The sequence below is a fragment of the Janthinobacterium agaricidamnosum NBRC 102515 = DSM 9628 genome (assembly GCF_000723165.1).
GTDB classification, from domain to species: Bacteria; Pseudomonadota; Gammaproteobacteria; order Burkholderiales; family Burkholderiaceae_D; genus Janthinobacterium; species Janthinobacterium agaricidamnosum.
In genome coordinates, this window is record NZ_HG322949.1 from 2,029,126 (window position 1) to 2,086,796 (window position 57,671).

40 protein-coding genes and 3 pseudogenes (2 of these 43 only partly in view) are annotated in these 57,671 nt (G+C 62.3%); 24 read left to right on the forward strand and 19 right to left on the reverse strand.

Annotated elements, in window-relative coordinates:
* On the reverse strand, positions 1-744 hold the 5' portion of the coding sequence (locus tag GJA_RS08655; protein ID WP_038491018.1) for a LysR family transcriptional regulator. 156 nt of this gene lie to the left of the window's left edge; only the first 744 of its 900 coding nucleotides appear in the window; the start codon lies at positions 742-744; its stop codon lies beyond the left edge, outside the window.
* Between the two features lie 100 nt (positions 745-844).
* Here GJA_RS08655 and GJA_RS08660 point away from each other — a divergent pair, with 100 nt between their 5' ends.
* Positions 845-1,540, forward strand: coding sequence for an alpha/beta hydrolase (locus GJA_RS08660; RefSeq protein WP_038491021.1), 696 nt, complete (start codon positions 845-847; stop codon positions 1,538-1,540).
* 93 nt (positions 1,541-1,633) lie between these two features.
* Here GJA_RS08660 and GJA_RS28215 read toward each other — a convergent pair whose 3' ends face one another.
* Positions 1,634-2,320 (reverse strand): PEP-CTERM sorting domain-containing protein, encoded by a 687-nt coding sequence (locus GJA_RS28215; RefSeq protein WP_081905299.1) that lies wholly within the window; start codon positions 2,318-2,320, stop codon positions 1,634-1,636.
* Between the two features lie 269 nt (positions 2,321-2,589).
* On the opposite strand from GJA_RS28215, the gene GJA_RS08670 reads away from it, so the two are divergent.
* Complete coding sequence (locus tag GJA_RS08670; RefSeq protein ID WP_081905300.1) at positions 2,590-4,068, forward strand: aldehyde dehydrogenase family protein; 1,479 nt, start codon at positions 2,590-2,592, stop codon at positions 4,066-4,068.
* A 62-nt stretch (positions 4,069-4,130) separates the two neighbouring features.
* Here GJA_RS08670 and GJA_RS27205 read toward each other — a convergent pair.
* A pseudogene (locus tag GJA_RS27205) lies at positions 4,131-4,457 on the reverse strand (isochorismatase family protein); the annotation flags it as partial.
* A 208-nt stretch (positions 4,458-4,665) separates the two neighbouring features.
* The gene (locus tag GJA_RS08680; RefSeq protein WP_051781386.1) at positions 4,666-5,262 is read right to left on the reverse strand and encodes a phosphohydrolase; all 597 of its coding nucleotides are present in this window, start codon (positions 5,260-5,262) and stop codon (positions 4,666-4,668) included.
* 237 nt (positions 5,263-5,499) lie between these two features.
* Here GJA_RS08680 and GJA_RS08685 point away from each other — a divergent pair, with 237 nt between their 5' ends.
* Positions 5,500-8,625 carry an NAD(P)-binding protein gene (locus tag GJA_RS08685; RefSeq protein WP_038491027.1) on the forward strand — a complete coding sequence of 1,042 codons (3,126 nt, stop codon included), beginning with the start codon at positions 5,500-5,502 and terminating at the stop codon, positions 8,623-8,625.
* A 148-nt stretch (positions 8,626-8,773) separates the two neighbouring features.
* Positions 8,774-9,205: a hypothetical protein gene (locus GJA_RS08690; RefSeq protein ID WP_038491030.1), complete on the forward strand. Its 432-nt coding sequence runs from the start codon at positions 8,774-8,776 to the stop codon at positions 9,203-9,205.
* Between the two features lie 814 nt (positions 9,206-10,019).
* Here GJA_RS08690 and pdxR read toward each other — a convergent pair.
* The gene (pdxR, locus tag GJA_RS08695; protein ID WP_081905301.1) at positions 10,020-11,522 is read right to left on the reverse strand and encodes a MocR-like pyridoxine biosynthesis transcription factor PdxR; all 1,503 of its coding nucleotides are present in this window, start codon (positions 11,520-11,522) and stop codon (positions 10,020-10,022) included.
* A gap of 91 nt (positions 11,523-11,613) precedes the next feature.
* On the opposite strand from pdxR, the gene GJA_RS08700 reads away from it, so the two are divergent.
* The 3 genes from GJA_RS08700 to GJA_RS08710 are packed head-to-tail and all read left to right on the forward strand — an operon-like array spanning position 11,614 to position 14,399.
* The gene (locus GJA_RS08700; RefSeq protein ID WP_038491035.1) at positions 11,614-12,711 is read left to right on the forward strand and encodes a four-carbon acid sugar kinase family protein; all 1,098 of its coding nucleotides are present in this window, start codon (positions 11,614-11,616) and stop codon (positions 12,709-12,711) included.
* Positions 12,708-13,688 (forward strand): 4-hydroxythreonine-4-phosphate dehydrogenase PdxA, encoded by a 981-nt coding sequence (gene pdxA, locus GJA_RS08705; protein WP_038491038.1) that lies wholly within the window; start codon positions 12,708-12,710, stop codon positions 13,686-13,688. The genes GJA_RS08700 and pdxA overlap by 4 nt, the downstream gene beginning before the upstream one ends.
* Positions 13,689-13,721: 33 nt before the next feature.
* Positions 13,722-14,399 (forward strand): nitronate monooxygenase, encoded by a 678-nt coding sequence (locus GJA_RS08710; protein WP_038491041.1) that lies wholly within the window; start codon positions 13,722-13,724, stop codon positions 14,397-14,399.
* 188 nt (positions 14,400-14,587) lie between these two features.
* Here GJA_RS08710 and GJA_RS27220 read toward each other — a convergent pair.
* From GJA_RS27220 to GJA_RS08720, 3 genes and pseudogenes are all read right to left on the reverse strand, one after another.
* Positions 14,588-14,728, reverse strand: a pseudogene (locus tag GJA_RS27220) (IS3 family transposase); the annotation flags it as partial.
* A gap of 2 nt (positions 14,729-14,730) precedes the next feature.
* A pseudogene (locus tag GJA_RS27225) lies at positions 14,731-14,901 on the reverse strand (transposase); the annotation flags it as partial.
* 51 nt (positions 14,902-14,952) lie between these two features.
* The gene (locus GJA_RS08720; RefSeq protein ID WP_038491043.1) at positions 14,953-15,843 is read right to left on the reverse strand and encodes a MurR/RpiR family transcriptional regulator; all 891 of its coding nucleotides are present in this window, start codon (positions 15,841-15,843) and stop codon (positions 14,953-14,955) included.
* 190 nt (positions 15,844-16,033) lie between these two features.
* Here GJA_RS08720 and GJA_RS08725 point away from each other — a divergent pair, with 190 nt between their 5' ends.
* The 4 genes from GJA_RS08725 (at position 16,034) to GJA_RS08740 (ending at position 20,081) form a co-directional block, all read left to right on the forward strand.
* Positions 16,034-17,395 carry an aspartate aminotransferase family protein gene (locus GJA_RS08725; protein ID WP_038491046.1) on the forward strand — a complete coding sequence of 454 codons (1,362 nt, stop codon included), beginning with the start codon at positions 16,034-16,036 and terminating at the stop codon, positions 17,393-17,395.
* Entirely contained in the window at positions 17,392-17,952 is a 561-nt protein-coding gene (locus GJA_RS08730) for a carboxymuconolactone decarboxylase family protein (RefSeq protein ID WP_038491050.1), read from the forward strand. Before GJA_RS08725 ends, GJA_RS08730 begins: the two co-directional genes overlap by 4 nt.
* A gap of 122 nt (positions 17,953-18,074) precedes the next feature.
* Positions 18,075-18,998, forward strand: a complete 924-nt coding sequence (locus GJA_RS08735) for an alpha/beta hydrolase (protein WP_038491053.1) — start codon at positions 18,075-18,077, stop codon at positions 18,996-18,998.
* A gap of 153 nt (positions 18,999-19,151) precedes the next feature.
* On the forward strand, positions 19,152-20,081 hold the full coding sequence (locus GJA_RS08740; protein WP_038491056.1) for an alpha/beta hydrolase: 930 nt from the start codon (positions 19,152-19,154) through the stop codon (positions 20,079-20,081).
* On the opposite strand, the gene GJA_RS08745 is transcribed toward GJA_RS08740, so the two are convergent.
* Positions 20,082-23,015: a 7TM diverse intracellular signaling domain-containing protein gene (locus tag GJA_RS08745; RefSeq protein ID WP_242404489.1), complete on the reverse strand. Its 2,934-nt coding sequence runs from the start codon at positions 23,013-23,015 to the stop codon at positions 20,082-20,084.
* Between the two features lie 194 nt (positions 23,016-23,209).
* Here GJA_RS08745 and GJA_RS08750 point away from each other — a divergent pair, with 194 nt between their 5' ends.
* Complete coding sequence (locus GJA_RS08750) at positions 23,210-23,842, forward strand: LysE family translocator (protein ID WP_174525957.1); 633 nt, start codon at positions 23,210-23,212, stop codon at positions 23,840-23,842.
* Between the two features lie 3 nt (positions 23,843-23,845).
* Here GJA_RS08750 and GJA_RS08755 read toward each other — a convergent pair whose 3' ends face one another.
* The 4 genes from GJA_RS08755 to GJA_RS08770 all read right to left on the reverse strand — a co-directional run bounded on the left by GJA_RS08755 (position 23,846) and on the right by GJA_RS08770 (position 32,187).
* Positions 23,846-24,568, reverse strand: a complete 723-nt coding sequence (locus GJA_RS08755; RefSeq protein ID WP_038491060.1) for a YceI family protein — start codon at positions 24,566-24,568, stop codon at positions 23,846-23,848.
* A gap of 617 nt (positions 24,569-25,185) precedes the next feature.
* Positions 25,186-27,849: a M1 family metallopeptidase gene (locus GJA_RS08760; RefSeq protein WP_038491062.1), complete on the reverse strand. Its 2,664-nt coding sequence runs from the start codon at positions 27,847-27,849 to the stop codon at positions 25,186-25,188.
* 448 nt (positions 27,850-28,297) lie between these two features.
* Positions 28,298-30,343 (reverse strand): prolyl oligopeptidase family serine peptidase, encoded by a 2,046-nt coding sequence (locus GJA_RS08765; protein ID WP_038491065.1) that lies wholly within the window; start codon positions 30,341-30,343, stop codon positions 28,298-28,300.
* Between the two features lie 92 nt (positions 30,344-30,435).
* Complete coding sequence (locus tag GJA_RS08770) at positions 30,436-32,187, reverse strand: CehA/McbA family metallohydrolase (protein ID WP_051780518.1); 1,752 nt, start codon at positions 32,185-32,187, stop codon at positions 30,436-30,438.
* A gap of 266 nt (positions 32,188-32,453) precedes the next feature.
* Here GJA_RS08770 and GJA_RS08775 point away from each other — a divergent pair, with 266 nt between their 5' ends.
* From GJA_RS08775 to GJA_RS08805, 7 genes are all read left to right on the forward strand, one after another.
* Positions 32,454-35,543: a CHASE domain-containing protein gene (locus tag GJA_RS08775; protein ID WP_051780520.1), complete on the forward strand. Its 3,090-nt coding sequence runs from the start codon at positions 32,454-32,456 to the stop codon at positions 35,541-35,543.
* Between the two features lie 30 nt (positions 35,544-35,573).
* On the forward strand, positions 35,574-38,981 hold the full coding sequence (recC, locus tag GJA_RS08780; protein WP_038491066.1) for an exodeoxyribonuclease V subunit gamma: 3,408 nt from the start codon (positions 35,574-35,576) through the stop codon (positions 38,979-38,981).
* Positions 38,978-42,640 (forward strand): exodeoxyribonuclease V subunit beta, encoded by a 3,663-nt coding sequence (gene recB / locus GJA_RS08785; RefSeq protein WP_038491069.1) that lies wholly within the window; start codon positions 38,978-38,980, stop codon positions 42,638-42,640. Before recC ends, recB begins: the two co-directional genes overlap by 4 nt.
* Positions 42,630-44,609 (forward strand): exodeoxyribonuclease V subunit alpha, encoded by a 1,980-nt coding sequence (recD, locus tag GJA_RS08790; protein ID WP_038491073.1) that lies wholly within the window; start codon positions 42,630-42,632, stop codon positions 44,607-44,609. Before recB ends, recD begins: the two co-directional genes overlap by 11 nt.
* Positions 44,610-45,045: 436 nt before the next feature.
* Positions 45,046-45,489, forward strand: coding sequence for a CesT family type III secretion system chaperone (locus GJA_RS08795; protein ID WP_167541094.1), 444 nt, complete (start codon positions 45,046-45,048; stop codon positions 45,487-45,489).
* 51 nt (positions 45,490-45,540) lie between these two features.
* Entirely contained in the window at positions 45,541-46,596 is a 1,056-nt protein-coding gene (locus GJA_RS08800) for a hypothetical protein (protein ID WP_038491079.1), read from the forward strand.
* 334 nt (positions 46,597-46,930) lie between these two features.
* Positions 46,931-47,914, forward strand: a complete 984-nt coding sequence (locus GJA_RS08805; RefSeq protein ID WP_038491082.1) for an aldo/keto reductase — start codon at positions 46,931-46,933, stop codon at positions 47,912-47,914.
* 71 nt (positions 47,915-47,985) lie between these two features.
* Here the strand turns inward: GJA_RS08805 and GJA_RS08810 are convergent, their stop codons facing one another.
* The 3 genes from GJA_RS08810 to GJA_RS08820 all read right to left on the reverse strand — a co-directional run bounded on the left by GJA_RS08810 (position 47,986) and on the right by GJA_RS08820 (position 50,517).
* Entirely contained in the window at positions 47,986-48,870 is an 885-nt protein-coding gene (locus GJA_RS08810; protein WP_038491085.1) for a serine hydrolase, read from the reverse strand.
* A gap of 230 nt (positions 48,871-49,100) precedes the next feature.
* Complete coding sequence (locus GJA_RS08815) at positions 49,101-49,319, reverse strand: TOBE domain-containing protein (RefSeq protein ID WP_038491087.1); 219 nt, start codon at positions 49,317-49,319, stop codon at positions 49,101-49,103.
* A 151-nt stretch (positions 49,320-49,470) separates the two neighbouring features.
* Positions 49,471-50,517 carry a sulfate ABC transporter substrate-binding protein gene (locus tag GJA_RS08820; protein ID WP_051780523.1) on the reverse strand — a complete coding sequence of 349 codons (1,047 nt, stop codon included), beginning with the start codon at positions 50,515-50,517 and terminating at the stop codon, positions 49,471-49,473.
* Between the two features lie 380 nt (positions 50,518-50,897).
* On the opposite strand from GJA_RS08820, the gene GJA_RS08825 reads away from it, so the two are divergent.
* On the forward strand, positions 50,898-51,377 hold the full coding sequence (locus GJA_RS08825; protein ID WP_242404490.1) for a GNAT family N-acetyltransferase: 480 nt from the start codon (positions 50,898-50,900) through the stop codon (positions 51,375-51,377).
* A gap of 19 nt (positions 51,378-51,396) precedes the next feature.
* On the opposite strand, the gene GJA_RS08830 is transcribed toward GJA_RS08825, so the two are convergent.
* On the reverse strand, positions 51,397-52,200 hold the full coding sequence (locus GJA_RS08830; RefSeq protein ID WP_081905302.1) for a class II glutamine amidotransferase: 804 nt from the start codon (positions 52,198-52,200) through the stop codon (positions 51,397-51,399).
* A 249-nt stretch (positions 52,201-52,449) separates the two neighbouring features.
* Here GJA_RS08830 and GJA_RS08835 point away from each other — a divergent pair, with 249 nt between their 5' ends.
* From GJA_RS08835 to GJA_RS08845, 3 genes are all read left to right on the forward strand, one after another.
* Positions 52,450-53,286: an EAL domain-containing protein gene (locus tag GJA_RS08835; RefSeq protein ID WP_038491096.1), complete on the forward strand. Its 837-nt coding sequence runs from the start codon at positions 52,450-52,452 to the stop codon at positions 53,284-53,286.
* A 137-nt stretch (positions 53,287-53,423) separates the two neighbouring features.
* Positions 53,424-54,203 (forward strand): YcbK family protein, encoded by a 780-nt coding sequence (locus GJA_RS08840; protein ID WP_242404491.1) that lies wholly within the window; start codon positions 53,424-53,426, stop codon positions 54,201-54,203.
* A gap of 36 nt (positions 54,204-54,239) precedes the next feature.
* Entirely contained in the window at positions 54,240-55,124 is an 885-nt protein-coding gene (locus tag GJA_RS08845) for a LysR family transcriptional regulator (protein WP_038491102.1), read from the forward strand.
* A gap of 3 nt (positions 55,125-55,127) precedes the next feature.
* On the opposite strand, the gene GJA_RS08850 is transcribed toward GJA_RS08845, so the two are convergent.
* On the reverse strand, positions 55,128-56,384 hold the full coding sequence (locus GJA_RS08850) for an MFS transporter (protein WP_051780525.1): 1,257 nt from the start codon (positions 56,382-56,384) through the stop codon (positions 55,128-55,130).
* A 98-nt stretch (positions 56,385-56,482) separates the two neighbouring features.
* Between GJA_RS08850 and GJA_RS08855 the strand changes: the two genes are divergently transcribed.
* Complete coding sequence (locus tag GJA_RS08855) at positions 56,483-57,271, forward strand: helix-turn-helix domain-containing protein (RefSeq protein WP_038499210.1); 789 nt, start codon at positions 56,483-56,485, stop codon at positions 57,269-57,271.
* An 81-nt stretch (positions 57,272-57,352) separates the two neighbouring features.
* Here GJA_RS08855 and GJA_RS08860 read toward each other — a convergent pair whose 3' ends face one another.
* A protein-coding gene (locus GJA_RS08860; RefSeq protein WP_038491106.1) for a PACE efflux transporter crosses the window boundary here: on the reverse strand, positions 57,353-57,671 show its 3' portion. The gene runs 122 nt beyond the window's last position; the window shows 319 of its 441 coding nt (coding positions 123-441); its start codon lies off the right edge, out of view — the gene reads right to left on this strand; its stop codon occupies positions 57,353-57,355.

The window sequence follows — 57,671 nt, forward strand, 5'->3', positions numbered from 1 at the left end:
CAATTCCTGATCGACGATGAAGGCGGGTTGCAAGATGATGCCTTGATGTTGCAAGGCCACCGCCTTGCATGCATCGCCGTTATTGGTGTGCATGCGCGGGCTCAATTTGACGGTCGCCGGCCCGCCTGGCCCCTGGAAAGTCCATTCGTCGCGCGACGACCAGTAACTGTAGGAAATAATGTCGTGCTCCGGCAATTGGCCCGGATGCTGCGGCACGCCGCGTCGCGCCAGATAGGCCGGCGTGGCGCACAGCACCAGACGGGTCGTTGCCAGCCGGCGTCCGATCAGCGTCGGATGCAGCGCCGCCGCGATCCGCACGGCCAGGTCGAGGCCGTCTTCAATCAAATCGTCGTGCCGGTCCGAGTGGATCACATCGAGTGAAATCTTCGGATGTTGCGCCAGGAATTCTCCCCACAGCGGCGCCAGGTGCAGCACGCCAAACGTTACCGGCACGCTGATGCGCAGCAGTCCGCTCGCTTCCGGGCTGCGCGAACTCAAGTCGGATTCGGCCTCGTTCAGTGCCGATAATATTTCCTGGCAATGCATGAAAAACGTCTGGCCATCGACGGTCAGCGACAATTTTCGGGTAGTCCGGTTGATCAGGCGCACGCCGAGCCGGTTTTCGAGGTCGGCGATATGGCGCGACACGGCCGCTTTCGACGTGTCGAGTGCGGTTGCCGCCGCGACGAAGCTGCCAGCTTTGATTACCGCCACGAATGATTGCATTTCCTGGAACTTATCCATTGTCTCGTTTTTCGCAACAAACAATCATGTTAATCGCGATTTATCTAAAAATATAGTCACCCTATACTGTCAGTCTGGACGATACAACGGAGGTGCCCTGATGAAACATACGCTGCAACACCTGGTTTCCGGACCGGACTGGCCCTTGGCCCACCGCCTGCGCGCGCCCGGCAATGGCGTGCTGGACGGCGCGCCATGCGTGATCCTGCTGCATGGCGTGGGGTCGAATGAAGTTAATTTGCTGGCCTGGGCGCAAGAGCAGGATCCATCGCTGGCCGTGATCCTGGTCCGCGCGCCGCTGGTGCTGGGGCCGGATGCGTATGGGTGGTTTCATGTTACTTTCGGCGCGGCCGGCCCGGTCATCAACGCCGGCCAGGCCGAGGTCTCGCGGCTGGCGCTGCTGGATTTTATAAGAGGCTTGCCGGCCGCCTATGGCATCGATGCGGAGCGCATCTGGCTGGCGGGGTTCAGCCAGGGCGGCATCCTCAGCGCCAGCGTCGGGCTGACCCAGCCTGGTTTGCTGGCCGGTTTCGGGCTGCTGAGCGGCCGCATCTTGCCCGAAATCGATCCCGCTATCGCCGCGCCGGAAGCGTTGCGCACGGTGTCGGCCTTTGTTTCCCATGGGGTACAGGATAGCAAGCTGCCGATCGATTTCGCGCGCAAGTCGCATCAGTTGTTGACCGACAAGGGGGTATTGCATGTGTACCGGGAATATGACGCGGTGCATGAATTGAACCCGGCGATGCGGCGCGACTTTGGCGCGTGGCTGGCTGGCGCCGCTGCAAGAAAACCCTGAACCTAGGCCCTTGCGCTTCGAAGCTATTTCAGTCGATGAATACGCTCCTGCTGGGAGGCCAGGTGGAAAACTGCAAGCCAGGCAGCCAGTATTTCATACTGCCTTCTTACGCTTTTTTCTTGCATTCAAATAAATCAAAGCCAGTCCGGCCAGAATCATGCCATAAATGCCAGGTTCTGGAACGGGCGATACTAACGAGCCGTTTAACGAGATCTCTCCAATCGAGTAATAAGGGCTGTAGTTGCTTTTCGTTAAAAAGTTGCTAATAATAATTGTGTCAGTTTCCACTCCATTTAAAATGGTATTGCTTAAATCTAGTTTGTTATTGCAAAATACGGCGTGGGGATTGGAACAGGTCGGCCCCCAATTAAATGCGTCGACGGTGACCGATTTTCCACCGTAACTAATCGTTGCACTTTTCAGGTTGCCAGCGGAATAATTGCCGGTATATAACATGCTGTAGAAATTTAATTCTTTTATGGTACTTTTTTCAGATAGATGCAACGTAATGACCGGATTGTCCGTTCCAATAATCATTTGTGTATTTTCTATACCATTTGGAACGATTCCGTCATTTAACGTTCCACTTCCGCCTGTATAATTGAATAATCCTGAAGTCTTTGCCGGCGTTATCAAACCAGAATACTTGTTCGTCCACAGCCCATAATTTTGAGCGCGTGCATTTTCAATATCATAGCTTGCGATCGACTGTGCCTTGCTAATACCCGACATGCTTAAGAAAGCGAGAAACACGACTGTAAAAAAAGATTTTTTCATCATTGAAAATATATATTAAAAAAATAATAATATCATGAAAAATTAAAAATTACAATTTTGAAAATAAAATTTTCATCGTCGGCTATGTAGTTTGAATTTATTGCTTAAGGGGAATTGTGAAGGGGCGCCTGGAAATCAGGGGCAGCCTGGATATTCAAACAAGACCTCAGTCTTGAGAAGACGGGCCGGCGCTACCGGGTAAAGAAGAAAATCGTCTTCGTACCGGCAACTATCCCATGGTAGGCTGCCTCATCTTGATTGATGGGATCGCCATGCGCACACCAGACAGCAATGCACACGATTTCTCTGCCAGCAACAACATCGGCGAAGCCGATAGCGCGCGGATGGCGGCTGTCTTCGCATCGCAGCAAGCGACGGCGTTGTCGTGGCGCGGCTCGAGCGCCGCCGAGCGCGCCGGCCGCATCCGCCGTTTGCGTGTGGCCATGATGGCGGCGCGCCAGGATTTTTATGACGCCTTTGAGCAGGATTACCGCAAACCGCCGGCCGAGGTCGAGGCGTCGGAATTCATGCCGGTGCTGGAAGAGATGCGCCATGCGCTGGGCCGCTTGACGCGCTGGATGAAACCGCAAAAGGTGTGGCCGACCAGCACCATGCTGGGCACGTCGGCGTGGGTGCAATACCAGCCGCGCGGCCGCGTGTTGATTATTGCTCCATGGAATTATCCATTGAGCTTGTGTTTCGGCCCGCTGGTGTCGGCGCTGGCGGCCGGCAATACCGTGACCGTCAAACCGTCGGAAATGACGCCGGCCGTGTCGGCCGTGATGGCGCGCATTATCGGCCAGGTATTTCCGGCTAACGAAGTCGCCTTGTTCGAGGGCGCGCTGGCGACCTCCCGGGCCTTGCTGGAGTTGCCCTTCGACCATATCTTTTTTACCGGTTCAGCGGCCGTCGGCAAGGTCGTGATGGCTGCCGCCGCGCACCATTTGAGCAGCGTCACGCTGGAACTGGGCGGCCGTTCGCCGACGATTGTCGATCAAAGCGCCGACTTGACGCTGGCGGCCGAGACGCTGATGTGGGGCAAGTTCGTCAACAATGGCCAAACCTGCGTCGCGCCCGACCATGTGTATGTGCATGCTTCGGTCAAGGAAGCCTTCATGACCGCCTGCATCCGGGTGCTGCAAGCCCGTTATGGTCCGGCCGGACAGCAACAGCACAGCCCGGATTTGACCCGTATGATCAACCGGCGCCACACTGAGCGTATCGTCGCCTTGCTGGACGACGCGCTGGACCGTGGCGCCAGGCTGCGGGCTGGCGGCAACAGCGATACGGCGGCCTGTTATATCGCACCGACCTTGCTCGACAATATACCGGCCGACGCGGCTATTTTGTCCGAGGAAATTTTCGGCCCGTTGCTGCCGGTGATAGCCTATACCGACATCGAGCAGGTCATCGGCGCCATCAATGCCGGCCCGAAACCGCTGGCGCTGTACTTGTGGAGCCGCGAGCAGGCGCGGATCGGGCGGGTATTGCAGTGCACCAGCTCGGGCGGCGCCTGCATCAACCATTGTGTCGTCCAGTTTGCCCATGGCAACCTGCCATTTGGCGGCATCAACCATTCCGGCATCGGCAATGCCCATGGCCTGTATGGCTTCAAGGCGTTTTCACACGAGCGGGCAGTGTTGCGTTCGTCGCCGCTGATGCTGGTCAAGCTGCTTTTCCCGCCGTACACCAAACGGCGTTTGCAATGGATACGCAAGACGGTGGATTGGCTGCGCCTGCCGATGCTGTAGCGCTGTCAGATGGCGATGCGCGGCGCTTGCCTGATGCGCGCCGCTGTGGGGGATGCAGCCAATCAATGGCCTTCACTGGCATTGAACATCGACTTGGCGTAAATCAATCCCAAACCATAAGCGCCGCCATGGCTGATCGCGGTGGCGACCGTCGCATCGTAGGTGGCGCCGCGGGCCCAGTCGCGCTGCAGTTCGAGCAGGTATTACAGCGCGCTCATCGGCTGCGTGCCGGCCTGTATCATGCGTTCCATCGCGCGCTGGTGCGCTTCGTCCGACACGTCGCCGCAGGCGTCGGCAATCACATAGACCTCGAAACCCTGTTTCAGCGCCGACAGTGCCGGGCCGACGATGCATGCCGAGGTCCACAAGCCGGCCAGCACGATCTTGTCGAGCAAGCTTTTGCCGGGTTGTGCAATTGCGATGGCCATAACATTCTCCTGTTCAATATTTTTGATGACCTGGCATGCCAGGCTCCTGCACCAAAGTACGCCCTGGCCGGTTGCCGATGCTTGATGTAACTCAGCATGGAGGGGGCTTGGAAAAGGAAAAATCGAAGTCTGGCGGAATCGGCGCTCGCCATGTTCGAACAGGGCGGCACTAGCCGGCGATCTGGCGCAATAAACGCTGCAATTCAGCATGAAAACGCTCGCAAGCCAGCCCGGGCGGCCACGGTTGCCACGCCGTGCCGCCATACAGCGCCGGCAAGGGATCGAGGTCCAGCGGCTCGAATTCGATCTGCAGCACGCGCCGCACTTCGTCGCGCGACCAGCCGGCCACATGCACCGCTTCGCTGGCCGCCGCCAGCCGGTCGGCATGTTTGTGCAAGGCATATTCTTGCGCTGTCCACGCGGGCAAGCCATAACGCAGGAAAATCGCCTGTTCCAGCCGCTCGCTGAGGGTGCGAAAACGTTCCCCGAGGAATGGTTTTAACACGGAAATACAGTCGAAACCCAGCAAGCCTTCTTCCGCGTCGTGCAGCAATTCGCGCAGTTCGGCCAACGGGCTCAAGGGTGTGCTGGCGGCGGCGCGGCGCAACAGCATCACGCTGATCGAATGTTGCGCCACCGACAGCGGCAAGGGCCACGCCGAGTGGCCGCCCCAGCGGTAGGTGCGCGCCAGTCCCAGCGCCAGGTCGTGATCTTCCCAGTCGTGCGGAGTGGGGTGCAGCAAGTCCAGCCGCTTTCCGGACGGCATGCGGACCCAGGCCCGGGTTTCTTGTTCCATGCGGTTTTCCATTACGATGACGTGTACGCCATCGTACACCTGGCCCGGTTCGGCTGGCGCACTCGGCAATATATTTCATGTCATCGCCTTTAGTTTTTGAAATACACTATTGGCGCTGAGAATGATGCGCTACATCTGGCGGTGCAGCGCGCGCTCGGTGATTTCACGCTGGCAATCAATCATCTGTAACTTTTCGGAGACGTGACGATGGCGGTAAGACCTTCTTATATTTATCAGGGCGGTTCGGTGATGATGCATGCGCCCTTGCAATTGAATCAGTCGGAAATGTATGGTTATTTCGTGCGCGGAAACTTGGCCAAATTGCAGGCCACCATCGATGGCACGCTCAATGCGGCGGCGTCCGGACGCATGCGTTTCAAGGCGATTTCACCGTATGTGATGCTGACTTTTACCCGCATCAACCACGCCAGTTCGGCCGCTCCGGTCGATCAAGCCAAGGGCTGGATCAGCGAAGTCGATATCGTCACCTGGGTCATGGTCGGTCAGATGGACCAGGCCGGCAAGCTGGCCCATATTTACTGGTATCCCTGCCATATTTTCGTCGACGATGCGATGGCGCTGATTAACGGCCGCGAATTGTTTGGTTATCCGAAATACCTGTGCGACTATGAGATCCCGCTGGCTGGCAGCGAACCGCTGCGCTGTTCGGTCGCGGCCAAGGGGTTCCAGAAATTTTCGCCGGAAACCCGGATCGCGATGCATCCCTTGCTGGAAGTAAACGCCACCGTCAAAATCGCCGATCACCGGCCGGTCAACGGCTTTCTCGACCTGATCGAGCAAGCGTTCAAATTATTCCTGTCCATCCCGGACTTTTTCGACCTCGACCAAGCTGGCTGGGCCGATATTATGTCGCTGCTGAAAAATCCGCGCATCGACCAGATTTTCCTCAAGCAATTTCCAGACAGCGCCGGCATCAAGGCGGTGTACCAGGCGCTGGTGGCGGCGCCGGCTGAAGTCAAGCGCTTGCACAGCGGGCGTTTGCTCGGCTACCAATACGAATGCACGCTGCATGCCTACGAAAGTTTCCCGCTGGACCAGACGCTGGGTTTGACGGTGGGGCCGCAAGAGGCGATCTTGCCATTCCACGTCCATTTCGATTTCAGCGCGATGCCGGGTGAAGAACTGGTCGACAATTCGAGTATTGCGCCGGAAAAAATTGCCATCCTCGGCGGCGGCGTCGCGGCTATGACCACGGCGTATTATTTGACCGACCAGGCCGGCTGGCAAAACAAGTACGACATCACCGTCTATCAATTGGGCTGGCGCCTGGGCGGCAAGGGCGCCAGCGGGCGTAATCGCGACGCCGGCCAGCGCATCGAAGAACACGGCCTGCATATCTGGTTCGGCTTTTACGCCAACGCGTTCAAGATGATCAAGCAAGCTTATGCCAGCTTGAACCGGCCGGCCGGCGCGCCGCTGGCGACGTGGAAAGATGCGTTCAAGCAGCACGATTACGTGGCCGTGTCGGAAGATGTCGAAGGGCACTGGCGCAACTGGTCGATCGTGTTCCCGACCTTGCCGGGCGAACCGGGCGAGGGCGGCGAAAGCCTGACGCTGTGGCAAATGGCGGTGGCCATGGTCGGCTGGCTCGAAGCGTGGATCCAGGAAATTCGCAAAGTGGCCGATGTGGCCCGCTGGTCCGCGCCGACCACGGCCAATGGCGCCTGGCCCGGCTGGTTGCGTAACTTGGCCGATGAAGTGATGGAACAGGCCGATGAGCTGGGGCTGGATATGACGTTGTCGGTCGGCGCGCTGGCCGCACTGGTCACTAAGCTGGCGCCCGATTCGCGGCGCCACGACAGCGCCAAGCACCAATTGCTGGCCAGTACCCTGCATGGCATTCGCGGCTGGCTGCATTTGCGCTACCGCTCGCTGGTCAATACCAACGACGAGCTGCGGCGTTTGTTCATTTGCCTGGACCTGGGCATCACCGTCATGAAGGGACTGTTCGAGGACGGCGTGCTGAAGCATGGCTTCGATGTCATCAACGACATCGATTTCCGCGACTGGCTGCGCAAGCATGGCGGCGATGAAAAACTGTGCATCGATTCGGCGCCGGTGCGCGGCTTTTACGATCTGGTGTTCGCCTACGAAGGCGGCGATTTCGCCAGGCCGAATATCGAGGCCGGCACCCTGCTGCGCGCGATGGCGCGCATCGGCCTGGCCTATAAGGGCGGCATCATGTTCAAGATGCAGGCCGGCATGGGCGACACCATTTTTACGCCGCTGTACCAGGTGTTGAAAGAGCGCGGCGTCCAATTCAAGTTTTTCCAGCGCATCGAGGAACTGGTGCCGGACGGAAGTACCGTCGGCCGCATCCGCCTGACCGAACAAGTGGCGCTGGCCAGGCCGGAGCAGGGCTACCAGCCGCTGGTGCCGGTCAAGGGGCTCGATTGCTGGCCGAGCCAGCCGGACTACGCCCAAATCGAGCCCCTGCAAGCAGCCTTGCTGCAAGAAAAACAGGTCAACCTGGAATCGTACTGGAGCGACTGGCCGCAACGCTATGAAGAGAAATTCGGCCAGCCGCTGCCGACCACGATATTGAAAAAAGGCGTGGATTTCGACCAGGTGGTGTTCGGTATCTCGATCGGTTCGCTGGCGGCGCTGTGTCCGCAGTTGCTGGAGCGCAGTCCCGCATTAAAAAACGCATCCGACAAGGTCAAGACCGTCGCCACCCAGGCCTATCAGGTGTGGCTGAACAAGGATATCAGCCAGCTCGGCTGGAACTATTTGCCGGAAAACCAGCAGCCGGTGCTGAGCGCATTTACCGAACCGTACGATACGTGGGCGCCGATGGACCAGTTGCTGGAGCGCGAAGATTGGCCGGCCGGCCATGCGCCGAAAAACGTCTCGTATTTTTGCAGCGCCTTGCCGGTCGACGACTATCCGCCGATTACCGACAGCGATTTTCCGGCCCGTTGCGCCGAGCGCGCCAGGCAGGGCGCGCTGCATCAACTGGGGCAGCAGATCAGCGCCTTGTGGCCGGCCGCCGGTCCGGCCGGCGCATTCCCCTGGCATTGGCTGCATGATGCCGGCGAGGCCAGGGAGGCCAGCGGTCCGGCCCGTTTCGACAGCCAGTACTGGCGCGCCAATGTCGATCCATCCGAGCGCTACGTGATGTCGGTGGTGAACAGCACGCAATACCGGCTGGCCACCGACCAGTCGGGCTTCTCCAATCTGTATTTGACCGGCGACTGGATCAGGACCGGCTTGAACGCCGGCTGTGTCGAAGCGGCGGTGATGGCCGGCATGCAGACCGCGCGCGCGATGACCGGTTATCCGCAGGTGATACAGGGCGAGACGGATTTTTAGGCGCAACGTTGCTGCCGCTGGCCTGAATGATAGGCTGGAGAGTGTCTGGACGATTGGTGGCGACTCAGAGATAATTGACAACGGCATGGAAGTTGGTTTAGCCCAGAATGGGCCAACAGCGATCGCCTGAATGAGGTATGGGGAAACTATGAAGAACTGCTTTTTCGGCGTCACATTCATGTTGCTGATGGTAAATGCATCCGCTTGCAAGTTCGCTGCGCGTTCCCTTGAGCAGCGGGTTGCAGGAGCGGAAGAAATATTCATCGCCAATCTTCTTGAGAGCAAAGTCATGCCTATCGATGACCGTCATAAGTGGCCGTGGAGAGAGGGACGTTTTCAAGTGAAGCAAACGCTGAAGGGCGGTGAGCAACCTGAGGAAATCATGCTTGCAACGGGCTTGGGGGGAGGAGATTGTGGGGTAAGAATGATGGTTTTGCGCAACTACGTGATATTTAAAGGACGCCAGGATACTGACATTGCCGACCCAAGTGGTACACGTGTTATTGAAGATGTTGAGGTGGAAGAATTAACGGAAAAAATCCAGTCGATAATGTGCCAGCAACAACATGGTGAATCCTGAATCTGAGACCTGTGGCCCCGGGATGACGGCAAATGGGGGAAGGCAAAAAACGCAGGGGGCATACGGCCGAGTTCTGGCTATCGTTAAAGTTAGGCTCACATCGTTTACGCAGAAAATCAATCAGTTGGCGTATGTTGGCTTTATTCCATTTTTTGTCTGCGCGTCAAAGTTAAGTTCGCAAATGGGGCGCGCCGCTCCAGTCCACGCTGGTAGGAGGTGCCTGGTTGTTCTGCTCGCCATACTTGATTTAAGGCCACGCGGTTTTGGTGACAGAGGGCGGGTGAGAATGTGGTGGCCCCCGTGCCACTAGCCGCCTCCTCCAGCTGGACCTTACCAGCAAGTCCAAGGTCACAACGGTTGTGAAAAAAGATGACTAACTAGCAAAGCGCCTTGAGCGCGGCCGCTTCGTCTGGTCACAGGCGTAGCTGTCGATGCTGCTCGAAGGGATCGACTGGCGGCGGCCAGAACGCATCTAGCGACCGACGTCAGCGGCATTAACACGGCTGAGCTAAATAGCAGCCATTCCCTGCGGCGTGGCTTCGCCAATTGGGCAGCATCCAAAAGATGGGATGTCAAAAACCTCATGGAATACGTTGGCTGGCGCGATATGAAGTCGGCACTGCGCTACGTCGAGGCGGTTGACGCGTTTAGCAGGAATCGCTTTGAACGTGCCTTGGTGGAAGTGCCTTCCTCACAGACCTTCAATAGAATGAGCGAGAAAATGGGAGTTGAGGTTGTAAGCCCAAACCGACGGAAATCGACCAGTTAGCTAAAACTTAGTTGGGGGTATAGCGTGGCGCGACCAAGGATTTGACTACCGGCTCGCATTTCGTTGTCGCATCCCTGAACGTGCACTTTCAATATAAATTCCGTCAAGGCAATGCACGATCTCGTCGATCGAGGATGTCAACATAGCCTGACTCATGTGGCCGTAAGCGAGTAGGAAGCCGTCTACTTTCGGGGCGGTCGCGAATTGTCTGACCGTATCGAAACGAATATCCTTCTTTTGCAGAGTCGCCTTCAACGTGCGATCGAGTTCATGGGTACAACCGCGTACCACGACGTGCAATCCACCTTCGTCGCCCAGCACGGCGATTCGATCGCAATATCGCCCTAATCGGCTGCGTATCAGATCGCGCAACGCGGCGTAATGACGCCGCACCCTACGCAGATGTCGGTCAAGTTCACCCGAACGAAATAGCGATTCCATTACCTTTTGCGCGGTCCAGGAGGCATGCAGCCGCTCGCGCTCAATGAGGCCGGCCAGTGCCGCCGCGGCATGCTGCGGCGCGACGACGAACCCTAGCCGCAGCGCCGGACTGACCGCTTTGGCAAAAGTGCTTAGGAGCAGCGTACTTTCAGGTGCACTGCTAAAAATCGGCGGATAGTTTGTTCCCGCGTAGTTGAATTCGCAGTCGTACTCGTTCTCGAGAATCAGCGTGCCGTGAGTGCGCGCAGCGTCAATCAGCGCCCGTCGCCGCTGCCCGGACAGACGTCCCCCCATCGGATATTGATGCGCCGGCGTGATGTGGAGCAGAACCGGTGTTGCATCGCCCCTAAACGCTTCTTCGACGCACATGCCGTTTTCATCGACAGGAACATGACGCAACCACGCGCCGGCCCGAGAGAATGAAAGCGCCGCATTCGCATATCCAGGATCTTCCGTCGCGCAGCAATCGCCGGGACGTACCAACGCGCGCGCAATCAGGTCAAGCGCCTGCCCGGTACCCTGCGTGACGACGATCTGCCCGACTGTCACGCGCACCGAGCGATGCTTTTCGAGCCATTCGACGATCGCACGCCTGATACCGGCGTCGCCACGCGGATCGCCATAGTCCTGAGGCGGTAGATGACGCCCCGCTTCGCGGCATGCAGTGCGCCATGCGTTCAGCGGCAGCGCATGCGCATGCGCCTGTCCCGGCCGCCAGTCGAAGGCTGCTTCGCGCGGATCCGAAGCGCTCCCGGATTGCAGCCTATGCCGCTGCAAAACCACCGGCGTAGAGATTTCTCCCGACCTCGCATGCCCCGACACGACTGCACGGGAAGCGACAAACGTACCGTGGCGACCACGCCCCTCTATCAGGCCGTCTGCGATTAACTCGTCGTAAGCCTCGACGATGCAGTTGCGTGCGATCCCGAACTGCGTCGCCAGTTGCCGGCTTGGCGGCAAGCGTGTGCCGCCGGGCAGTGCGCCGCTGTGGATGCGCGCTCTCAACTGTTCGGCGACCAGACGAAACGTTGGCGTGCCGCTGCGTCGATCAAGTTCGAGGCCGAGCAACGCGGGTGTGTGAGGTGTGGACGATGTGCGCGCAGCCATAAATGCTCAAAAATCCCTTGATATTGGTTCTTTAAAATTACGACAGAATAGATAGAATCTGCAATCCAAACATACCACAAGGAGCTTGGTCATGCAATTACGCATTATCACGGACGATTTCACGAGTGCGCTGGATGGCACTGCGTGCTTCGCGCAATGCGGCTGGGATACGGCCGTGTTGATCGCAGCCGAAGGCATGAATGATGCGGCAATCGCCAGCATCGATACGCGCACCCGTGAAAGTTCGGGAGCCCATGCCGCGAGCACGGTGTCGGCGGCGGCGACGGCATGGAGCAACGCGGACGTATTGATCAAACAGTTCGATTCCACGTTACGTGGCTTCATCCCTCAGGAATGCCTCGCGGCACAGATGGCGTCCGGCCGGCGCAAGCTGCTGATCGCGCCTGCGTTTCCTTCCGCGGGACGTAGCACTGAAAGCGGCAGCGTGTACGTCGACGGCGTGCCGGTCCATCTGACTGCGTTTGCTCAGGACCCTACGCATCCGGTTACGGTGTCGAACCTGCCGGAGCTTTTCAGGGCGCACGGGGTTGCCGTCAAGGTCGCACGCGATGCCGCAGATGCGCGCGCGTTGCTCGGCACGCATGCCGCCGTCGTCGTTGACGCACGATCGGAAGAAGATCTGGATGAACTGGTCAGGAACTTCATCTCCGCGCCCGATCTGCTGTGGGCCGGGTCCACCGGGCTGCTGCGCTCGATGGCGCGTGTGCTCCCGCCGCCCCAATCCGCACTGCACGCCGTCGATGCGATACGGGCGGCGGCTGAAATAAGGGCACGGCGTCCGTGGCTGCTGGTAGGCAGTCTCAATCCGCGTTCGCGGCGACAACTTGGAGTGGCCCGCGCGCGGCACGGCGTAAATGCGCTGGCGACGGGCGCAACGTACTCTGCGCAGCAAGGGGCGCTTCACGACATCGTACTGCAGATCGTGCATCTGCTGGGCACGGGGGCCTGCGATGGATTGGTCGTGACAGGTGGCGAGACCGCGCGGCGGATCGTCGATGCGTTGCCTGCGACCTCGCTGCGCGTGTGCCGTGAAGTAGAACCCGGCACACCGCTCGTGCTGGTTCAACCCGCAACATCGGCGTTTCCGATGGTGACCAAGGCCGGTGGTTTCGGCGACGACCAGGCGCTCCTCAGGTGCCTGGATGCGTTAACAGGAGTAGAGCAATGAAGCTAATAGCCGTCACGATGGGCGACGCAACCGGCATCGGCCCCGAAATCGTAGTGAAGACGTTCGCCGACGTGGGATTCATCAAAAGCCATGCCACATTTGTCATCGGGGATGCGGGAGTACTGCGCCGGCAGACAGCTGCGCTTGGTCTGCCGCTAGACATCGTCACAGTAAGCGCAATCAATCAGATCGCCCCACGTCCCGGTGTACTGGAAGTACTGAACACAAGCGACCTACCCAGAGATCTTCCGCAAGGCAAGATTAGTGCGCTGGCTGGCAAGGCGGCGTTCGACGCCATCCGCACTGCGATCGAGTTTGCCATACGCAAGGAAATCGCGGGCATCTGCACGGCGCCGATCCACAAGGAAGCGCTGGCCGCCGCGCAGGTTCCGTATCCGGGTCACACGGAAATGCTGGCAGAGCTTTCCGGCACCCGCGACTACGCGATGATGCTCGTCAATCCGACGCTGCGGACCATTCTGGTGACCGTCCACTGCGCATTGTCCGAAGCGATCGCCAGGCTTTCGATTGAAAACGAGTTGCGCATTATCCGGCTCGCACATCGAACGTTGCGTGACCTCGGGATCGACCGACCGCGCATCGCGGTTGCAGGTCTGAATCCGCATGCAGGAGAAGGAGGATTGTTCGGACGCGAGGATATCGACATCATCGAGCCGGCCATCCAGGCTGCGCGCACTGAGGGCATTGACGCCAGCGGCCCGTGGCCCGGCGACACCGTGTTCATGAACGCACGCCGTGGAAAATTCGACATCGTTGTGGCCCAATATCATGACCAAGGTTTGATTCCAGTCAAGCTTGCCGGTATGGAAGACGGCGTAAACATCACGGTCGGCCTGCCTTTTGTGCGTACGAGTCCAGACCACGGTACCGCTTTCGATATCGCCGGTCAAGGTATAGCCGATCCGTCTAGCCTGAAAATTGCACTTGAAACTGCACACCGATTTATCCGTCCCTAACCGAAACCAACATCTACTTTTGCGGAGCAAAAAATGTCTCACTTCATTCTGATGTTAACAAACAACGACGTTACGGTTGACAATGCGCTATCCGCCTATGAGAGTATGCGCGATAGCCAAATCCGTTACGTCGGCTTTAAAGATATAGGGTTACCTGTACCTGAACTAAAGCTACTTGCTGATCGCATTCGCGCCGATGGTCGCGAGGTAATGTTGGAAGTGGTCGCGACCAGCGACGCCTCGGAGATGGAATCCGTGCAGGCAGCGCTTGAAATCGGAGTCGATTATTTGTTGGGTGGCCGTCATGTCGATGAAACGCTGAAATTGTTGCGTGGTTCGTCAGTCAAGTACTATCCATTTGCAGGTCGCACAAAAGGACATCCGACGATTCTGGAAGGCACAATGGAAGAGATTGTGGAAGACGCCAAGCGTCTCGCGTCTTTGCCTGGCGTGCACGGCCTGGATTTGCTGGCTTACCGGTTTTCCGGCGAAGGTGATCCTGCATTTCTTACCCGACGCGTAGTCGAAGCAGTTGATGTGCCAATCATTGCCGCCGGCAGCATTGACAGCGCAGCGCGAGTTAATGCAATGATCGACACGGGAGCTTGGGGTTTTACAGTTGGCAGTGCAATTTTTCAAGGCGCTTTCGTGAGTCGTCTGCTGCAGGCGCAGGTGAACACCATTTTTCAAATTGATGGAGTGAAGGCATGATCAACAAAGGCAATCATGGCGATTCTTCCAGATCACGAGCATAGTCGATTTATCGACCGAATTACGTTTCACAAACATACATCAAGTCGGCATCGCGCTGGGGGCGTGCCGCGTGGACATAAGGCGGCTCGCTCCCATCCGGATGGGCGTGAACCGCCCCGGCTTTCGTTGAGGCCGGTTAGTGTGAGTCAGGCCAGGATGGCTTGACTGCGCAGTTGCTTGTAATAGTTTGCCTCAGCTTCCGCCGGCGGTATATAGCCGAGCGGTTCCAGCAGTCGATGATGGTTAAACCAGGACACCCATTCCAGAGCCGCCAGTTCGACGGCCTCGCCTCACGCTCTTGCTGGCGGACCCAGCGACGCAGCGTTTCAGACATGCAGCCGATCCTGGCTGCAATCGATGGGATAGTTGCCCACTGCGATTCGTACTGGCTGCCGGCTTCGCTGACCATGCGCACGGCGCGTTCGATGACTTCGGGGGAATATTTGGGTTGCTTTTTCATGACTCAATTCTCTCAAACAATGGAGCCTCTACAAAACCCCGGGCGGTTCAGCTATGCCTTCGAACCATGCCCGAGATACGCGCCCATCCTGAGCAACTGCGCTTCGGCCTCGCCGATGCGCCGCACCGCGGCTTCGCCGCCGCGCGCCACCAGCAATTCGGCCAGGCTTTCGGCCAGCGCCACGCCGGCCACGATCGACGGGAAGAACGACGGGCTGCTGACGGCGATCGGCAGCACCAGGTCGGCCTGCAAGGCCGCCGGCGCCGCGTCGCTGTCGCTGATCACCACCAGCTTGCAGCCGATGCGGCGCGCTTCGCCGGCCACCACCAGCGCTTCCGATGAATACGGCGCGAAGCTGGCCAGCAGCACCACGTGATCCGGTGCGATGGCGCGCAAGCCCATTTCCAGGCTGCCGCTGCTGGCGCCGAGCAGATGCACGCCGGGACGGAACAGCCGGTACAGGTACTGGAACGACAGCGCGATCGGGTGCGAGGCGCGGAAACCGGCGACATGGACCTGCGCGGCCTGTTCCAGCAGGCTGGCCGCCGCCGGCAACGCCGTGTGGTTGCGGGCTTCGGTGGCGTCCAGGTTTTGGCGCTGGGCGCCGAATACCTCGCTGATCAGGCTGTCCGGCTGGCTTTGGCGCGTGATGGCGCTGGCTTTTTTCGCATAGCCTTCCGGCTGGCTGCGCACCCGGCCGACAAATACTTCCTTCAGCGCGGGCCAGCCGGCAAAACCGAAATGCTGCGCCAGCCGCACCAGCGTCGACGATTGTACGCCGGCGCTGCGCGCCACGCTGCGCATCGAGCTGACGGCGATCTCGTCCGGATGGTCGATCAGGTAGCGCGCGCCGGCCTGGAATTGCGGACTCAGTTCGGCAAACCCGGCCTTGGCCTGTTGCATGAAGCTGGCGTAATCCAGCACGACGGCTTGCTCGGGCATTGCTGCGACTCCTGGCGACGTTGAAGAAGGACAAATGTTACCGCATGGAAGTATGCCCATGCTGCCTTTTTCATGTGAAATTCATCAAATGTATCTTTTATTTTATATTTGCATCAAATGTTGCATGCGCGAATATTCCTCCCTATAATTGACCGGTCGCCGCCGCCGCGGCCCATCGGGGAAATCATCCATGTCTTTTGCCGCTACATCTCACGTTTTTCATCGCCACCTGCGCGCCGCCTATCCGACCGCCGTGCGCGGCGAGGGCATTTATCTGGTCGACAGCGGCGGCAAGCGCTACCTGGATGCGTCGGGCGGCGCGGCCGTGTCGTGCCTGGGCCACAGCGATGCGGCGGTGATCGCCGCGCTCCGCGAGCAGGCCGGCCAGCTGGCGTACGCGCACAGCTCGTTTTTCACCACCGAGCCGATGGAGCAACTGGCCGACTTCCTGGTCGAGCGCGCGCCGCAGGGCATCGATAGCGTGTACTTCGTGTCCGGCGGTTCGGAGGCGGTCGAAACGGCGCTGAAACTGGCGCGCCAATATTTTGTCGAACGGGGCGAGGGCCGGCGCCGCCATGTGATTGCACGGCGCCAGAGTTATCACGGCAATACGCTGGGTGCGCTGGCGGCGGGCGGCAATGCGTGGCGCCGCAAGCAGTTCGATCCGCTGCTGATCCCGGTCGAGCACATCGCGCCGTGCTACGCCTACCGCGACCGGCTGGAAGGCGAGAGCGACGCGGATTATGTCGGCCGATTGGCGCAGGAGCTGGAAGACACCATCGCCCGTCTCGGCGCCGATAATGTGCTGGCCTTCATCGCCGAACCGGTGGTCGGCGCGACGCTGGGCGCGGTGCCGGCGCTGCCCGGTTACTTGCGGCGCATGGCCGGGATTTGCCGGCGCCACGGCGTGCTGCTGATCCTCGACGAAGTCATGTGCGGCATGGGCCGCACCGGCACCTTGTTCGCCTGCGAACAGGATGGCGTCACGGCCGACCTGATCTGCATCGCCAAGGGCCTGGGCGCCGGTTACCAGCCGATCGGCGCGGTGCTGGTGTCGGGGCAAATCCGCGACACGATACGCGACGGTTCCGGTTTTTTCCAGCATGGACACACCTATATCGGCCACGCCACCGCGTGCGCGGCGGCGCTGGCGGTACAGCGCCAGGTCGAACAGCGCGGCTTGCTGGCCCGCGTGAACCAGCAGGGCGCGGCACTGGAGCAGCGCCTGCGGGCGCGTTTCGGCGGCCATCCGCACGTCGGCGACATCCGTGGCCGGGGCTTGTTTTACGGCCTGGAAATGGTGCGTGACCGGGCGACCAAAGCGCCGTTCGATCCCGCGTTGAAGCTGCATGCGCGCATCAAGCAGCAGGCCATGGACGCCGGCCTGATGTGCTACCCGATGGGCGGCACGCTCGACGGCGCGCGCGGCGACCATATCTTGCTGGCGCCGCCGTTCATCGTCGACGAGGCGCAGCTCGACGAGATCGTCGATCTGCTGGCGCTGGCCATCGAGCGCGCGCTCGATGAGGTGTTAGCGGGAGCGACCGCATGAAGGCGCAGCAACGCTTGCCGGCCTTCGACGCCGGAGCCATGAGCCAGCAGCAGCGCCAGGTGCTGGACGATATACTGTCCGGCCCGCGCGGCAACCTCGACGGCCCGTTCCTCGGCTGGATACACAGCCCGGAACTGGCCGGCCACGCACAGGAACTGGGCGCCTTTTGCCGCTACCGCACCGGCTTGCCGCCCAAATTGTCGGAACTGGCGATCCTGGTCACGGCGGCCAAATGGCGCTGCCAGGCCGAATGGCATATCCATTATCCGATTGCCATCGCTGCCGGGCTCGATGCGCGGCTGGCCGAAGCGCTGCGCGGCGGCGCCGAACCGGCGGCGCTGGACCATGACGAACGGCTGGTGTGGACCTTCGCCACCGAACTGTACGACAGCAAGCGCGTCGGCGATGCCACCTATGCCGCGCTGGTCGACCGATTCGGCTTGCAGGTGGCGGTCAACCTGGCCGCCTTGCTGGGATATTACTCATTGGTCGCGATGACCTTGAATGTGTTCAATATGCGCGCCGAAGGCCAGCAAGAGCTGCCATTTGAAGATTAATGTGTTGGTAATGTCTCAGTAATGTTGTGCTTGTCAAAATGCAAGAGACCGAACCCGCGCTGGTCTTGACGACAGCGGGTTCGTCACTTATATCGACACAGATAACCTTTTTAAGGCACAACATGCACTATCGTCGTTTTATCCTCAGTTTCCTTGCCGGACTGGCTATCTTGCCTGCGCTGGCGGCCGCCCAGGCGACTCCGAACACCATTCTGCTGTGGCCGGGCGCGCCGCCGGATGGCCCCGGCCCGGGCGGCGCCGTGCACCAGACTGCCAAGGGCTCGATCACCAATGTCAGCAAGCCTTACATGATCGTGCACCGTCCCGCGCAGCCGAACGGCGTGGCGGTGCTGGTGATCAGCGGCGGCGGTTATGCGCATATCGAGAGCGGCACCGAGAGCGGACCGGCCGCCAACTGGCTGCAAGCGCAGGGCGTCACCGCGTTCGAACTGGTGTACCGCCTGCCGCAGGAAGGCTGGGCCACCACCACCGTGCCGTTCGAGGATGCGCAGCGGGCGATGCGCATCATCCGCAGCCGCGCCGGCGATTTCGGCATCGATCCGGAGCGCATCGGCGTGATGGGCTTTTCGGCCGGCGGCCACCTGGCCGGCATGACGGCCGCGACTTCCGACGTGCAGCGTTATGCGCCGATCGACTCGGTCGACAGCCTGTCGGCGCGGCCGGCGTTCGCGGCGCTGCTGTATCCGGTGCTGACCATGCTGGCGCCGTTTAATCATACCAACTCGCACAAGCAATTGTTGGGCGACCATCCGACGGTGGCCGAGGAAAAGGCCGATTCGGTTGAAGAGCAAGCCGGCACCGACATGCCGCCGACCTTCCTGGCGCAGGCGCTGGACGATCCGATTTCGCCGATCGACAACAGCTTGCTGATGTTTAACGCGCTGCGTCCGCTGAACGTGCCGGCCGAGATGCATGTATTCCAGGTCGGCGAACACGGCTGGGGCCTGGGGGCGGCCGGCACCGAAGTGGCCGCGTGGCCGGGCTTGTTCACCTCGTGGGCCAGGCAGAACGGCATCCTGAAGTAATCTTGACGCGTTCATCCCGGTTACAGTTTGATACCGGGATTAACGCAGCGGTAATGTGCGCAGCCCGGCGAGACTGTACTATGTGGAACGCCGGGCCAGCAACGACGTGAGCAAGGGGCCGGCATCTTATTCATCCACCCAGCGAGGCCCCGCATGCCAGCACGCCGATTTTTCCTGCCTTTATTGACCGTCGCCAGCCTGGCTATCTTGCCGACCGTGGCCAGCGCGCAATCGCGCGACGACATCATCCGCCTGTGGCCGGGCGCGCCGCCGGATGGTCCGGGACCGGGCGGCGCCGAGCGCCAGAGCGCCAAGGGCTCGATCACCAATGTGGCGCAACCCTATCTGATCGTGCACCGCGCCGCGCGGCCGAACGGCGTCGCGGTGCTGGTCATCAGCGGCGGCGGTTATGCGCATATCGAAAACGGCAAGGAAAGCGGCCCGGCCGCCAACTGGCTGCAAGCGCAGGGCGTCAGCGCGTTCGAACTGGTGTACCGGCTGCCGCAGGAAGGCTGGGCCAGCAGCGCCGTGCCGTTCCAGGATGCGCAGCGGGCGATGCGCATCATCCGCAGTCGCGCCGGCGAATTCGGCATCGATCCGAAGCGCATCGGCGTGATGGGCTTTTCGGCCGGCGGCCACCTGGCCGGCATGACGGCCGCCAGGCCCGACGCGCAGCGTTATGCGCCGGTCGACGGCGCCGACCGCTTGAGCGCGCGGCCGGCGTTCGCGGCGCTGATTTATCCGGTGCTGACGATGCAGCCGCCGTTCAACAAGACCCATTCGAAGAAGGAAATCCTCGGCCAGCACGCCAGCCATGCCGAGGAAAACGCGTATTCGGTCGAGTTGCAGGCCGGCCCCGACATGCCGCCGACGTTCCTGGCGCAGGCGCTGGACGATCCGATCTCGCCGGTCGATAACAGCCTGCTGATGTTTGCCGCGCTGCGCAACTTGAATGTGCCGGCCGAGATGCATGTGTTCCAGTCGGGCGGCCATGGCTGGGGACTGGGCGCCGGCAAGGGCACGGTACGGGCATGGCCGGACTTGTTCGCGTCATGGAGCCGGCTGAACGGGTTCTGGGAATAACTAGGCTTGCAAGTCGTCGCAGGCTTCCTTGAGTGCCGCGTCGACTTCCGGAAAACCCAGCGCGACCTGGTCCAGGTCGCCGTTGGTGGCCAGGTTTTCCATGCGCTTGCACAGATTGTGCAGCGCCGGCCGGCTCAGGTAGGAGGCGCTGCCTTTCAGCGCATGGAAGGCGGCCGCCACCGCGTTGGCGTTGTTGGCTTGCAGCGCGTCGCGCGCCAGTTGCAAGCGGCGCGGCGCTTCATCCAGGAATGCTTGCGTGATGCGCTGCATGTGCTGGTGCGACAGGCCGACCAGCGGCACGATGCGGATCGCATGGTCGTCGCACTCGCCATCGTGCCGGCCGTGCTGGCCAGCCTTGCCGTCGAGCCCATCGAACTCGTTTGAAATGCCGAATTGCAGCGCCAGTTCTTCTTCGCGGGCGGTTTTTTTGGCGCGTGGCGGCGGCATCGTCGGGCTCAGCAAACGGCCCCGGCTCAGCAGCATCATGATCACATGGTCGATCTGGTCGTACAGCAGGCGTTCGTCGACCGGCTTGCTGAGGAAGCTGTCCATGCCGGCCGCCAGGTAGCGCTGGCGGTCATGTTCGCTGGCGTTGGCGGTCAGCGCGATCACCGGGATGGCCGGATCGGGCACCGGGTATTCGGGACTGCCGCCTATCCTGATCAGGCGCGTGGTCTGTTCGCCATCCATCAGCGGCATGCGGCCATCCATCAGCACCACGTCGAAATCCGAGGCGCTCAGCGCCTGCAATGCCTCGAGACCGTTTTCGACGATCTTGACGTCGTGGCCCATGCCTTCGAGCAGCGTGCCGATGATGATCTGGTTGGTGCGCACGTCTTCGGCGCATAGCGCGCGCAGGCGGTAGGCGTGGCGTTCGCGGCGCGGCGCCAGCCGCGGGTCGGGCGGCGGCGCGGCGCCGATGTGCAGCGGCAGGCTGAAACGGAAGCGCGAACCGACGCCGAGCCGGCTGTCGACGCCGATGCTGCCGCCCATTAATTCCACCAATTCCTTGCAGATCGCCAAGCCCAGGCCGGTGCCGCCGTAGCGCCGGGTGGTCGAATGGTCGGCCTGCTCGAATTTCTGGAACAGCCGCGGCAGGATTTCCGGCGCGATGCCGGGGCCGGTATCGCTGATGATGAACTCGATATTCACTATCCCGGCGCGGCCGTTGCGGGCCGGCTTGCCCATCTTGACTTCGAGTAGCACTTCGCCGCTGGCGGTAAACTTGATGCCGTTGCCGAGCAGATTGATCAGGATCTGGCGCAGCCGGGTCGGGTCGGCCCGTACATAACGCGGCAAGTCCAGCGCCAAGTCGCTGCGCAGCAGCAGGCTCTTGGCGTCGGCCTGGCTCTGGACGATGCCGGTGGCGTCGCCGATCAGCGCCAGCAAATCGAAATCCAGCGTTTCCAGCGCCAGCTTGCCGGCATCGATCTTCGAAAAGTCGAGGATGTCGTTCAAGATCGCCAGCAGCGACTCGCTGTTGTGCAAGCCGATGCGCAGGTATTCCTCGGTACGGCCGCGTACCGACTGGTCGCGCAGCGCGAACTTGAGCATGCCGATCACGCCGGCCAGCGGGGTGCGGATGTCGTGGCTCATCGCCGACAGGAAATCGATGCGGTGGCGGCTGACCACTTCCGCGTGTTCCTTGGCCAGCGTCAGCTTGTCGTTGGTATGGGTCAGTTCCACCGTGCGTTCGCGGACCCGTTGTTCCAGGTGGTTGCGCAGCACGCGGATCTGGTCGGCCAGCGCGAACGCCAGCAGCAAGCCGTCCAGCGTGCCGCCCAGCAGCGTGAGTAACTGGGCATTGTCGACCAGCGCCGGTGCCAAGCCTACATTGGACGGCAGGATGAACAGGCCGGGCAGCATCAGCGCGATAAAAGCCAGCACGAAAAAGCGCGCCGGCTGGTAACCCTTGCGCCACACCACGATGCCGGACGCCAGCGCCAGCGTCATCCAGATTGAAATGACGATGGTGGCCAGCGTATGCGCATAACTGAGGTAGAAAAAGCAGCTTGGCAGCACTAGCAGCGGCAGCACCAGGTTGACGCGGCTGATTTTTTCCAGCAGCGGCGAAAATTCGCCCAGGCGCAGGAAGTTGTTATAAAACAGGGTGCTCAATACCGGCAGCAGGAAGAACGGCACATAGTGCAGCTCCAGCTGATGCCAGTCGAACAGGTCGGTGAACACATGGAAAGTGATGGCCCACGCCATGCCATAAGTCATCACATACAGTGCGTAATAAAACGACGATTTATCGCGAGTGATCGAAAAGATGAAAAAGTTGAACAGGCCCAGCGCCAGCAGCGCGCCGATCGAGGCTACGGTCAGGAAATTTTCCCTGGCCACCAGGCGGCGATAAACGTCGCGCGGAACCACTGAAAAGACCGGCGCGCGCGCAAAATACGGGCTCGAAAAATGCACCAGCACGCGATAGGTCGTGCCCGGGACCAGCGTCACGTCCTTGCCGTAATGCAGCAGGTATTCATGCGGCTGGCGGTAGCCGGACAGCAGCCGCAGCGGCGCAGCGCCGCTGTTGTCGTAGATGCGGGTATCGATCCGGTCGATCAGCGTATCGTTCGGATCGAACACCCACGCCGGCTGGTCGCTGTCGTTGCGCAACTCGGCGTACAGCCAGTAACTGCCGCCGAACAGGTTCACTTTCGGCACCGGCTGCAATGTCGCCAGCCAAGCGGGCAGGGCGGCCGCATCGGCTGGCGGCAGGTCGTCGCCGGCCTGGAACAGTTGTCCGCGATTGCCGATTTTTTGGCTGGCGCCGTCCTGCAACACCAGCGCGGCGGCCGACGCCGGCGCCGGCACGGCCCACAGCAGCATCAGTCCCAGCATCAGGCCCGGCAGCATGCTGCCCACGATGCGGCACAGCCGGCGCCATGACGGGCGGCGCGCGATTCTGGAGGCGGTTGGCAATAGCGGCATCTGGCGTGCTGGTTCTGGAATGGTCTGGCTGGGTAAGTGCCGCGCGCTGCAAGGTAAGCTCATTTTAATCGACAAAGGATATCCGCGCCGGGATTCGATCCGGCGTGCGCCGGGGCGCCAACGGCGGGCCTGGATGAGTGTGGGGCGGACGCTGTATCATGCTGCTTTCCTTTTGCATTCCAGGATATTGACTCATGCTGCTGATCAGTCCCGAACAGTTTGCCGGCTTCCTTGGCGCCGCGCTGCTCATCACCGTTTCTCCCGGTCCCGACAACCTGATGGTGCTTGGCGTCGGCATGTCGCGCGGGCGCAGGCAGGGCATGGTCTTCGGCCTCGGCTGCGCGCTGGGCTGCCTCAGCCACACGCTGCTGGCGACGCTGGGCGTCAGCGCGCTGATCGCCGCGTCGCCGGCCGCGTTCACCGCGCTCAAGATCTGCGGCGGCCTGTACCTGGTCTGGCTCGGCATCGGCGCGCTGCGCAGCCGTGGCGGCACCAGCGTCGATGGCGCGCTGCAAGTGCAAGAGTCCTCCGCCCGCTTATTCGCCAAGGGCTTGCTGGCCAACAGTATCAATCCGAAAGTCGTGCTGTTTTTCCTGGCCTTCCTGCCGCAATTCGTCGATGCCGGCCGCGGCGGCGTCGGCTGGCAAACCGCGCAACTGGGCTTGATCTTCACGGCCCAGGCGTGCGTGCTGTTTGGCTTGCTGGGTTATTTTTCCGGCGCGGTCGGCAAATGGATCAACCGCCACCCGTCCGCCGGCCTGTGGCTGGACCGGGTTGCCGGGACGATCTTCATCAGCCTCGGCGTGCGGCTGATGGTGGCGCGCTGACTGTTACAGCTTCACCGCGACCAGCTTGAACTGCAAGTCCATCTGGTCTTGCACCGCGATCGCGCCGCCCAGCACGGCAAACGGCACCAGGCCGAAATCGGTCTGCTTCAGGCTGACCTTGCCTTGCACGGTCAGGCCGCCGGCCGCGTCTGTCTCGATGCGGGTGGGAATGGCCACCTCGCGCGTCACGCCATGCAGCGTGATCGCCGCGTGCAGCAGGCTGTCGCCGCCGGCACGCGTCACATGCACCTGCACCCACGGATAGTTATCCGCGTCGAGCACCTTGGCCAGCATATTGTGGCGCGTGCCTTCGATCGCTTCCTTCGATGGCTGGGTGTCGAAGCCGGCCTCCTTGCGCAGCGCCCCTTCATCGACCGTCATCTGATCGAGCCGGAAACGGAAGTCGGCGCGGTCGCGGCCGGGCGCCGCGTAACCCTGCACGTCGCGGCTGGCCACCACATGGTCGTGGCCGAGCCGCGCCAGGCGGCCGCCACGGTACACCACGATGGTGATCAGCGACGCTTGCGGGGCTATCCGCAGCACACTGTCGCCGGCCTTGGCGGCGTCCAGGTAGTAACTTTCCGGAAAGTCGCTGACGGCGGCGGATACCACCGGTCCGGCTGGCGGCGTGACGGCCAGCGGCGCGCAGGCGGCCAGGCACAGCGCGGCCGCCAGGCAGGCTGCGCGGCGCGGGGAGTGGTTGGGCAAACGGGTGCGCAAGAACATCGGTCGAACTCCTGGTGAACAGCGTGACAGCGATAATGGCGCTGGCCGGCATGCGGTTTTTTGTCGCGATTTTTGTTACTATCTTAATCGATTTCGCAGCACTAGGAAACTGTTGCAATTAAAGTCATTGAAACTATGGCAGGCAGGCCTGATTTGTTTGCTCAAGGTCATGCGCCGGTCATATCCGCCGGGTATGATGTTTCTGTTGGCACAGCAGGCGCCGCGCTGGTCACTGCCCTCCGGGAGGTGCGGGATCGCGGCGTTTGACTCAGCAGGTTAGCCGGTGACCTCAAGCATCGGCACCAATTCCATGCCCCTGCCCGCGGTGGGGGCATTCAAGAAAAATGCCAGGCTTAATGAAGTCCTAAGCCTGCGCGATGCAACTTCTGGCAAAGTACTTACATGGCGCACGGATAAACCGGGCCCAAGGTTGCCGGACACCACATGACCGGCACAGATTCGGAATGGCGCTGCCGAGACAGCGAGTTCAGTGATTATCCCTACGCTCTGATACAGCGTTTTAGCCGGTTGCCGCGTTGAGCGAAACCGGCTTTTTTTCGCCCGTGACTTTACGAAAAACGCCACAGGCGGTTTGCCCGTGGCGGGATGGCATGCGCTTACTTCGGCAACTTGGCCAGCCACGCATCGATCGCCGGCAAGCGTTCCTTGCGTACCTTGATGCGGTACTGGATGCCGGCCACCGCGGCTTGCGCTTCGCCGCGCGCCTCCGCGGCCAGCTTGGCCTGGGCATAGGCTTGCAGCTTGCCGACCATGGCCGGATCGGCCGACGTGGCCGCCAGGCGCGAGAGATAACGGCTCAGCGAGCTGTAATCGACACGTTCCTCGACTTGTTTTTGATGTGCCAGCGCAAAGTCGAAGGCCAGGTCGGGATGCAGGTAGGAGACCCGGCTGATCATCGCCGCGCTGTTGGTCAGTCCCGGTTCATCGGTCAGCGCCAGTTCCAGCGCGCGCTGCGCCAGCGCGACGTCCTTGCTGGCGCCCAGCAATTCATACAGGCGGCTCTTGATCACCTGGCTTTTTTCCTGCTGCGCGGAGGCGCGCAGCGCATCCCAGGCGGCCGCATCGGCATTTTGCGCCACCACCGACAGTATGACCTTGCGCAAGGCCGGCGGCAGCGCCGTCGCATCGCTGTGTTGCGCGGCGTAGCGGCGGCGCGCTTCGGCGATCACGGCCGGGTCGCCCAGGTCGCTCAAGGTCAGGATCAGCGTCGAGCGCAAGTTGGCGACCGTGCTCGATTCGTCAGGCCGGATGGTCCAGCCGGTCCTGGCCAGCACCGGCGCCAGCCGCGCGATGGCGTAATCGCCAAAGGCTTTCTGGCGCGCCGGATCGGCCGCGTACAGGTGATGGATGTCGTTCAGCGTCGAGGCGATCCGGCCCCACACCTGGCTATCGGCGTCGAGCGGGGTGGCATTGACCAGGTCGAGCACGTCGGAGGCCGGCTGCAAGCCGGCCTGGCCCAGCGCCTGCGTATCGGCCAGCAAGCCCAATTGGTCGATCGGCGCCAGCCCGGCGAAACCGGCCGCCAGCCTGGCGAAACCGGCTGGCTGGTACAGTGTGCGGAAATAACCGCTCTGGCCGGCGTTGACCAGCACCGCGCCGCAGCCCGGCACATCCAGGCTGGCCTTGCCATTGGTGACCAGCACCCGCGCCACGCCGGTATTGCCGATGGTTTGCGCGATCACCGGCACGCGCCACGACAAGGCTTTTTTATTCGGCTGGTCCTTGCTGAATTCCGTCTGGGTCAGCGTGACGCGGGTCCGGCCGTTGCGGCACACGGCGTCGCCGACGCTGATCATCGGAATGCCCGGTTGCAGCGTGAAATCGTGGGCGATCGCGGTGATCGGCTTGTGCGCCGCTTTTTCCACCGCGCGCCACAAGTCGTCCGACACGGTATTGCCGTAGGCGTGGGCCTTCATGTAGCCGCGTACGCCGTCGCGCCAGCCGTCGCTGCCGACATAGGCTTCCAGCATGCGGATTACCGCCTGCCCCTTGTCGTAGGTGATGGTATCGAAGGCCTGGCTGGCTTGCTCCACCGTCGCGATGCGCTGCACCACCGGGTGGGTGGTCGACAGGGCGTCCTTGGCCATTGCTCCTTCGCGTCCGGCCACCGCTTCCAGCTTGGTATTCCATTCCGGGTGCAGCAGCTCGGTGGTGCGGCCTTCCATCCACGAGGCGAAACCCTCGTTCAGCCACAGGTCGTCCCACCAGCGCATCGTGACCAGGTCGCCAAACCACTGGTGCGCCGTTTCATGCGCCATGGTGGTGAAGATGTTTTGCTTGTCGGCCACGGTCGAGAAGGCCGGGTCGAGCAGCAGCGCCTGTTCGAAGGTGAATACGGCGCCCCAGTTTTCCATCGCGCCGAAGAATTGGCTGCGGCCCGGCGCGGCGATATTGTCGAGTTTCGGCAGCGGGTAGCGCACGCCGAAATAATCGTTATATTCGCGCAGCACCGCCGCGCTTTCGTCGAGCGCGAACTTGCCTTGCTCCAGCGCGCCGCGCCGGGTGACGACGCCGATCTCGGTGCCGTCGACCTGCTTGGCGGCGCGCTCGAAATCGCCGACGCCGAAGAACAGCAGGTAGGTCGACATCTTCGGCGTGATGCCGAACTTGACCAGCTTGCGGCCGTCGCCGAGGTCGGCGCTGCTGGCCACCGGCATGTTGCTCAGTGCCATTTCATCGCTTGGCACGGTCGTTTCCAGCGAGAACGTGGCCTTGTAGTTCGGTTCATCCCACGACGGAATCAGGCCGCGCGCGTCGGAATTCTCGAATTGGGTGTACAGCGCGCGCTTGCGGCCTTGCGGCGTATCGTAGTCGAGGAAGAACAGGCCGGTGGCCTGGCTGCGGATCTTGCCGCTGTAATCGAGGCTCAGTTGGTAATTGCCCTTGGCCAGCGGCTTGGCGAAGTGGAATGTCGCGGTTTGCCGTTCGGCGTCGCTGACGATCTTGTCGGCCGCCTGCGCCGCCAGGCCCGGCTTGCCGGTGCCGCTGATCGATGCGCCGGCAAATACCAGGTCGACCGCGTTCAGCGTGATTGAGCTGGTCGGTTCGCTCACGGCCAGCGTGATGGCGACCTTGGCCTTGAACGTGGCGGCCTGGGCGTCCGGTGTCAGCGACAGCGCGTAATGGCTGGGGATGACGCCGCGTGGCAACTGGGTGGTGGTGCCGGACGAGGCGGCCGTGACCGGCGCGGCCAGTACGGCGGGGGCGCCGGCCAGGCCGATCAGCGTGAGGACGGCGGCGGAAATCAACTTGCGATGCATGGGATAGCCTTGTGGTTGGTCGACATGATGGTGAGGGAACCTCGCTGCGGTGAAGCAGCGTTTTCCGTCGAGCAATCTAAAGTGAAAGTACGCCAAAGTCAACGCGGCTGCGGCCTGATGCCAATTTGATATGGCCGAATACGCTTTCGTCATGGGAGTCGGGCATGCTCGATTGATACACGGCGGCGGCGCCCCAAATTGCCCCAATGTGGCGCTGGCGCTGGATGCGTCCGATTTGCGGTACGTGCTGCATACAACTGGACTTGTTAAAAGGGCAGCAAAAAGAAGTGTGGTTTTTACGACTCAATCCGGATGGGCGGATACGCGGCATCGTCGGCCCTGGCGCCGACGATGCCGCGGTGTGGCAGATGGATCCGGTGACTTTGCTTCAGTTGCCTGGTCCAGTTGCCTGTTTCAGCTGCGTATTTCAGCTGCGTATCTCAGTTGCTTACTTCAGTTCATTCAGCAGGAAGGTGTAGGTCAGCGCCCACATCTGCGCCTGCTGGTCGTTATTGGCCGCGCCGGCGTGGCCGCCTTCGGTGTTTTCCCAGTACAGCACGTCGTGTCCCTGCTGCGCCATTTTTGCCACCATCTTGCGCGCATGGCCGGGATGGACCCGGTCGTCGCGGGTCGAGGTGGTGAACAGCACGCGCGGATATCGTTGATCCTTCGCGACGTTCTGGTACGGCGAATATTTGCCGATGTAGGCCCATTGCGCCGGGTCGTCCGGATCGCCGTATTCGCCGATCCACGACGCGCCCGCCAGCAGCTTGCCGTAGCGCCGCATGTCCAGCAGCGGCACCTGGCACACCACCGCCTTGAACAGGTCCGGCCGCTGCACCAGCACCGCGCCGACCAGCAAGCCGCCATTGCTGCCGCCCATGATGCCCAGGTGGCGCGGGCTCGACAGCTTGCGCGCGATGAGGTCTTGCGCCACCGAGATGAAATCGTCATAGGCGCGCTGGCGCTGTTCCTTCAGGGCCGCCTGGTGCCAGCGCGGGCCGAATTCGCCGCCGCCGCGGATATTGGCCAGCACGTACACGCCGCCGTTATCCAGCCATGCTTGTCCGGTGACGCCGCTGTAAAACGGTTTCAGCGAGATTTCAAAACCGCCGTAGCCATACAGCACGGTCGGATTCCTGCCGTCGAATCGGGTGTCCTTGCCCATGATGACGAAGTACGGCACCTTGGTGCCGTCTGGCGACGTCGCTTGATACTGCTGCACGGTGTACGGCGCGGCGTCGAAAAAGGCCGGCAGGGATTTGACGGGATGGCGCTGGTCGCTGCCGGCGCTCGCCAGGTACAGCGTGGTCGGTGTCAGGAAATCGTTCACGCTGAGGAAGTACTGGTCCGAGCCGATCGGATCGAGCGCGCGGGTTTCCAGCGTGCCGAACGCCGGCGCATCGACCGCGCGGCGCTGCCATGCGCCATCGATGCGACGCCATTCGACCAGCCGGTTCCTGACATTGTCGAGCACATTGATCAGCAGCGCGGATCGGGTCGCGGTGACCCCGTCCAGCGAGCTGGTGGACGTCGGGGTAAACAGCACCTCGAAGTTGCGCCCGCCTTTCATGAAGCGCTGGAAATCGGTGGCCAGCAGCGCGCCTTGCGGATAGGTTCGGTCGCCGACGGACCAGTCCGAGCGCAGCGTGATGATCAGCTGGTCGCGCACCGTGCTGGCGTTGGCGTCGTCCGGTTTCGGCACCTTGACCAGGCTGGCGCCGTCGCGCAGGAATAGTTCGCTGCTGTAGAAATCGACCTGGCGTTCGATGAATTGCGCTTCATGGCCGGGCGTGACATCCTGGTAGGCGCCGACGCCGAGGTCGTCCGCCGCGGCTTCATACACGGTGCGCGCTTCGGCCAGCGGCGTGCCGCGGCGCCATTCCTTGACGATGCGCGGGTAGCCGGAACTGGTCATCGAGCCGGGGCCGAAATCGGTCGACACGAACACGGTATTTTCGTCGATCCACGAAGCGCCGCCTTTCGCTTCCGGCAAGATGAAACCGTCGCTCACAAAAGCGCGCGTGGCGACATCGTATTCGCGCACCACGCAGGCGTCGCCGCCGCCGCGCGACAGCGAAACCAGGCAGCGTTCTTCTTGCGGATACAGGCAGGCGACGCCGGCCCAGACCCAGTTCTCCTGTTCGCTGGCCGCCAGCTGGTCGAGGTCGATCACGGTGTCCCATGCCGGTTCCGGCAATTGATACTGCTCCAGCGTGGTGCGGCGCCAGATGCCGCGCACATGCCGGGCGTCGCGCCAGAAATTGTAATAAAACTCGCCATGCTTGCTGACATGCGGGATGCGCTCGCTGGAATTGAGGATGGTTTTCAGTTGCCCGTTCAGCGCGGCGAATTGGGGCCGGCCTTCCAGTTCGCTGGTGCTGATCTTGTTATGCCGCCTGACCCATGCCAGTTGCCGCTCGCCGGCCACGTCTTCCAGCCATTGGTGGGGATCGTCCGCCTGCGCCGGGGTAGGTTCGCTATCGTTGGGCATCGCTGGTCTTTCGTAGTAAGAAGGAAAGGGCCGCTTACCGGATGAAGCGGCCAGAACGCTACTGTGCCATGAATTTTGCCCTGCTGCAGGGTTTAACGGTGGGCGGGCGTTGGTTGCGTCATCGTTTGTTGCGTCGCCGTCCGCTGCGTCACCCACACCGGCGCCGACCACAGCACCTTGCCGTCGTCCTGGGTCAGCCGCGCGTAATAAAAATGTTCGCCATCGGACGGCGTCAGCGTGATCGTCGCCGCCGTTGACAAGGGCGTCACGCTGCCGTTGGCGCCAGGCACGCCCTGGAAGATGGTGACCGCGCTGGCGCTGCGTCCGGCCTGATTGCTGAAACCGACGCTCAAGGACAGCGGGCCGCTGTTGCCGAAGCGCTCGCCCATGATGTGGCCGTTGGCGGTCAGCACCAGTTGCGACTGCTTGTCCATCGTCGCGAACACGCGGCGCGCCTGGATCGCCTGCAGCAGGCTGTCGCGGCTCAACGGCGTGTCGTTGGGGATCAGGATGCCGGTGCGGTTGCTGTACGACGCGCCCCAGTTGGCGCAATGGTTGTCCTGGTTGCTGCTGAACGCCACGTGGAAACCGGCCGCCAGCGCCTTGTTGCACGCCAGTTCGTAATTGCTGCGGCGGCTTTCGGTTTCGGTGGTATTGACCGAAAAGGCCGACGTATTCATCACTTCGCACAAGGCCATGGCCTGGTCGCCGTCCTGGCTGTAGCCGAAAGGCAAACCGCCGACGACGAATTGGCCGCTCAGCGCCGGATGGTTGAACTGGCCGATCCAGCCGCGTTGCGCCATCAGTGCGTACAGCCCGGCGTAATCGCCTTTCTCCGTGTAAGTGTCGGCCAGTAATTGTCCGCTGTCATTCATTTCCCAACCGAGTAATTGATTGCTATTGAAAATATTCAAGTGGCCGCCGCCTTTGATGACGCCCCATTCCATGCCGTACAGCGCGACAAAGCCAGGGTGGGCGGCGGTAAATTCGGCCGCCGCCGCCAGGCCGCTCTGATACAGCGCGCGTACCAGCAGCGGGTCGGCGCTGCGGTTGGTGCGGTCCGAACCGTCATACATATGGTTGTGTTCGGATGTCATCAAGCTGTCCAGGCCGTGATCCAGCGCATATTGGTAGGCATCCTTCGGGCCGAACGGCGCGCTTTGCGGCGCCTGCGCGCCATGGCAGCCGGCCAGCGGGCCGCCGCCGTCGCTATGATTGGTCTGGCTGTGCAAGTTCGCGTACACCACCGTGTAGGGCAGCGCGCCGGCCGCCGGCGCCCACTGCAGCGACGGGCCGGCCAGCGCCTGGAAGCCCGGCATCGCCAGCGGCGCCAGCTGGCCGACGGATATCGTCCAGCGCTGTTCGATGCTGTCCTGTGCATTGCTCGACAGTATTTCCTCGACGCCGTTCAGGCTGGCGCCGGCCAGCGCCGCTCCGGCGTCGCGCGCCAGTGCCCGCAAGCGCAATTGATATATGCCGGCGGATAGGCCGCCTGGCAAGGTTTTGCCATCGGCGCGGCCATCCCAGCGCAGTGCGATATCGACCGGCCGTTCCAGCAATGCCTGGTCACCGAACCAGCTGCGCACGGCGGCGCCGTCGGGATCGAGCAAGTCCAGCCGCCAGCTGACCCGTTGCGGCTGGTCGGCCATCGGATACGCGAATTGCAGCGAGATAGTGCGCGCCCGGTTGTCGCCTGGCGCGCGGTACGGCGCTTGCAGCGTGGCCTCGAATTCGCGGTGCTCATGCGGCGCGGCGGCCAGCGCGGCAGGGGCCGGCAGGGCGCAGCAAGCCAGCAAGCCGAACGCTGCTATCTTGACGGTGTGATACTTGAGTCGGTTGAGCATTTTTCCCTCCAGATCGAAATCCGAACGTACTCAACCATTTGACATGCCTGACTTGATATTGGTTCAACTCTTATTGATACTTTTTTAATTCTTCTGCAAGATGTGAACGCTGTTGCTTCCTCACATCAAGCCACCCGTTTTACCCCCAGCCAAGCGTCAATTCGTGCAGGTAAATATGTTTGCAGGAAACTTTGATAGTATTCTTGTTTAAATTAGTTGCCTATACACTAGTTTTCTTTCACAGAATCAGAATAAAGCGATCGACGATGCATACCCTGGTCAAGGGCTGGACGGTTTCAAAGACAAAAATATGGGGCGCCGGACTGGTGCTGGCGCTGGCCGCCGGCGGCGGCCTGTCTGTTGCAGTGAGCCGCGCGGTCGAGGACGACGCGCGGCTGCGCTTCGACGCGCAAACGCATAATATTCAGCATAGCCTGTCGACGCGGGTCAATTCCTACGCCAACCTGTTGCGCGGCGTGGCGGCGGCGTTCAACGCCGCCGATGGCTTGACGCGCCGCCAATTCCACGATTATGCCGCCGGCCTGGAATTGGCCGAGCATTACCCGGCGATCGAAGCGCTCAGCTATATGCAGATCGTTACCGATGCCCAGCGCGATACGTTCGAAGCATCGGTGCGCAACGACCGCAGCTTGCAGCCCGGCGGTTATCCGGACTTTACGATCAAGCCGCCCGGCCGCCGGCCGCAGTATGGCGTGCTGACCTATATCGAGCCGATGGATGCGGCGGCCGACCGCTTCGGCATCGACTTGTACGCCAATCCGCTGGTGACCGGTACGCTGGCCCATATGCGCGACAGCGGCAAGCCGGGCAGTTCGGGCCAGGTGATCATGGTGCCGTGGCCGAGGTCGCATGTCGGCATGGCGCTGCGCCTGGCGGTGTACCGCAAGGGGGCGCCGCTGCCGGACCTGGCCGCGCGGCGCGCCGCCTACATCGGATCGGTCGGGGTCGGCTTCAGCGTGCCGAAGCTGGCGCAGGGCGCGCTGGAACAATTGCCGATGCCGCGCGTGAATTTGCTGCTGTATGCGGCCGCGCCCGGCGCGCCGCTGGCCGCCTCCGGCGGCGGGCTGGCCATCGAGCCGGGCGACCGGCTGCTGTTTAACGACAGCAAGCTGCGGGCGCGGGCCGAGCCGACTTCGCGCGGCCGCGGCGGCGAGTATTTCGACGCCTTGTTGCCGGTCGATTTCAACGGCAGCATGTGGAAAGCCCATTTCGTGATGCGCAAGGCCGATTTGTATACCGGCTACGACCTGGTTTTCCCGTGGCTGGCGCTGTTCGGCGGCATGGCCGGCACCTTGCTGGTGTACGCCTGTTTCTTCACGCTGTATGCGTCGCGCCGCAACGCGATGAAGCAGCGTACCCTGCTTGACACGGTACTCGACAATATCGATGCGAATGTCTACATGAAGGATGGCCAGCGGCGCTATATCTACGTCAATGCGCGCATGGCGGCGGTGATGGGCTTGCCGGTGTCCGGCATTATCGGCAAGCTGGACCGCGAACTGATGTCGCCGCAGCAGGCCGACGCCGCGTGGCGCCTCGACAAGCGGGTACTGGACGAGTGCAGCAAGCATACCGGCGAAGAGCAATATATCGATCCGGCCGGACAAGTGCATTATTTATGGACCGTCAAGGTGCCGCTGGCCGACGAATACCAGGTGGCCGGCGTGATCGGCCTGTCGACCGACGTCACCGAACTGCATGCGCTGAAGGAGCAGGCCGACGCCGCCAGCCGCGCCAAGAGCGACTTCCTGTCGAACATGAGCCATGAAATCCGCACGCCGCTGAACAGCATCATCGGCATGGCGCACCTGGCGCTGAAATCGGTCAGCGATCCGCGCCAGCGCGATTACCTGCAAAAAGTCTATCACTCGGGCCAGCATTTGCTGGGGCTGATCAACGATATCCTCGATTTCTCCAAGATCGAGGCCGGCATGCTGGAACTGGAAGTGCTCGATTTCCGGCTCGACAGCCTGCTGGCGAACATCTCCGGCCAACTGGGCCAGGGCGCGTCGCTGAAGGGACTGGCGCTGGTATTCCAGATCGGCCCGGGACTGTCGCAGCAAATGCGCGGCGATCCGCTGCGGCTGGAGCAGGTGCTGCTGAACCTGACCAGCAACGCGATCAAGTTTTCCGACAACGGCCAGATCGTGATCCGCGCCCGGCTGCTGGAAGAGCGCGCCGGCCACAGCGTGGTGCGTTTCGAGGTGCAGGATTTCGGCATCGGCATGACGGAACAGGAAGTGTCGCAATTGTTCCGCTCCTTCCACCAGGCCGACCCGTCGACCACCCGCAAATACGGCGGCAGCGGGCTGGGGCTGGCGATCAGCAAGCAATTGGCGGAACTGATGGGCGGCAAGGTCGGCGTCGACAGCCGGCCCGGCGCCGGCAGCACCTTCTGGTTCACCGCGCAATTGCAGAAATGCCTGGAAGCGCCGGTCGAAAACGACGACGCCCTGCAATCGGGCGTGCTCGATGCGATCCGCGGCGCGGCTATCTTGCTGGTCGAAGATAACATCTTCAGCCAGCAGGTCGGCCAGGAATTGCTGGAAGACGCGGGCGCCACGGTCTGCGTCGCCAATAATGGCCGCGAAGCGCTGGACTTGCTGTTCAAGGAACGCTTCGATTGCGTGCTGATGGACGTGCAGATGCCGGTGATGGACGGTTTCGAAACCACCCGTCTGATCCGCGCCGAACCGCGCCTGAAGGACGTGCTGGTGATCGCGATGACCGCCAATGCCGGCAGCGAAGACCGGGTGCGCTGCCTCGACGCGGGCATGGATGAATTTGTCACCAAGCCGATCGCGCCGCACCTGCTGTTCGCGGTGCTGGCCAAATGGTTCCGCCGCCGCGGCGGCATCCAGCCGCGGCCGCATGCCGGCAAAGGCGGCTTGCCGGCCGCGCCGGCTTCGGCCCCGGTTTTGGCTTCGGCTCCGGCCGCCGCCGTCGCGCCGCGTCCGGCCGGCGACCCCGGCGTGTTCGACCTCGATGCGCTGGGCCTCACTTTCAGCAACGATCCCGTCAAGATGCGCAAATACGCCTTGCTGTTCCTCGACGCGGCGCGCGACAGCATGGAGGAAATGACGCTGGCGATGGCGCGCGACGATTTATTGCAACTGGCCGAACTGGGCCACCGCACCAAATCGTCGGCCAAGGCGGTCGGCGCGACCGGTTTCGCGGCGCTGTGCCAGGCGCTGGAAACGCTGCGCCACGGCGGCGACCGGGAACAGGCGGCCGAGATGCTGGCCCGCATGCAGCCGGCGTTGCAGCGCCTGAGCGAACACATCGCGCTGGAATTTGGCGAACAGTTTCCCGATTCGGCGCTGCAAGGGCGATAATAGGCGTTTGCTTGATTATCGCGACAAAACATGGCCGCCAGCGTGACTCCGGGATTACTCATTTTGCACGGCAACCAGCTGGAGCAGTTGCGCGCCGCGGTGTTCCAGTGGCTGCGCAATCATCCGCTGGCGCCGCTGGAAACCGACATCTTCCTGGTGCAGTCGAACGGCGTGGCCGAATGGCTGAAGATCGCGCTGGCCGAGGAAATCGGCGTGTGCGCCGCGACCCGCATCGCCTTGCCGGCGCGGCTGCTGTGGGAAAGCTATCGCGGCATGCTGGGCCGCGAGCGGGTGCCGGGCCGCTCGCCATTCGACAAGTCGCCGCTGACCTGGCGTTTGATGCGGCTGTTGCCGGCCTTGCTGGAGCAGCCGGTATTCGCGCCGCTGCGTTATTTCCTGGCCGACGGCGATGCAGAACGGCGCTTGCAGCTGGCCGAACGGCTGGCCGACTTGTTCGACCAGTACCAGGTCTACCGCGCCGACTGGCTGGAAGACTGGGCCAGCGGCCTGGACCAGCTGCGCGGCGCGCGCGGCGCGCCGCTGATGCTGAAGGACGACCAGCGCTGGCAGGCGCAATTGTGGCGCGAAATTAACAGCAGCGTCGAGCCGCAGCAACGGGCTTCCGGCCGGGCCACCATCCACACCGAATTTTTGCGCGCCATCGCCGCCGGCGCAGTGCCGGCCGGGCGCTTGCCGCGCCGCGTGGTGCTGTTCGGCGTGTCGGCGCTGCCGTATCAGAATTTGCAGGCGCTGGCGGCGCTGGCCAGCCACACCCAGGTGCTGCTGGCGGTGCCCAATCCGTGCCAGTTTTATTGGGGCGACATCATCGAGGGGCGCGACTTGCTGCGCGCCGCCTACAAGCGCCAGCAGCAAAAGAACGGCAGCGACCTGGCGCAGATCCCGCTGGAAGAATTGCACGCCCACAGCCATCCGCTGCTGGCCAGCTGGGGCCGGCAGGGCCGCGACTTCATCCGCATGCTCGATGAATTCGATGAAGCGGCAGCGGCGGCCGGGCGCGACGACAGCCTGCGCATCGATTTGTTCAGCGCAGAGGACGGCGCCAGCCTGCTGGCCCAGGTGCACGCGGCGATCCGCGAATTGCGTCCGTTGAGCGAGCATGCCGGCCTGCCGCCGGAAGGGGGCGACCGTTCGATCGAATTCCATGTCGCCCACAGCGTGCAGCGCGAAGTCGAAGTGCTGCACGACCAGTTGCTGCTGATGTTCAGCCGCAGCGAGGAAACCGGCTTGCGTCCGCGCGACGTGGTGGTGATGGTGCCCGACATCGATACGTTTACCGCCGCGATCCACGCGGTGTTCGGCCAGCACAAGCGCAACGACGCCCGTTTCATTCCGTTCGAGATCGGCGACGTCAAGGACCGCAGCGTCAATCCGCTGCTGGTGGCGCTGGAATGGCTGCTGCGCCTGCCGCAGCAGCGCTGCCGCCAGAGCGAGGTGCGCGACTTGCTGGACGTGCCGGCGCTGGCCGCGCGCTTCGGCCTGGGCGACGACGACTTGCCGACGCTGGGCGCGTGGATCGAGGGTGCGCGGGTGCGCTGGGGACTCGACCAGCAGCATCGCAGCGGCCTCGGGCTGGGCGCCGCGCTGGAACAGAATACCTGGATCTTCGGCATGCGCCGCATGCTGCTCGGCTACGCCAGCGGCGACGGCGGCAGCTTCGGCGGCATCGAGCCGTACGCCGAAGTGGGCGGGCTGGACGCCGCGCTGGCCGGCTCGCTGGCGCAACTGGTGGAAGCGCTGCTGCACTGGCGCGCCGTGCTGGCCCGGGTGCATACGCCGTCCGACTGGGGCGTGCTGGCGCGCGGCTTGCTGGCGGCATTTTTCAAGCCTGGCGACGAAGCCGACCGGCTCACGCTGGCGCAGCTGGAAGAAGCGCTGCAAGGCTGGCTGGAAACCTGCGACAGCGCCGCCTTCGATGAAGACGTGCCGCTGGCGGTGTTGCGCGAAGCGTGGCTGGGCGCGCTCGACGAGCCGACGCTGAACCATCAATTCGTCTCCGGCGGCGTGACCTTTTGCACCTTGATGCCGATGCGGGCGGTGCCGTTCCGCATCGTCTGCCTGCTCGGCATGAACGACGGCGATTTTCCGCGCCGCGCGCCGAAGGCCGATTTCGACTTGCTGGCGCAGCCGGGCATGGCGCGTCCCGGCGACCGTTCGCGGCGCGACGACGACCGCTACCTGATGCTGGAAGCGCTGCTGGCCGCGCGCGACAAGCTGTATGTCAGCTGGGTCGGGCGCAATGTGCGCGACAACAGCGAGCAGCCGCCGTCGGTGCTGGTGTCGCAATTGCGCGATTACCTGCAAGCCGGCTGGAACCTCGATTTACCCGCGCTGACCACCGAACATGCGTTGCAGCCGTTCAGCCGCCGCTATTTCGAGGGCGGCGGCTTGCTGACCTATGCCGGCGAATGGCGCGCCGCCCATGCCGATGCCGCCGCAGCGGACGCCGCCGCCTTGCCGCCGTTCGAGATCGAACCCGGCCTGCGCCTGAAGTTGAGCGAACTGGCCAGCTTCATGCGCCAGCCGGTCAAGTATTTTTTCCGGCGCCGCCTCAGCGTGACCTTTGCCGACATGGCCCTGGTCGGCGAAGACGAAGAACCGTTCGCGCTGAACGCGCTGGAACGCTACTTGCTGGAAGACACCCTGCTGGACCAGGCCAGCCAGCCGGAAGCGCTGGACCAGGTGCGGGCCAGCCTGTTCGAACGGGCTGAAAAACTGCACCGCGAAGGCGTGCTGCCGATCGGCCTGATCGGCAGGCAGTGGCAAATCCAGCTGGTCGATGCGCTGGTGCCGGTGCGCAGCGCCTGGCTGAGATTGTGCGAACGCTTTCCGCAGCCGGCCGACAAACAGGCGATCGTCCTCGATTTCGACGGCTTGCGCATCGAGGATTGGCTGGACCGGCTGCGCAGCGACGGCCATGGCAACACGGCGTGGCTGATGCAGATTTCATCGAAGATACTGGACCAGGCGGGCCAGCCGCGCGGCGACAAATTGATGCTGATGTGGCTGCGCCAGCTGGCCGCCGCCGCGCAGGGCTATCCGGTCACCGGCCACCTGGTGGCGCGCGACGCCGTCGTCAGCATGCCGCCGCTGGCGCAAGCGGCATCGCGGCAGGCGCTGGGCGCCTTGCTGGCCTTGTGGCGCGAAGGCATGAACCATCCGCTGCCGACCGCCTGCAAGACCGCGCTGGCGCTGGTGCTGGAGGGCGATCCGCGCAGCGTCTACGATGGCGGTTTCGAGATTGCCGGCGAGTCCGGCGAACTGTGCCTGGCGCGCCTGTGGCCGGATTTCGCGGCGCTGTCGGCCGAGCAAGCGTGGGCCGACTGCAGCCGGGAATTGTATGGCCCGCTGGTGGCCTGGATGAAAGAGCATATCGCCATCGCGGCGATCGGCGGCGCTGAAGAGGGAGAGGGCGCATGAGCAGCCAATTGCTGCAACCGTTGAGTTTTCCGCTGCACGGCTCGCGCCTGATCGAAGCGAGCGCCGGCACCGGCAAGACCTGGACCATCGCCGCGCTGTACGTGCGGCTGGTGCTGGGCCATGGCGGCGCGCAGGGTTTTACGCGGCCGCTGCTGCCGGCCGACATCCTGGTGATGACCTTCACCCGCGCCGCCACGCGCGAACTGTCGAACCGGGTGCGCCAGCGGCTGGTCGAGGCGGCGGCTTATTTCCGCGGCGAGGCCAGTCGCGGCGACGATTACCTCGATGCGCTGCTGGAATCCTACCCTGACTACAGCGAACGGCAAAAGGCGGCGCACCGGCTGATGCTGGCCGCCGAAACCATGGACGAGGCGGCGATCTTCACCATCGACGCGTGGTGCCAGCGCATGTTGCGCGAGCATGCGTTCGACAGCGGCAGCCTGTTCGACGAAGAACTGGTCAGCGACGAACAGGCGCTGTTCGAGGATGCGGCCCACGATTACTGGCGCCAGCAAGTCTATCCCTTGAACGCGGTCGCGCTGGAAGCGCTGCTGGCGTGCTGGAACGATGTCGGGGTGCTCAAGAAAACCATCCGCGAACTGGCCCGGCGCGCCGCCAGCCTGGACACCGGTGCCGATGAGGCGCTGGGCGCCTTGATCGGCCGGGTGCAGGCCGAGCAGCAGGCGCGGCTGGCGCAACTGAAACAGGGCTGGCTGGAACGGGCCGACCGCATGGAACAATGGATCGCCCGGCAGCGCGAGCTGTCGCCGAAGTGTTTTAACGGCACCAAGATGAAGCCGGAATCGTTGCTCAAATGGTTCGACGGCTTGCGGGCCTGGGCCGGCCAGCCTCACCTGGTCAGGCCGGACATCAGCGACACCGCGTGGCGCCGGCTGACGCCGGACGGCATCGCCGACGCGTACGCCAGGAATTTCACGGCCGAGGTGCCGGACGATTTCGACGCGACCGCCGCGCTGGCCGCCGCGCTGGCGCAGATCCAGCCGCTGGCGCATGCGCTGTACCGGCACGCGGCCGGCAAGATCGCCGCGCGCATCGAGGAATTAAAACGCCGCGCGCGCCAGTTCGGGTTCGCCGACATGCTGCTGCGCCTGCAAGCCGCGCTGCAAGGCGAAAACGGCGCCGCGCTGCGCCAGCGCATCGTCGACCAGTATCCGCTGGTCATGGTCGATGAATTCCAGGATACCGCGCCGGGCCAGTATCGGATTTTCGACTTGCTGTACCGGGTCGCCGGCAACGATCCGGCGCTGGGCCTGTTCCTGATCGGCGACCCGAAACAGTCGATTTACGGCTTTCGCGGCGCCGACATCCAGAGCTACCTGGCGGCGCGCCGCGCCACCGCCGGCCGGCATTACCAGCTGGGCACCAATTACCGCTCGACCGAACCGCTGGTGGCGGCGGTCAACCAGCTGTTCCTGCACGCCGAAGGTTCCGAACATTTCGCTGGTTTTACCGCCGGCGCCTTCCGCTACCGCAATGAGCGGGAAAATCCGCTGCCGTTCGAGGCCGTCCGCGCCAAGGGCCGCGGCGACCGGCTGGTGACTGGCGACGGCCCGCTGCCCGCCTTGAGCGTGACGCTGGCCAGCGATGAAAACCTGAAGGGCGACGGCTACCGCGATTATTTCGCGCAGCACTGCGCCGAACATATCGTCGCCTTGCTGAACGATCCGCTGGCCGGTTTTGACGGCCAGAACGGCCTGGTACGGCTGCAGCCGGCCGATATCGCGGTGCTGGTGCGCGACCGCCGCGAAGCGGCCGCGATCCGCCGCGCGCTGCAGCAGCGCAAGGTCGCCAGCGTGTATTTGTCGGACAAGGATTCGGTGATCGACAGCGAAGAGGCGGCCGACGTGCTGCGCTGGCTGCACGCGCTGGCCAATCCGCTCGATGGCGCGCTGGCACGGGCCGCGTTCGCGACGCGCACCATCGGCTTGCCGCTGGCCGCACTGGCGGCCTTGTCGAGCAACGAACTGGAATGGGAACAGCGCGTCGAACAATTGAAGGGCTTGCACCTGGTCTGGCAGCGCCAGGGCGTGCTGGCGATGCTGCGCCGCTTCATCCATGAACTGAAATTGCCGTCGGCGCTGCTGCGACAGCCGGGCGGCGAACGGCGCCTGACCAATTTGCTGCACCTGGCCGAATTGTTGCAATCGGCCAGCCGCCAGCTCGATGGCGAACAGGCGCTGATACGCTGGCTGGCCGAGCAGATAGCTGGCGGCGGCGACGGCCAGGGCGACAGCGGCGAACGGGTGCTGCGCCTTGAAAGCGACGCCGAACTGGTCAAGGTGGTGACGGTGCACAAGTCCAAGGGCCTGGAGTATCCGCTGGTGTATCTGCCGTTCGCGGTCACCGCGCGCAAGGCCGAGCGGCGCAACCGCAGCTTCTTCGAATATACCGACGGCGACGGCGTGCGCCAGATCGACATGGCCCTGAGCGACGACGCGTTGGAAGCGGTCGAGGCGGCGCGCATCGAAGAAGATTTGCGGCTGCTGTACGTGGCGCTGACGCGCGCCCGCCACTACCTGTGGCTGGGCGTGGCGGCGCTGGCCAGCCGCAAGGCCGGCGACAATGTGCTGCACGAATCGGCGCTCGGCTATTTGCTGGCCGGCGGCGAAAAATTGCCGGCCGCCGAATTGCTGCCGCGCTGGCAGCGCTTGCGGCAAGTGTGCGGCGACATCGCCATCGCCGTGGCCGGCCAGCCCGAAAAAATGACGCCGTTGAAGCGTCTTGAATTGCGTCCGGCGCTGGGCGATGCGGCGTTATTTGGCGGACGGTTCGAACGCGACTGGACGGTCGGCAGTTTTACCTCGCTGACGCGGCAGATCGGCGCCGCCAATGCGCATGTGCCGCAACTGGCGCGCGATGAAACCCTGCTGGAAGACGACGACAGCACAGAGGCGATGCGCACCGACGACGCGCCGTGGCACCGTTTTCCGCGCGGCTCGGTGCCGGGCAACTTCCTGCATGAGCAACTGGAGTGGATGGGCCAGGAAGGCTTCGCCATCATCCACGACGACACCTTCGACAGCCGGCTGGCCGCGCGCTGCGAGCGGGCCGGCTGGGGCCACCGCCAGGACGATACCATCATCTGGCTGCGCGCGGTGGCCGAAACGCCGCTGCCGCTGCTGGGCGCCGCGCTGTGCGAGATCGCATCGCTGCTGCCGGAAATGGAATTCTGGTTCCCCAGCGAGCGCTTGAATACCGCCGCGCTGGACCAGCTGTGCAGTGCGCATCTGCTGGGCGAAACGCCGCGTCCGGCCTTGCCGCGGCGCCAGCTGCACGGCATGCTGAAAGGGTATGCCGACCTGGTCATCGAACGCGACGGCCGCTACTGGGTGCTCGACTACAAATCGAATTTCCTCGGGACCGGCGATGGCGCCTACCATCGGCAGGCGCTGGCCAACGGCATGGCGCAGCACCGCTACGATATCCAGGGCGCGGTCTACCTGCTGGCGCTGCACCGCTTGCTGCGCAGCCGCCTGGGCGACAGCTACGATCCGCAACAGCACCTGGGCGGCGCGCTGTTCCTGTTTTTGCGCGGCATCGCCAACCCGCATACCCACGGCTGTTACTGGCTGGCGCCGGACACCGCGCTGCTCGACGGCCTGGACCGATTACTCGATGAGCCCCACCATGAAGATTGAGCGCCGCCATGCCGACCTGGCGATCAGCAGCGAAGTACTGTTCGAACACCTGGCCAGCCTGACCGAGGGCGGCCATTTGCGCCGCCTCGGCGGCGCGTTCGCGCGTTTCATCGCATCGCTCGGCCAGGCGACGCCGGCGCTGCTGGTCGCCTGCGTGGCGCTGTCCGAACTGGAAGGGCGCGGCCATAGCTGCCTGATGCTGGACGAACTGGTGCATCAGCCGTCGCACATGATGGGATGGACCGATGAACAGTGGCGCGCCTTGCTGGCCGCGTCCGGCCCGCTGCCGAAAAACCTGAAGGCGTGGCTGGCCTTGCTGCAAGAGTCGCGGCAAGTGTGGCGGGTCGGCGACTTCGACTTCCAGCAGCCGCTGGTGCTCGACGGCGAGCGCTTGTATCTGCGCCGCTACTGGCGCGATGAAACGCTGGTCGGACGGGCCATCGGCCGGCGCGCGCTGGCCGCGCGCATACCGGACCTGGCCAAGGTGCGCGCGTGGCTGGATAGGTTGTTCGACCAGCCGGCCAAGGATGGCGGGCCGGACTGGCAAAAGATCGCCTGCGCCATCGCGCTGCGGGGCACTGTCACCATCATCACCGGCGGTCCCGGCACCGGCAAGACATATACGGTGGCCAGTTTGCTGGCCTTGCTGTTCGCGGTGGCGCCGAATCCCGAGCAATTGCGCATCGCCATGGCGGCGCCGACCGGCAAGGCGGCGGCGCGCCTGAAGCAATCGATCGACCAGGCGCTGGCCAGCCTGCAGGCGAAGGCCGGCGAGCTGGACTTGTCCGGGCTGACCCGGCGCATCGGCGCGGCGCGTACCTTGCACAGCCTGCTCGGCGCGCGGCCCGACACCCGCGCCTTCCAGCACCACGCCGGCAATCCGCTCGACGTCGATGTGCTGATCGTCGATGAAGCGTCGATGGTGCATCTGGAAATGATGGCCGCGCTGCTGGACGCGTTGCCGGACAACGCCATCTTGATACTGCTCGGCGACAAGGATCAGCTGGCGTCGGTCGAAGCGGGCGCGGTGCTGGGCGACCTGTGCCACGACGCGCAGGCGGGCGGATATTCGGCCGATACGCTGGCGTATGCGCAAGCGGCCAGCGGCCAGCGCATACCGGACCAGTTCCTCGGCGAGCTGGGGCCGCTGGCCCAGCAAACCGTGATGCTGCGCCACAGCCACCGCTTCAGCGGCCCGATCGGCGCGCTGGCGCTGGCCGTCAATCAGGGCGATACCGAGGCTGCGCTGGCGGTCTTGCAGAGCGATAGCGGCGCCAAGGTGGCCTGGATCGAAGCGGCGCAGCAAAACCAGGTGCTGCAACTGGCGCTGCATGGACGCGATGGCGCGCCCGGCGGCTACCAGCCGTATTTGCGCTTGCTGCAGTTGCGGCAACAACAGGGGGAAGACGGGCAGGAACATGAGGAGTGGGTGCGCTCGGTGCTGAAAAGCTTCGAGCAATTCCGCATCCTGTGCGCGGTGCGCGACGGCGAATGGGGCGTGTCCGGCTTGAACACGGCCATCGAAGTCAGCCTCGAGCGGGCCGGCTTGATCCGCCGCGCCGAATGGTATCTCGGCCGGCCGGTGATGGTTACCCGCAACGACTACGGCACCGGCGTGTTCAACGGCGACATCGGCCTGACCTTGCGCGACCCGGCCCGGCCGGATTCGCTGCGCGTATATTTCCTCGAAGGCGAGGCGGTGCGCAGCGTGCTGGCGACCCGCTTGCGCCAGGTAGAAACGGCGTTCGCGATGACGGTGCACAAATCGCAGGGTTCGGAATTCAGGCATACCGTGCTGGTCTTGCCGAAAGAGGGCGGCGTCATGCTGGCGCGCGAACTGGTCTACACCGGCATCACCCGCGCGCGCGACTTTTTCACGCTGGTCACGCCGGCCAGGGCAGTGCTGCTCGACGCGGTGCTGCGGCGTACCCAGCGCGCCAGCGGCTTACGGGGATGGATACGCCGATAACGTATGGCATCCGCAACGGCGGAGAGTTGCGCCGACTTGCGTTCCGATCAGCCGGAACAGAAATAGCTTGCCGACCGCCATTGCCGGTCTTGCCGGCGCCGCCCCTCGGCGCTCATTTCCTTTGATCACGTCGACTGTTGGCGGCCATCGTTCAAGGCCGTTTTCTGCACCGGATTGGATTGGCTTCCCATTGCTATTTCTATCGCCAGATAATTCAATGACGGTTTTATTTTCAATGAATATTCTCTAAGGATATTGGCTATATTCTTGGGAATAATTCATTTTCATTTTGGAACTATTCCTTTGTAATGGCGCACCAATATAAAGTTCGTGGCAGTGTATTTTTTATTGCCACCGTTTTTTTGATGCATCTCTTTTGAGTCACATTGTCGTTATATAAGGAGAATCCATGAATAACACACAGTTCGCGTATTTGATGAATGCGCTATTGCAAAACCTGAAGATAGCGGCACCGGGCAATCTCAATCAAAAAGTCTGCACGGTCAATTTCAATCAGCAATTGAGTATCCACTTTGTCCATCATTCGCCAGGGTTTGTCGATGTGATTTGCGAAGCGGGGATATTGTCGGCGCCAAATTCGGCCATCGTCCTGAGAGAACTATTGGCATTGAATAGCCTGGATGGCGATGCCTGGCCGATCAGCGTCACGCTGCATAACGCATCGAATAATCTGGTGGTATGGAGCAGGCAGGAATTGGCCAAGCTGGATGTTTCAACCTTGCTGGAAGTTGTACGCTATATCCATGCCAAGGCTGCGATGGTTCGTCTGCATGTCGAGAAAACGCTGGCGCTGGGCGAAGCGAGAAAGTCTTCCACCATGTTCCGTATGGCGCAATTGAATCGTAATGTAAATAAATAATCTAATTGTAGACGTATTTTATTTTCGAGAAAACGATAAAGGAGCATCAGCATGCATAGCAACAATGGCATCCATGGTAATTACGGTCACAACACACCGCCTGTCAACTTCCCGGCAGGCGCTTATGCGCCGCGCACGCCGCAGGGAAATCCTGCCTATCCGGGCGCCAGCGCTTCGCATAGCTTGCCGCCTGTGCCGCATGCCGTTTATTACCGGTCGCCATACGCTGCCGCACCCACATCGCATCCCATGCAGGCCAGTTCGGCAAGCGCCCATCCCGAGTATGCTTTTTATCCTGCGGCTCCGCAGGCGCCGGCCGGCCACAGTCATCACAGTCATTACAGCCAGCAAAGCCGCCATCACCATGCTGCGCCGATTGCGGCCGCGCCTGTTGGCTACAGCCAATCGCAATCGGTGGCCCACACGCATGGTATCGGCCAGGCAGCCGGCAATAGCGCCGCCGACGCCATGTCCGCTTATTTACGGGCGCATGAAGGTCAATTTAATTATGAGTTCGGGAATTATCCCCATACCGAAGATTGGCACCGCAAGGCTGGATTCAGGAAGGCTATCGGTAATTTGCCTTGCAAGAAAGGGAAAGACAGTACCGTCTTGAATTGCTGGGGGCTGGTCTTTTATGCGCAATATCAGGCAGGCGTTTTGGATAAGCATCAATTGCGCCAGCGCACTGCTGATAACCGTACCCAAAACCGTCATTTGAAGGGAAACGACTATACCCGTGCGACAGGACATAATTTGCGCCGTGATCTGGTCGCTCATGCCCCGCTGTACGAGGCAAGACATTTTAATTTCAATAATGTCCCAGAAGGCAGTACGGTTTTATTCTTGCAAAAACATGCGAATGGTGAGATTTTGCCGTCCCATGCGGCAGTCATGCTGGATCATGGCCAAATGGGACATTTGATACAAGCGACAGCCAGCAGCTTTGCCTTGTCGCGGCCGGCAATTGCCCATGGCAAGCTCGAAATCACCGACCCGCATGCCGTCGCGCAGGTAGCCCACGAAATGATGGGGCATGGCAGTACGCTGCTGGTCGCGCATACCAATGGGCCGCAATCTTTTGTTGGCGAGAATCTCGGTCATTAGAATATGGCGGCTGATGCGATGCTGATTTTCGGGCGCGGAGAAAGCGGCCGCCTTACTGTATGGATTGGCGATAGCCGTTTTGATTAATCGCACCTGAGCATCTTGACGGTTTTTCAGCGTCGCACACCAGATCCACCCGATGGGATTGCTATTGCTCATGCTGCCGCCTCCGTCTGAGTGTATCGAGCAAGCATGGCAGCAATCGGTCCGTGATAACGTTTCCATTAGGCAATGGTTAGCTCGGCAGCCTTGCTCAAAGCCCTCTATAATTTAGTGCCGCCGCACGGCATGGCTGAGTGCGCGGCAAGATAACTGATCAATTGAGGAGAGCTGCATGGAATATCGGGAACTTGGCCGTACTGGCTGGAATATATCGACGGTCAGTTTTGGCTCGTGGGCCATCGGCGGCACCTGGGGCGACGTCGACGATGCTGAATCGCTGGCCGCGCTGCATGGCGCGCTTGATGCCGGCGTGAACTTTTTCGATACCGCCGACGTATATGGCGATGGCCGCAGCGAGCGTTTGCTGGCGCAATTGAAGAAAGAACGCGGCGGCGATTTTTATATCGCGTCGAAAGCGGGCCGCCGCCTGAACCCGCACGTGGCGTCCGGCTACAACCGCGACAACCTGACCGCGTTTGTCGAGCGCAGCCTGAAAAATCTCGATACCGAGGCGATCGACCTGCTGCAATTGCATTGCCCGCCGACCGATGTGTATTACATGCCGGAAACGTTCGCAGTGCTGGACGACCTGGTCAAGGCGGGCAAGCTGCGCCATTACGGGGTCAGCGTCGAACGGGTCGAAGAGGCGTTGAAGGCGATTGACTATCCGAACGTGCAAAGCGTGCAAATCATCTACAACATCTTCCGCCAGCGTCCGCAAGACTTGTTCTTCGATGAAGCGATACGCCGCCAGGTCGGCATTCTGGCGCGCCTGCCGCTGTCGTCCGGCATGTTGACCGGCAAATTCACGTCGGCCAGCCATTTCGCGGCCGATGACCACCGCCAATTCAACCGCCAGGGCGAGGCGTTCGACCGTGGCGAGACTTTCTCGGGCTTCGATTTCGAACGCGGCCTGCGGGCGGTGGAATCGTTGCGTGGCATCTTGCCGCCTGGTATGTCGCTGGTGCAATTGGCCCTGCGCTGGCTGTTGATGGCGCCCGCCGTCACCTGTGCCATCGCCGGCGCAAAACGCATCAGTCAGGTCGCCGAAAACGTCAGCGCGGCCGATTTGCCGCGATTGACGCCGGAAGTGATGCAGGCGATCGCGGCGATCTACGAAACGCAAATCAAGCAGCACGTGCATCATTACTGGTAATAAAGAAAAACGCCCCTTGCGATGCAAGGGGCGTTAGTGTCCGGCGGGTCTTCGGCGACTGTTTCCAGTGATTAACCCGCCGCGTGGCGGCGTTTCGAGTTCTTGCCCGAACGATGTTTGTAGCGGGTCGAGACCGGCACCACTTTTGCCTCGTCATCGCCGTCGGCGCTGGCCAGGAAGCGGCGGATATTGAGCGCATCCATCATGCGCGCCGAATTGGCCTTGGCGTTCAGCAGCACCAGCGTGGCGTGGCGGCCGGCCGACTTGATGCGCATGATCAGGCAGCGGCCCGCTTCTTCGGTGTAGCCGGTTTTCGACAGGCCGATATCCCAGCCCTTGGCGCCGACCAGGCGGTTGGAATTGTGGTATTCCACCTTGCGGCCATTGATCTGGATGATGTCCTTGGAATCGGTGGTGATGCGGCGGATGTCCGGGTAGGCCGACGCGGCGGTGGCCATCTTCAGCAAATCGGCGGCGGTCGAGCGGTTGTGCGGCGACAGGCCGGTCGGCTCTTCGATCACGGTCTGGGTCATGTGCAGCGCCTTGATCTTGGCGTTGACCGCCACCGCGAACGCAGTCAGGCCGCCCGGGTAGGTGCGCGCCAGCGACGCGGCGGCGCGGTTGTCGGACGACATCAGCGCCAGTTGCAAGACGTCGTGGCGGCTGATGGTGGCGCCGACCGGCACCCGCGAGGTGCTGTGCTTGAGCATGTCGACATCGTTCTTGTCGATGCTGATCGGCTCATCCATGTCGGGCTTGGAATCGAGCACCACCATGGCGGTCATCAATTTGGTCAGCGAGGCGATCGGCGCGACGAGATTGGCATTTTTTTCAAGCAATACTTTGCCGGTGCCGTCTTCGACCACCAGCACCGATTGCGAGCCGAGCGGTACCGCGGCGACGGCTGCGGCGCTTGATAGTGTCATCAACGCGGTAGCGATTATTTTCTTGAGCATTGGGTGGTTTGGGAATGAATTGTATGGGCAAATGGCGCGGCGTGCAGCGGGCAATGCGCACACATTTGTTTTATAGTAATTTTGTATATCTTTGGGGCAACATTCGGCTAGAGGAGACAATACCATCAAAGCGGAATCGATGTCCATGAAATAAAGACCAGTTCAGTGCGCTTTAAGCAAAAAAAAGCCCCGCTGGGGCGGGGCGATTGGCGATGAGAAACGTAACAGTGTTACTGAATTTTCGCGATGGAAACTTCGGTCGACTTGACCAGGGCAATCACTTCGCTGCCGACCTTCAGGTCGAGGTCCTTGATCGAGCGCGACGTGATCACCGAAGTGACGATGCCATGCGCGGTTTCGACATCGACCTCGGACACTACCGGCCCGAAGATAATTTCCTTGATCTTGCCACGGAATTGATTGCGTACATTGATTTCTGAAATTGCCATATGCTGTGCCCTTTAAAGTGTGGCTGCTGAGCCGTAGTGCTACATTACGGCGATTGCAGCGATTAGCAAACGAATCGATTTGCATATTCATATGCGAAAAACGAAAAACCGGAGCGTGCTCCGGTTTTTTTATGCATAAGGACGCTTCAGTTTACTTCTGATAAATCTTGTCGAACTCGGCGCCGTCGTCGAAGTGTTTTTTCTGCGCTTGTTTCCAGCCGCCGAAGACCTCATCGACAGTGAACAGGCTGATCGGCTTGAAGTTCGCGGCGTATTTCCTGGCGGCGGTTTCCGAACGCGGACGCAGGAAGTGCTGGGCCACCAGTTCCTGGCCAGGTTCCGAGTACAGGTATTGCAGGTAGGCGGTGGCTTGCTTGCGGATGCCGCGGCGGTCGACTACTTTATCGACCACGGCGACCGGCGATTCGGCCAGGATCGAGGCAGGCGGGTAGACCACTTCGAAGTTGTCGCCGAATTCCTTGCGCACCAGTTGCACTTCGTTTTCAAACGTCACCAGCACGTCGCCGATTTCACGCTGCGTAAAAGTGGTGGTGGCTCCGCGGCCGCCGCCATCGAGCACCGGCACGTTCTTGAACAGGCGGGCCACCAGGTCGCGCGCCTGGGCTTCGGTGCCGCCTTTCTTGATGACCGAACCCCATGCCGCCAGGTAAGTGTAGCGGCCATTGCCGGAAGTCTTGGGATTCGGCACGATAACCTTGATGCCGGGCTTGGCCAGGTCGTCCCAGTTCTTGATTTGTTTCGGATTGCCTTTGCGCACCAGATAGACCATGGTCGAATAAAACGGCGCCGCATTGTTGGGGAATTTCTTGTTCCAGTCGGCGCTGACCAGGCCGCGGTCGACCAGCAAATCGATGTCGTTAGCCTGGTTCATCGTCACCACCGACGCTTCCAGGCCGTCGGCGACCGAGCGCGCCTGCTTGCTGGAACCGCCGTGCGACTGCTTGATGGTCAGCGTTTCGCCGGTACTTTTCTTCCATTCGGCGATGAAGGCCGGGTTGACGTCCTTGAACAGTTCGCGCATGACATCGTAGGAAACGTTCAGCAACACCACCGGTTCCTCGGCGTGCGCCGCGACCGGCATGCCCACGGCGGCGACCGTTGCGGCGGCCAGGGTGGCGCCGAGCAGGCGGCGGCGGACGGTGTTGCTCAACTTCGAAAGCGCGTTTTTAGCAGGCATGGTCAACCCTTATTGTGAAAATAGACAGTCATGGTCTAAAATTCTGGCCGGAAATGAAACGAATTTTTCGTAATATGCTTAGACCCGAATCGGCATGTCGGGCTGCGATTGCAAAAAACGTATATGTTTTTTTGGAATGATTCGTGGGAAAAATGCTCGGCACGGCTTAGTGTGAAGCCTTGCATCAGAGCAGAAGCGCGGCCGGCGACACGCTGTCAAAAGCCGGTTTTTGCCGCTTGGTGTATAGTCGGATGGCGTATCGAAAGGCTGTACCTGCCTGATGCCGCGACAGGAATAGCTAAAGGAATAATTTGTGAGCACACATGAGTCTTGAAATTCGTATTGCAACATCGGCTGACGCGTTTGACGCATGCACTGTTTTGCGCCGTTCGATCAGCGAATGCTGCACCATCGACCATTGCAACGACCCGACCATCCTCGAAGCGTGGCTGGGTAATAAAACGCCGCAAATGGTGGCTTGCTGGTTTGGCTCGCCGACCAATTTTTCATTGGTCGCGGTGCGGGACGGCAAGGTGGTGGGCGTCGCCTTGCTGACCCGCGCCGGCAAGCTGGCCTTATGTTATTTGTTGCCGGAAGCGCAGCGCCAAGGCGCCGGCAAGGCTTTGCTGGAACGGATGGAGCTGCAAGCGAAGGAGTGGAATATCAAGGCCTTGCAACTGCATAGCACGGCCACCGGCGTAGCGTTTTTCGCCAGCCAGGGTTATGTACATGAGGGAAATGTGCGTTCGCCATATGGGGTGGAAACGATTTTCTTCTGGAAGCTGCTTGATGGCAGCGCCTGTGTCGCCAAGAGCGCCGAAGCCAAGCGCAAGCGTTTTTGCAACTGCAACGGCGCCTGAGCTGTCGGCGGGCTTTTCTTCAGCAGTAAAGTAGCTGGCGGGTCCGCGAGGGCGCCGCGGCCAGCGCTTCTCCCCCCACGAACATTTTCAATTCGCCCGGCGCGAAGGCGATCCATTGCTCGTTCGACGTCAGCGGATGGGTCGCGATGACGGCGATGCGGTCATCCAGGTGATTGTGTTTCCTGAAATCGATGCTGCGTTCGCAATCGATCAGCTTGGCCACCGAGAACGGGTATTCGCGCACCACGTAATGCAAATGCGTGGAGCAATGGGCGAACAGGGTGTCGCCATCCGACAAGAGAAAATTGAAGGTGCCGTGCCCGGCGATGTCGGTGGCGATGCCCGCGATGGCCTCGAACAGGATGTCGCGGCTTGGCTGGCGGTCTGGAAAACGCTGGCGCAAGCCGGCCAGCAAATGGCAAAAAGCCCGTTCGCTGTCGGTGTCGCCATGGGCCAGGTAGGCCGCGTCGGCCGGCGCCTGCCAGGTTTTCAGGTCGCCATTGTGGGCGAACGACCAGGTCTTGCCCCACAGTTCGCGGATGAACGGGTGGCTGTTTTCCAGCGCGATGCGGCCCTGGGTGGCTTTGCGGATATGCGCCACGATGGTTTTCGCCTTGACCGGGTTGTCGCGTATCGTCGCCGCCAGCGGCGAATCGATCGACGACAGGTGGTCGGTGTACAGCGTGCAGCCTTCGCTGGAATGGAAGGCGATGCCCCAGCCATCCTTGTGTTCGCCGGTCCGTCCGCCCCGTTCGGCGAACCCTTCGAAGGAAAACCCCAGCGCCGCTGGCTTGCTGCTATTCATTGCTAATAATTGGCACATGGGCCGGTCCTTCACTGATGCGATGACGAATGCTGTTGCTTGTGGAGACAGTAAAGCTTGCGGCAGCGGGCCGGAAGGAATGTTTTTGTATATCGATATGCGGCGGGCGCTTATTTGCTAAACGTATATCAAATGCCGAAACGATTCGTTCTCCTTTTAAGCGGCCCCGATTATTCTGCACACTTTGGCGCCGGCGGCGATCCGCAAGGGTGGACCAGATCGCAGGCGCTGCTTGATGTAGGAGTCTCGATGACATTCCCTGTCCTGAATAATTATCTGGCGCGCTTGTCGCATGAAACCCAGGCCGCCACCAGCGTGTGGCTCGATGTCGACGGCAAGGCGCAGGGCCGCTTTTTCAATTGCACCATGACCAGCGCGTTCCAGCCGTTGCGCCAGTTCGACAGCGGCGTGGCGGTCGCCTTCGAAGGCCTGGCGCGCAGCGTGTCGGCGGCCGACGAGGGCTTGTCGCTGTGGCGCCTGCTGGACCATGCGGCCAGCGACGATGAGTCGGTCGAGCTGGACCGCTTGTGCCGCATGCTGCATGCGATTAATTTCTTCCGCCAGCCGGAAGCCGGGCAATCCGACCTGTACCTGAATGTGCATGACCGGCTGCTGAGCGCGGTCAGCAGCAATCACGGCCACGCGTTCCAGCGCATCCTCGACGCGCTCGGCTTGCCGATCGGACGCATCGTGCTGCAATTGCCGGCGGTAACGCCGAACCAGGGCTGGCTGCTTAATTACGTGGCCGACAATTACCGCCGCAACGGTTTCCGGCTGGCGGTGAATGTGTCCAGCGTGCATGAGGCGCTGGGCCTGGTCGAGCGGCTGCGTCCGGACGCCTTCAAGCTCGACGCCGGCAACCTGGCCGATGAAGCGGCGGCGGCCAGGCTGGTGACGCTGTGCCATGAGAACAGCATCCGTGTCGTGTTCAAGCGGCTGGAATCGAACAAGGCGCTGGAAGCGGTGCAGCGCATCGCCCAGGCGGCCGCCGTGCCGGTGTATGCGCAAGGTTATTTGCTGGACCGGCCGACCTCGGTCTTGCAAGCCGCGCAGCAAAATGCAGTCAAGCTGGCCGCCGCGGCGTGAATCAGACTCAGGCGCCAAGCTTAAATGACGCTTAAGAGTATCGGGCCGGGTGGAGCAGGGCCGATACAATAGGCGCGCAGGGTTTTTCTTCCCCCAACTATGCGCTATAGTAAGTACATTGATTTAATGGACTAGCTATGGCATCGCGCAGAAATTTTCTACAAAACGGATTGGGCCTGGCTGCGCTGGGCGTGATTTCGGTTCCACTGGTCGGTTGCGCCACCCGCGTACCGCTCAACGACACGTCGGCCACGCTGGCCGGTGCCGCGCCGAGACTGCCGGCCGCACCGCAAGCCGCGCTCGTTTCAGCGGTGCCTGCCAGGCCGGCAGCCAGCGCCGGCAATGCGCCTTCGCGCATCGTGCAATCGTCGTCGCCGATCAGCGAACTGGCGCCGCCACCCGATATTTTCGACGCCCAGGCCTTGCTCGACCAGGATTTCTGGCTGCGCCCGCGGGTGCTGGAAGTGACCCGTCCGGCCAGCCGCGAGCGGGCCAAGCTGCTGTACTGGAAAGACGGCGTCGTGATCGACTCGGCCTACCAGGACCTGTGCCATTTGCTGCGCGACGTGAATGGCAAGGAAACCGCCAAGATCGATCCGAAATTGCTGGAAACCTTGTGGGGCACGCAAGCCTTCGTGGCACGCTACGGCATCGATGAGCCGCTGGAAATCCTGTCCGGTTACCGCACGCCGGCGTCCAACGCCAAGCTGCGCGAAGCGGGCATTCCGGCCGCGCGCCAGTCGCTGCACATGGTCGGCAAGGCCGCCGATATCCGCGTCTCCAGCCTGACCCCGGACGTGCTGGGCGGCCTGGTGCGCAGTTTCCGCCAGGGCGGCGTCGGTTTTTATTACCGCAACAGCGCGCGCGGCGGCTGGATCCATGCCGACACCGGCTTGAAACGCACCTGGAAGGGTTGAGTTGCGCTTGCCGTGCCGTGGCGCCGGTGTGCGCCGATGAAGTTTTCCAGCAATAACATCGAACTGTTCCTGGCGGTGGTCGACTGCGGCTCGTTTTCGGCCGCCGCGCGCAAGCTGAACCGGGCGCCGTCGGCGGTCAGCATGGCGCTCGCCAATATCGAGGCCGAACTGGGGATCGCCTTGTTCGACCGCGGCCAGCGCGAGGCGTTGCCGACCCCGGCCGCGCTGGCGCTGATTCCCCATGCGCGGCTGATTTCCGGCCAGCTCAGGCAATTGCACCTGCATGCGATCGAATTGTCGCAAGGCCTGGAAAGCAGGGTGTCGCTGGCGATCGCGACGGAAGTCGAAAAGCGCCATTTCCTGGCCGCCATCAAGGCGCTGGCGCTGCGTTATCCCTTGCTCGATATCGAAGTGCTGAGCGGCCCGCAAGACGAGGTGCTGGACTTGCTGCATCGCGGCCGGGTCAGCGCCTGCCTGGCGTTTGGCGGACTGCAAATTAATAATGAGGAACAATTCCACCTGGTCGGCGCCGAATCGCTGGTGGCCACCATGTCGCCGCGCCATCCCGCCTTGGGCGGCGCAGGGCAGGCGGTGTATATCGAAGACCTGGTGCAAGTGCGCCAGATCGTCGTCGCCAGCCGCGACTTGCCGCTGGCCGATGCGCGCACGCTGGTCGGCCAGGCCAGCTGGCGCACCGACAGCCTGGGCATGGCGATCGACATGGTGGAAGCGGGCCTCGGCTGGGCCAACCTGCCGCTGTCGGTGATACGGCCGCTGCTGGAAGATGGCCGGCTCAGGCGGATCGAGTTCAAGAATACCCGCAACGGCCTGTTTTGTCCGGTGCACATCGTCTGGATGCACAACGCGCCGCTGGGCAAGGCCGCGCGTGAATTCGTGCAGCTGCTGAGCCAGGCTTATTGAGCGCTAGCGGCGCTGCGGGAGCGTGCCTGCTGGCACGGCCGGCGCGCAGCTGTGGCCTTGCCGGGCGCCGATCTGGAGATTGCGGCCGGCGTACAGGCCGACGATGGCCATCAGCACGCCGAGGCAGGCGCACAAGCTCAGCGGCGCGTTCCAGCCGCCCGTGGCCTGATGCGCCTTGCCGATCAATGGCGGGCCGGCGGCGGCAAAGAAATAACCGATGCATTGCGCCATCCCGGAGAGTGCGGCGGCGCCGCCGGCATTGGCGGTGCGCAGGCCGATCAGGGCCAGCGCCAGCACCAGTCCGCCCCCGGCGCCGACCCCGAACAACACGATCCAGATGAGCGCATGGACCGGCGCCAGTACAAAACCCAGCAATCCAACCACCATGCTGCAGGCCAGCAGGCAGGCGGGCGCGCGCTGGTCGCGCAGCCTCGGCGCCAGCGGAATCAGCACCAGGCCGGGAAGCGCCGTCGCCAGCAGCAGCACGCCATGCAAGGACGCCGCTTCGGCGGTCGAATAAGCGGCCGTATCGCGCAGGATCGACGGCAGCCAGCTGACGCCGACGTAGTACAGCAAGCAGTCGAGTCCGAGGTAGGCGGTCACCTGCCACGCGATCGGCGCGCGCCAGACCGCATCGTGCGGCTGGCTGGCCGCCGCCGGCTGCGGGCCTGGCGGCTGGCGGCGCGGTAATTGCGGCAGCCACAACAAGGCGGCGAGCGCGGTCAGTAGCAAGGGCAGGCGCGAGACGAGGCGCCAGTCGGCATGCAGCGCGTGCGACAAGGGAATCACGATGGCCGAGCTGGCCGCCGCCGCGACGCCCATCGACAGGACATACAGGGCGGTCAGCGAAGCCGCCTGCGCGGGGAAGTCGCGCTTCAGCAGGCTCGGCAGCAATACGTTGCCGAGCGCGATGCCGGCGCCGATGATCACGGTCCCCGCATACAGCGGCGCGACGCCGCCGGCGGCGCGCAGCAGCAGGCCGGCCGCGATGACGGCGAGGGCGCCGAACAGCGTGCGCTCGATGCCGCACCGCCTGGCCAGGCCGGCGGCGAACGGCGAGACGGCCGCGAAGGCCAGCAGTGGCAGCGTGATCAGCAAACCGGCCTGGCCGGCGCCGAGTGCATAGCGGTTCCTGAGTTCTTCCAGCAATGGCGCAATGCTGGTAAAGGGCGCGCGCAAATTCATGGCAATCAGCAAAATGCCGATGACCATCAAGATCGGCCGCTTGCTGGCGGTCGGGATGGCGGGGAGACGGGCCATGGATGCCTCTTGAAAAAATAAAGCACACAGCTTAACGCTTGCCGGCCTGTTCGAATTTGGATATTCTGACCAGATATCACTTAATTCGGACAATCTTGATGTCGGCCCTCGCCACGCTACGCGCCAATAACGATCTGGACAACATCCCCCAGCCAGCGATTGCGCTGCGGGCCCATGCGATGGATGGCGACCGCGATCCGGCGCTGCACCGCCACCGCAAGGGACAATTAGTGCTTGCCCTGCGCGGCAGCGTGATTTGCGAAGTGCCGCATGGATACTGGATGGTGCCGCCGCATTGCGGCGTCTGGATACCTGGAGGAATGTCCCACAGCATGCGCGTGACGGCGGACACCGACCTGTGCCTGCTCTGCGTGGAGCCGGCGGCGGCCGTGCTGCCCGAGGACTGCTGCACCTTGACGATCACGCCGCTGCTGCGCGAAATGATCTTGCGGCTGGTTACATTAGCGCAGAGCTACGCCGTGGACAGCCCGACGGCGCGGCTGGTCGGCGTCATGCTCGACGAGCTGGGGCGAATGCCGATCGAGCAATTGTATTTTCCCATCTCGGATCATCCGACGCTGCGCCGGCTGGCCGATGCACTGCTGCAGGCGCCGGCCGATCGCAGGACGGCCCGCGAATGGGCGGCCTGGCTGGCGCTCAGCGAGAGGACGCTGGCCCGGCTGGTGCGGCAGCAGACGGGCATGACTTTTGGCCGTTGGCGGCAGCAGCTGCAGATTATCGTTGCGTTAAGGTGGCTGTACTCCGGGCTGCGGGTACAGCGGGTCGCGGAAGACCTGGGCTATGAATCCGTCAGCGCCTTCATCACGATGTTCAAGAAGGCGCTTGGCGCCTCGCCGGCGAAATATCTGGCCAGGACTGCGCGCTAGGACTGCGCGCTAATAAGCAGGCACGGTCCAATCAAGACGGCGCAGCGTGAGCAATCCGCGCACCTTGCAATGGCGGGACGGCTAGGCCCGGACCCGATTGACTTGTTTGGCGGAATCCGGTTCGCCAAAGACGCGGTCGAACGCCCATGTAAACAGGAAGCTGTAGAGCGGGATGATCAGCATCAGCGCAAAATCGAGCAAGAACGCTTGCCACAGGCTGATCCGCATCCACCACGCGATCAAGGGAATCAGGTACAGCACCAGCGTGAGCTGGAAACCGATGGCGTGGGCAACCCGGCGCAGCACGGTGCGCGCGCGCGACACCTGGCGCCGTTCCCACGCCTCGAACGCGATATTGTAGAAAAAATTCCAGGTCATCGCGAGGGTGGTGATCATCACC

Excerpts from the sequence above, each read along its gene's own strand:
- GJA_RS08660 (WP_038491021.1), top strand. The coding sequence starts at position 845 with ATGAAACATACGCTGCAACACCTGGTTTCCGGACCGGACTGGCCCTTG.
- GJA_RS28215 (WP_081905299.1), bottom strand. The coding sequence starts at position 2,320 with ATGATGAAAAAATCTTTTTTTACAGTCGTGTTTCTCGCTTTCTTAAGC.
- GJA_RS08670 (WP_081905300.1), top strand. The coding sequence starts at position 2,590 with ATGCGCACACCAGACAGCAATGCACACGATTTCTCTGCCAGCAACAAC.
- GJA_RS08680 (WP_051781386.1), bottom strand. The coding sequence starts at position 5,262 with ATGCCGTCCGGAAAGCGGCTGGACTTGCTGCACCCCACTCCGCACGAC.
- GJA_RS08685 (WP_038491027.1), top strand. The coding sequence starts at position 5,500 with ATGGCGGTAAGACCTTCTTATATTTATCAGGGCGGTTCGGTGATGATG.
- GJA_RS08690 (WP_038491030.1), top strand. The coding sequence starts at position 8,774 with ATGAAGAACTGCTTTTTCGGCGTCACATTCATGTTGCTGATGGTAAAT.
- pdxR (WP_081905301.1), bottom strand. The coding sequence starts at position 11,522 with ATGGCTGCGCGCACATCGTCCACACCTCACACACCCGCGTTGCTCGGC.
- GJA_RS08700 (WP_038491035.1), top strand. The coding sequence starts at position 11,614 with ATGCAATTACGCATTATCACGGACGATTTCACGAGTGCGCTGGATGGC.
- pdxA (WP_038491038.1), top strand. The coding sequence starts at position 12,708 with ATGAAGCTAATAGCCGTCACGATGGGCGACGCAACCGGCATCGGCCCC.
- GJA_RS08710 (WP_038491041.1), top strand. The coding sequence starts at position 13,722 with ATGTCTCACTTCATTCTGATGTTAACAAACAACGACGTTACGGTTGAC.
- GJA_RS08720 (WP_038491043.1), bottom strand. The coding sequence starts at position 15,843 with ATGCCCGAGCAAGCCGTCGTGCTGGATTACGCCAGCTTCATGCAACAG.
- GJA_RS08725 (WP_038491046.1), top strand. The coding sequence starts at position 16,034 with ATGTCTTTTGCCGCTACATCTCACGTTTTTCATCGCCACCTGCGCGCC.
- GJA_RS08730 (WP_038491050.1), top strand. The coding sequence starts at position 17,392 with ATGAAGGCGCAGCAACGCTTGCCGGCCTTCGACGCCGGAGCCATGAGC.
- GJA_RS08735 (WP_038491053.1), top strand. The coding sequence starts at position 18,075 with ATGCACTATCGTCGTTTTATCCTCAGTTTCCTTGCCGGACTGGCTATC.
- GJA_RS08740 (WP_038491056.1), top strand. The coding sequence starts at position 19,152 with ATGCCAGCACGCCGATTTTTCCTGCCTTTATTGACCGTCGCCAGCCTG.
- GJA_RS08745 (WP_242404489.1), bottom strand. The coding sequence starts at position 23,015 with ATGCCGCTATTGCCAACCGCCTCCAGAATCGCGCGCCGCCCGTCATGG.
- GJA_RS08750 (WP_174525957.1), top strand. The coding sequence starts at position 23,210 with ATGCTGCTGATCAGTCCCGAACAGTTTGCCGGCTTCCTTGGCGCCGCG.
- GJA_RS08755 (WP_038491060.1), bottom strand. The coding sequence starts at position 24,568 with ATGTTCTTGCGCACCCGTTTGCCCAACCACTCCCCGCGCCGCGCAGCC.
- GJA_RS08760 (WP_038491062.1), bottom strand. The coding sequence starts at position 27,849 with ATGCATCGCAAGTTGATTTCCGCCGCCGTCCTCACGCTGATCGGCCTG.
- GJA_RS08765 (WP_038491065.1), bottom strand. The coding sequence starts at position 30,343 with ATGCCCAACGATAGCGAACCTACCCCGGCGCAGGCGGACGATCCCCAC.
- GJA_RS08770 (WP_051780518.1), bottom strand. The coding sequence starts at position 32,187 with ATGCTCAACCGACTCAAGTATCACACCGTCAAGATAGCAGCGTTCGGC.
- GJA_RS08775 (WP_051780520.1), top strand. The coding sequence starts at position 32,454 with ATGCATACCCTGGTCAAGGGCTGGACGGTTTCAAAGACAAAAATATGG.
- recC (WP_038491066.1), top strand. The coding sequence starts at position 35,574 with ATGGCCGCCAGCGTGACTCCGGGATTACTCATTTTGCACGGCAACCAG.
- recB (WP_038491069.1), top strand. The coding sequence starts at position 38,978 with ATGAGCAGCCAATTGCTGCAACCGTTGAGTTTTCCGCTGCACGGCTCG.
- recD (WP_038491073.1), top strand. The coding sequence starts at position 42,630 with ATGAAGATTGAGCGCCGCCATGCCGACCTGGCGATCAGCAGCGAAGTA.
- GJA_RS08795 (WP_167541094.1), top strand. The coding sequence starts at position 45,046 with ATGAATGCGCTATTGCAAAACCTGAAGATAGCGGCACCGGGCAATCTC.
- GJA_RS08800 (WP_038491079.1), top strand. The coding sequence starts at position 45,541 with ATGCATAGCAACAATGGCATCCATGGTAATTACGGTCACAACACACCG.
- GJA_RS08805 (WP_038491082.1), top strand. The coding sequence starts at position 46,931 with ATGGAATATCGGGAACTTGGCCGTACTGGCTGGAATATATCGACGGTC.
- GJA_RS08810 (WP_038491085.1), bottom strand. The coding sequence starts at position 48,870 with ATGCTCAAGAAAATAATCGCTACCGCGTTGATGACACTATCAAGCGCC.
- GJA_RS08815 (WP_038491087.1), bottom strand. The coding sequence starts at position 49,319 with ATGGCAATTTCAGAAATCAATGTACGCAATCAATTCCGTGGCAAGATC.
- GJA_RS08820 (WP_051780523.1), bottom strand. The coding sequence starts at position 50,517 with ATGCCTGCTAAAAACGCGCTTTCGAAGTTGAGCAACACCGTCCGCCGC.
- GJA_RS08830 (WP_081905302.1), bottom strand. The coding sequence starts at position 52,200 with ATGTGCCAATTATTAGCAATGAATAGCAGCAAGCCAGCGGCGCTGGGG.
- GJA_RS08835 (WP_038491096.1), top strand. The coding sequence starts at position 52,450 with ATGACATTCCCTGTCCTGAATAATTATCTGGCGCGCTTGTCGCATGAA.
- GJA_RS08840 (WP_242404491.1), top strand. The coding sequence starts at position 53,424 with ATGGCATCGCGCAGAAATTTTCTACAAAACGGATTGGGCCTGGCTGCG.
- GJA_RS08845 (WP_038491102.1), top strand. The coding sequence starts at position 54,240 with ATGAAGTTTTCCAGCAATAACATCGAACTGTTCCTGGCGGTGGTCGAC.
- GJA_RS08850 (WP_051780525.1), bottom strand. The coding sequence starts at position 56,384 with ATGGCCCGTCTCCCCGCCATCCCGACCGCCAGCAAGCGGCCGATCTTG.
- GJA_RS08855 (WP_038499210.1), top strand. The coding sequence starts at position 56,483 with ATGTCGGCCCTCGCCACGCTACGCGCCAATAACGATCTGGACAACATC.